Source organism: Liquorilactobacillus aquaticus DSM 21051 (genome assembly GCF_001436755.1).
Classification (GTDB): Bacteria; Bacillota; Bacilli; order Lactobacillales; family Lactobacillaceae; genus Liquorilactobacillus; species Liquorilactobacillus aquaticus.
Genome location: NZ_AYZD01000018.1, coordinates 173014 through 230684, shown reverse-complemented (window position 1 = coordinate 230684; position 57671 = coordinate 173014). Strand labels below are relative to the sequence as shown.

Here is a 57671-nt window from a genome sequence, read left to right as displayed (position 1 = left end):
AGTTTATTTCTTTTCTGGTTGAGTACTGTTTTGAGTATGACGTACCATTCCAATTCAAAGACTTGGTAAACACTTTTGATACCGAGCGAAGAGTTTACTTGTGCTTGCTTCATAGGCGTTGTACTGCATGTGGGGTAACTAAAGATATTCAAATAAATCATGAGGACACTGTAGGCAGCGGAAATAATCGCAATCACCTTGATCATCGGCAACATAGACTCGAAGCATTGTGTGCGAATTGTCATGCAAGATTTCATCATATCGGAGCTGAGTCGTTTTACGAAGAACAACATTTTCACGGAATTAAGTTGAGCGATGAAATGTTAATCAGTATGAAATTAATGTCACGGAAACAGATGCAAGAATTTGATGAGCAATATAAACGTGAAGAAATGGAACAGCGGTTAATCAGTGGCGCTGAACGGAGGGAAACAAGATGAAAGAGCAGCCTAGTTATTATTCAATTCTGACTGCAAATGTTAGATATGATTCCAGATTGAAAGGCGATGAAAAAGTTTTGTTTAGTGAAATTACAGCTTTAGCGACTAAACAAGGATTTTGTTACGCCACTAACTCATATTTTGTAGATGTATTTTCCAATGTGACGAAGGGAACAATTTCAAGGAGAATTAATCATCTCAAGGAATTAGGGTACTTAAAAATCGTATTAATCAGGGATGAAAATAAGCAAATTAAGCAACGAAGAATGTATCCAATAACTGACCCTATCATCAATTCTGATGATACCCCTATGCGCAAAACAGAGGGGGACCCTATAGGCAGTTCTGCGGATACCCCTATAGGCAGAAATGATAAAGGTAGTACTACAAGGTCTTTTAATACTACAAGGGTTAACAGTAGTAGTAGTACGCGCACAGAATCTCAAAAAACTGAAACAAAAGAATTAAGACCTAATGCCTTTCTTTATTTGCAAACAAAGCGCATCCCACTCAGTGGAACATCACAACCTATATTTCTTGATTACATATCTGAATTGGGGGATGAAGTTGTGATACATGCTATTGATTACATGATGGATCATGGCTCTACGGCTTTTAATTATTTACGTCAGATTTTAGATAGTTACTCAAAACGGGATATTAAAACTGTTGAGGCCGCATTGAAGTACGAAGAAGAATACAAGCAACAGAAACAGCAGAAAAAGTATGGTAAAACAGTTGTTCAAAAAGAAACTGTGCCTGATTGGTCACAAAAAGCTAAATCTCAAATGAGTGATGAAGAACGTGCAGCGCTTAAAAAGAAGCTTCAAAGATTTAAGAAGAAGGACGTGAAATAAATGAGCAGAGAAATCGAGTTTAGGGTGTGGGATAGCACAAATAGAGTTATGCGTTACCCAGATGAATTAGGCGGTATTTACTTAGGCACAGCATCATCTAACTTAGTGCTTGAACAGTATACAGGGTTGAAAGACAAAAGCGGTAAGAAAAAGATTTTCGAGGGCAGTATCGTTAAAACAGAAGATTTGTACGGGCATCCAGTTAATTACGAGGTTAAATATCATAACGGAGAATGGGAAGCTGGTATTTATGTTCTCAATCACATTAACAGGTATTGCGAAGTGATTGGTGACATTCACAATAACCCAGAACTATTGGAGGTGGGGGAATGAACAGGCGTATACGAAATAAATACGAAAAAATTTTCTTTATAAGCAAAGATTCGTTAAAAAAGAGAGAAAGAGTTTCTAATATACACTTTTTATCCTTGAATAATAAATACAAGAAAGAGTGGTTTAGGCAAAATAAATATTGGAAATTAGGCTATAAACCAGCTATTTATCTAACTAATAAAAATAAAATTAGAAGACTTAAATTATGGCTTCGTTTGAAAAATCAAGAAGAAAAAGGGGGACATAGTCAAAATGCAGTTCACGATAGTGCCACTAAAAAGTAGTGACAAGAAACCATACAAAAAAGAATTTGCTAATTGGTCGGAAGTTGAATGAAATATAATCAAGCTTTTGTAAAATGCAAGAATTGCGGTCATATGCAGCTTCATAAGTTTAAGTTTGGAAACTATTCAATTCCACGATATCACCATGATCAAGAATATGACTTTAATTTTATATGTTCTAAATGCCATAAAAAATCTACTGCAGTTTTTAATTCTGGAATTTATGAAATAGACATGTTTAGAGATTAGGAGTGGGCGCATGAGTAATCTAAGAGAACTACGTGAGAATCACAGTTTAACACAGCAAATGTTAGCGGATAGGCTCAATGTTTCCAAAGCAACAATTGGAGCATATGAGCGCGGCATTAATTTTCCTGGCAGAGAGATGCTAATAAAGTTGGCAGATTATTTCAAAGTTAGCATTGATGAATTGATAGGCAGGGAGATGTAAAAGTAAAAATGGGCGAAAGTGCAGGGATGGCATTAAATAGGCTTATCAATCAGCATGAATTCCCAGAAGTTGTACTGAAAGATATTTTGGGAAGACTGCAAAGCAATTCGTTAGGCAACAACGATGAACAATCGAAGGAAGCCCACATTTGGCAGCAGGTTAGATATTTGGAAAATTGGTTGAGATTGAAAGGTGGAAAATAAAATGACAAAAAGAATTAATTTCAGTATTGATCAAATTGCAGACGGTGGAGCGCAGGTTAAATTGAACAGGGCATTAGAAAAAATTGCAGAAAATATCATGGATCCAAATACTGATCCGACTAAAAAAAGAAAGCTGCAGATGAATGTTACTTTTGAACCGGCAAAATCTGGCGAAGCGGTCGATGTAGATGTTCAAGTAAAAACAACACTTGCTCCAGAAGTTTCAGTCGGCACAACGTTGTTGATTGGCAAAGATAGCAGAGGAAAGGCGGTGGTTAATGAATTAAAGTCAGGAGCTAAAGGGCAAACATACATTGATCCAGATGATGGCGAAGTTAAGACAGATACTGGAGAAACAGTTGAACAAGTTGAAAAGCAAGACAAAGTTATCGATTTACAGAAAAAGAAAGGATAAGTGATAGGACATGAAGACACCAGAATTAGCAGATTTAGTTGAATTAACTCGTGAGGCACAAGATGGTAAGAAATTTGAAGTTGGGAAAAATACTTATTTTGTTGATGGAGACGGATTGCCAACACTCGTTAAGGACCCTGGAGTTCCAGAGCGTACAGTTGCCGTTCATACACTTGATGGCTTAATTGAATTTATCAAGTATGAAGAGACAAAATTTGATGGTTTGAGGCTGAGAGTTGATGGCCCAACCAAAGTCTATTACGAAACTGGACTAGATAAATTTGGTAGACGACCAATTATTGCAAAAGCTGTTTTTGATGCTCCGGCATTCAATTATGGTGAATGGTATGACAGTGAAGAAATGAATATTGAACTGCAATCAAAATTTGTTCAGAACGATGATCGTGATACTGTACTGAAAGTCATTGGCAATCTGAGAGAAGAAGGGGTGACACAAGCAAATGATGATGGTGTTTCACAAAAAGTTCAAATCAACAGTGGCGTTGCAACGGTAGCAAATGTGAAGGTGCCTAACCCAGTTACGCTCAAACCTTATGCAACATTTCTTGAAGTTGACCAGCCAGAAAGAAAATTCATTTTCCGTATGCATGAAGGAATGCAATCAGGATTCTTTGAGGCAGATGGCGGCTTATGGAAATTAGTAGCAGCTAAAAAAATTAAAGAATATCTTGAAGATCAATTGGCAAAAGCAGAGAAAGACATCCCTGTAATAGCTTAATTATCTTTATAGCCTGTGTCAGAGGATGCACGCCCATTCGTTATGGGGCACAGGCGTTAACCGGTTAAAAAAATGTGAGGGGATGAATAGTTAATGGCAGGAAGAGCTTCTAAGTTTGTTGATAAGAATGGCGAAATACTGAAAAGGTATGATTCATTTGTTTATCGCAATGGACTGTATATTATTCTTTCTCAAGGCAGATTCTCAGTAACCGTTGAAGGTTTAAAGCCTAAAGAAACATGGGGAAGACGCAACTTTGACGAAATGACGCTGAGAACAATGTGCGTTAAAGCCGAGAAAGGGCAGAAATTAGAGGGAGAGTAGTCATAAACTTAAATAACGAGGTGTAACAGTGAAAAGGTCGACATTTAATTATATAGCAGACATGATCCGAGATTACCCGTCAGCTGAAGAATACATACGCCGGCGAGAACAAGAACTGATGTATAGGTACCAAGAATTCAAGGATGAAAATGTTGGAGGTGGACGAGCTGAAAATAAAAAGGATGAAGGTGTAGCCCAAATGGCTATTACAATTGCAACAGATAGGCGCATAGAAAATATCAAACGCAATCAAAAAGCTGTAGGCCAAGCATTGAAAAACTCAGGCGAGATTACACAAGATATTATTTATGAATTGTATTTGCGTGAAAATGGAATATACAATACGGAAGGTGTAGCTCAAAAAGCACATATTTCTGTAAGCCAAGTTAGACGCAAGCGAAATAAGTTTTTTGAATTAGTGGCAGAGGAAAGAGGACTAGCTTGAATATGCGTGAAAAATGCGTGTTTTTGCCGTTGTAATATTGCTAAAATGGTAGCGTTGAATGATTTGACATGGGGTCGTCATTCAAAACCGAGACGCAATGAAATGTTCACGAAACTTTTCTCCTTTCAACTGATGCGTGCTAGTCGTGATACTAGCGGAGCAGTGACAGCAAAGAACTGGCGTGAGAGCAATACTCACTCACTGCATTGGCGGTATTTTGTACCGTCGGGATTCGTGTTCGGGTGGGTAAAACCACCGTTATAAGTGCTTAGTTTAATGGTAGAACGGCGGTCTCCAAAACCGTCAGTGCAGGTTCGAGTCCTACAGCATTTGTTCGGTTGAGTAATCAATCGAAACCCCAAGAATAATTATTTTAACGTTGGCGTTCAGAAATGAGCGCTATTTTTGTTTACTTTTTTATACATTAGAGGTTTAATGTTATTGTTAAAATAATTGTTTATTATGGGGGAATCAAATTGAATTTTAGTTTTTATAATGTTTATATTGAAAAAAACAGTAACCTTACATATTTATCCTTAAATAATTTATTGGATCATATAAGCGTGCAGAATCCAAGAAATAAAACTGTAAAACTTGATGATGATTGCTACTACTCGCTACCTCAGTATATAGCGATTAATAATCAATGCAGAATCTTTTGGTTAGGTAAGTTTTTGAAAAACAAACCATACAATGGACATATAGGTTCGGACAACATCGAGGAAATTGTTGGGGATGCGTATCAGCCAGTAATTTGCTTGTATGATGAAGTTCATAGAATGTTGGTAGTTGAAGGAACAATAGCAGGACCCAAAAAGAAAGGAATAGAAAATTTCCTCAACTCTTATATTTGTAAAGAGAACGAAGGAAACGATAATTACTACCATGTAAAATTAATACAACAAAGGTCAGAAAAAGGCTTAGAAATAGTAGATAATGATACAGAAATATTAAGAATTTTAATTCAAGTGAAAATTAATGATTATAATGTTCAAAATTTTATAAACCAAGATGAAGATGATGAAGAACAAAATTTTATAGGCACACTTTTGGGTCGGAATGTTGAATTTGGAAATGAGTTTGGAGCTAACGTTTTGACATTAGAATTCAAAAAGGGACGCTATGCAGGTGATTTAGATAATACTATAATTAACCTTATGCAGGCTATTAATTCGGAGGATATAAGTCTCTTGAGCGGACTAATTGATGTAAGATTAGGTAACGGAACTAAAACTCAGATAGATTTACGGCAAAGAAAGTTCATAAATTTTTATAAAAACGTTGGAGATATCACTGGTTTTGATGCGCTTATGATAGTGTTAAGAGATGCTTTGACAAACAATGAGTTTTCAGATGATGCAATTAATTACTCGTTAGAACACTATGCAGGTGAAATATCGGACTGTAATGATGCTGTGGCTTATAAGGATATACCATATGGGGGGCTGGAAGATGAAGAAAATGAGGAAATTGAAGAAGAAGCATAATTTTTTTAATATGGCGGATAATTATTTAAAAAAGTATTTTGTTTTTGTTCCTACATTTTGTTTAATGATATTGTTAATTTTTCAACAAGAAAGATCTTTCATTGTTTCTTGGGGAAAAATTGTATATCAAAGTAGCGATTCAATTAATACTTTGACAAGTATTTTTGCCGGTATATATTTTTCTTTGTATACATTACTGCTTGCTATACCATCCTTCTCCGTAATAAAAAAATTAAATAGGAAAAACTATAAATGTCTTTTGATAACAATTTCCGTAGGCTTACTAACATCTTTAATTTACAGTTTATTTCAAGTATTAATTGCTTTTTTAAAAGCGGATAGTTTAATATATGGATTTAATTTCATTGTAGTTATAGCATTTGTTTTATCAGTTATACAAAACATAATATTTTTTGGAATAATTTTGGGGAAGGACTTAGGAAATAGTTATTCTCAAAGTAATTCTGATCAATTAAAAGAGGATATAAAATATATAAAAGAGTGGGTTCACCAACAGACTGAATATCAAAGTAAGTGACAAAAATTAAGAGTCTACGAAACATAATTGTATATGTGTTATTTGCACAATTCAATTTGCAGCCGTTGAGCTGCTTTTTTTGTACATAAATTTAAGGAGGAGTAATCATGAGAGGAATACTTGCAAAGAAGAAAAGAAAGATAGTAGCTGACTGGAAACCATCTGATATAGAGTGCGTTATTGCCTTAGATACAACTCATATGTCAGCTGGTATTGATGCGATGCGAGAAGCACTACGTGAGGCGACCAAAGATACTCCATCTCCAGAAGAAATAAAGTCTGGAAAACTAAATACATTTGTTGAAGGCGACGTTAAAACTCGACATGAAATGCCAACAATTTACGAAGCAGTGGTATGTGGTTCTTCACTGCAAGCAAGTATGGCAATGGATAGAGACTTCTATAGCAAATTTATAGGCTGCCTTGATGCAAAAAAGATTGTTTCAACCAATGAAATTATTGTAAAAGATTGTGCTGGCCAGATTGTTATTAAGTATATTTCTTTGAACTCTAAAAGCCTTGACACATATCAATTCAGAAATATATCTATTGATTCGACTGCAATTATTCCGGGCAACAAAAAGAAGTTAAACCGTGTGATAAACATTCTTATGGATGGACAGTTGGCGGTTTATAATGTCTAGAGTCAGAGTTTGCCGCAAACCTAATTGCAATAAACTTATATCTTTTGAACAATCAAATCCATATTGCAGTGAACATGCAGGACTTTATCATAAACGAAATCCTTTTGCCAAACAGCAACGTAAACAAAACTACAGCATGTATAACAAATACAAGCGAGACAAAGAAGCTAATGCATTCTATCATTCAAAGCAGTGGAGAACAGTAAGCAATCACATAAAGCGTGAGGCGTACTTCACTTGTCAATGCTGTGGCCATACTTATGATAAGACTGGTTATCTGGTTGTTGATCATATTATTCCAAGGCGTGTAGACAAGCGTAAGCAGAGTGATGAAGATAATCTTTGGGTGCTTTGCAAGAGATGCCATTATTGGAAAGGCGAACTTGAGAATAGGATATACCAATCACAATCATTGGTAGTCAATATGGACACAAGCAAAAAGTGGGATAGAGGCAAAATGACTGAATGGATATTGAAGCACGAGCATAAATGAGTCAATGTATTTTTTTATGTTTAAATTAAAAATTGGGGGCCGCCCTACCTGCTCAAATGAGGAGCTCACACAGTGCCGTCCCGATCTTTTACGAGCTAAAAATAAAAAAATATGCAATTTTTAACCAGTGATGTGCTGATATAAAAGTATTTTGCTGGTTTTATTATGATTAAAAATAACAAAAATATATAAATTAGGAGGTGCGAATGAAGATGGATTCTAAAAAAAGTAAGTTCCAAGTGGTATCGAAAGAAAAAGTGACAAAGCTGGATGACAACGGCTTGGATGAAATCCAAATCACTCCTCCTCGGCACTTAATGAAAGACGCTCAAGGAATCTGGCGAGACTTAATTCCAGAAATAAAAAAAATGGGTTATCTTAAAAAAATTGATCAGTCTAATCTTGAACTTTATTGCACATACTATGCTTTATATATTGAAGCAGAGGACAAACTAAAAAAATTTGGAACATACTTAACAGATAAAAATGGAGTACCAGTTCAAAAAGCTCCACAAGCCATACAACTTAATGATTGTGTACGAAATTTAAAAAAACTTGGATTTGATATGGGGCTAACGTTTGATGCGGGAATGCGTCAAATAAAAATTAATGAACCTTCCAAAAACAAAAGACATAATCCATTAAAGAAGGTGAACTTTGGTGCAGAAGTTTGATTTCACTGGCGTATCAGATATAAAAGAAAAATTAATGCCGTTTAAAGAAACGTTTAAAGAACTGTTAAAAAAATATTCTGATTCAGCTACTAAATATGCTTATGATGTTATATTTGCTAATAAATTTATAACTTGCAGAGACACAAAACTAGCATGTATTCGACACTTAAATGATCTTATGAGAATTGGAAATAAAGATTTCTCATATCACTATGATTTGGATGCGGTATCTGCTATTGAATATTTTACTAGGCTATTGCCAAATCCAGATAAATTGGATGAGAACATTGAACCGCAACTCTGGCAGTCGTTCATTTTGGACAGTTTGATAGGCTGGCGATCAGATACTAATGGTACCAGATTCACAGATGCTAATATATCAGTTGCAAGACAACAAGGAAAAACATGGCTAGCATCTATGCTAGTCAATTTTTATTATTTTGTTGTTTGCCAAGGGGCATCTTCGCAAGACTTTTTGATAGCAAGTTATGATAGTGAACATGCAACAAAGCTTTTTAACGATGTTGCAATTCAGGCAAAAAAACTTGTTAAAATTGATGACTTTTCAGATTGGGTAAAAGAAAATGATGTTGAAGTGCAAGCTTATCAGATAATTGGAAAAGAAAATAAAAATACAGTAAGAAAAGGAACGTCACAAGGCGGAGGATTTGATTCATTTCATAATGCTATTGCTGTTTATGATGAAATTGGCAATTTAAAGCCTGCGCTTAATGAGACATTGAGACAAATTACTTCAGGGCAAAACGGAATTAACAACCGTCTTTTTTTAAAAATATCTACGGCTTATCCAGATATTAAGGTTAAATTCAAAAGCGATCAAGATGTAATGCGTAGCATGATTGAACAGGACTTCAAGCGAGACGGCGATGATACTTTTCAGGTGCTTTATAATCAAGATTCAGAAAATGAGGTTTATGAACCTGAAACATGGGCTAAGTCAAATCCTTTACTTAATGAATATCCAGAAGAAAAGGCAAAGCTACTTTTGGATGCTTTAATAAAAGACAGAGATAAAAATGAGCGTGAGGGTACTCTCGAAACATTTGTTAACAAATCACTTAATTTATGGAGTCGAAGATTTCAAAACAGTTTTTTATCACTAGATAACATTCGTAAAAATATTATTGACAGTTTTGATATTGAAGGCAGAGATGTATATATTGGTTTTGATGGAAGCCAAACAAACGATAATTCTTCTTTAGGCATGGAATTTCCATATATTGATGGTCAAAAAAGAATGTTTTATGCTATGCAGCATAGCTTTATACCATTCGCACAAGCCAAAACTATTGAGGCTAAGTCTAAACAAGATGGGCTCAATTATCGCGAACTTGAAAGACTGGGGTTTGTTAGTATAACAAATCTGCCTAGTGGGGTAATAAATAAGGATCAGATATATCAGTGGCTGGTTGATTTTGTTGTAAGCCATCGGCTCAAAGTAAAAGCAATTATTGCTGATCCAAACCTGGCTAGTTGGTTCGTTAATAAAATTACTAACTACAATCCTGAATGGACAATACTGACATTAGCTCCTACTTCATACAACTTATCGAATTCCACCAAAGATTTCCAAAATAGCTTTATTAATGGAAATATCAAAATATTAAACGACCCATTATTGATAGATGGTCTTAATAATGCAGTTTTGAAAGAAGACAAGGGTGGGGCAGTAAAAATTGATCGTGTTAATAGAACCAATGATCATATTGATACAACTGATGCATTGATTAATGGACATTCCCAAGCACAGAACTATTTTGAAAACTTTCATGATGAAAGTTACAATTTTATGAATGATTTAAGCAGAGAGCAACGTAAAAAAACGTGGGCAACAATTTTCGGTTTGAAAGGTGGTGGGTAAATGGCAAAAGCTATCAATGAACTACTAAAAAATTGGTTAACGGTATTTATTTTTGTGGCTGGCCTAGTATTAATTGGTATTGGTGTTTTTACTTACAACACTACCTTAGGATATGTTGTAAGTGGTGCTGAACTATGCTTAGCAGCTTACATTCTTGATAGGGAAGGAGGTGAGTAATAAATGGGATTGCTGACTCCTAGAAATTTCAAGAAAAGAAAAGCGAAAAACTTTGTTTATCCAAGTGGCAGTGGGATGCACTCAATGATGTCTAGCATAGCTGGGCTACCTATTTCTTTTGTAGGTGCAAATGAGGCTTTAAGCAATGTTAATGTATTCAGCGTTATTAATCGGATATCAAGTGACGTTGCGTCAGCACATTTTAAAACTGAAAATAAAGCAGCATTAAAACGACTTGAACAGCCTAGTAGACTGATCAGTCGTTTTTCTTTTTGGCAAGGTGTTTTAATACAGCTCTGTCTGGGTGGAAATGATTACGTTCCACTTGTTGGCACTGATTTGGAACATATTCCACTATCAGATGTGCAAATAAACTACCTTCCAGGTAATAGAGGTATCGTTTATACAGCCAATGAAAGCAACGAAAGACCACAGATGACACTTAATCAGAATCAGATGCTTCATTTTAGGCTTATGCCGGACCCAAATTACAGGTTTTTAATTGGAAAATCTCCATTGGAGAGTCTTCAAGGAGCCCTCACAGTTGGGCAAAAGAGTGATGAAAGTAATCTAAAAGCATTGGAAAATCAGATAAATTCATCTGGAAAGTTGAAAATAAGCAAGACTTTAAATGATGCAGAAGATCTTTTAGATGCTAGAGAGGCTTTTGAAAAAGCCAATTCAGGAGAAAATTCTGGAAGATTAATGACTCTGCCTGATTTCATGGATTATGAACAATTTGAAATAAAAGCAGATGTGTTCAAAGCATTAGCGGAAAACGCAAGTTATTCTGCTGATCAAATTTCACAGGCATTTGGTATTCCTAGCGATATTTTGGGTGGCGGGTCTTCAACTGAAAGTCAACATAGTAATAAAGAACAAGTAACAGCATTCTACCTTGCAAATTTGAATACGTATGTGAATCCGATTATTGATGAGCTAAGAACAAAGCTAAATGCTCCTGATCTTGAATTAGATATTAAGAGCATGCTTGATGTTGACGACTCGCTATTAGTTAGCCAGATTAAAGATTTGACCACTGCTGGAGCAATAGGACAAGCACAAGCAGAATTTATGTTAAAGCGCGCAAGATTTTGCCCCAACAATTTGCCTGCCTACACATCACCAATGAAAGGAGGTGATACTAATGTTAATAAAGGTTAATGGGATGATTACAAATGATGATGACGCTCCAATTTATCGTGATTGGTTCGGAATGACGGTAGTTTCCCCTTCCGATATTATTGGGCAGTTACCAAATGACGGGTCGGATGTGTCAATGGAAATTGCAAGCGATGGCGGAGAAGTTGATGCAGCTACAGAGGTTTATACGGCTTTGCATAATTATCCTGGTAATGTAACAGCACAAATTGTTTCTAATGCCTATTCTGCTGGAACAATTATTGCAATGGGTGCAAACAAGGTCCAAATGTCTCCTGGGGCAAAGATGATGATTCATAATGCATCATGTGGTACCCAAGGCGATTATCATGAAATGGACACGACATCGGGAATGTTAAAGACAACTAATCAAGCTATTGCAAATATGTACTCGGTTAAGACTGGCAAACCCGTAAATGACTTTTTAGCACTCATGGATAAAGAAACATGGCTGAGCGCAGAAGATGCGATTAATTTAGGGCTTGCCGATGAGCAAATTGATTATAGTCCAGAACCTGTCACTAATACTATTGGAAAATTGATTCCACACAAAGCAATTGAAAAAGTGAAAAATTTGGTTGCAGAAAATAAAAAAATTAAGCAGCTGAATATGTCTATGGGCAGTGGAGACTCCGATGACAATTTGAATCCTGCAATAAATCCTCTTTATCCGGAGGGAACAGAAGTTACAGTATTAGCTGATCATATGTCAGGTATGAAAGGAGCAAAAGGCGTAGTTGATCATGCATATAACGCAAATGTTTACATGATTGATTACACACCTACTGATGGAACGCCTGAAGTAGTAGATCATCGATGGGTGACAGAGGATGAACTTTCGAGTCCTGATGAATCAAATGAAAAGAACAGTAAAAAAAATAATAGTCGACTTCAAAATCTACGCCAAAAGAAGTTGGCTATTTTTCTTGACCAAAAATAAGGGGGAAAAATAATGAACAAGCAAAAATTAATGGCACAATTACAGGCAAAGTTCAACAAGGTATCTGCTAAATGTGCTGATTTGAATGCTGATTTGAATGCAAAACTCCAAGATGATTCTTCGTCTGTAGAAGATATGAAGGCAGTTAGAGAACAGTTAAGTAATGAAAAAGTGAGACGGGATGCTTTAGAATCTCAAATCACTGATTTACAGGGTGAAATCGATAAAGAAGAAGCTGAAAGCAATAATCTTGTTAATTCGGAAGATAAAGGCAAAAATTTAACACCTAATTCAGCAAAAAACAAGTTGGAAAATCAAAAGAAAGCTATTTTGAACTTTATGAAAAGAGTCCCAGCAAAAAATCAAGTTAGTTCAACTGAAATGTCACCAATCATTCCTGAAACTATTATTTATAATCCGTCTTCTGAGGTTAACAGTGTTGTAGACCTTTCAACACTGCTGACTAAAACACCAGTAGCTACTAAAAAAGGAACTTATCCTATTAAAAAACGTGCAGATGATTACTTGCCTTCAACTGATGAGTTGAAAGAAAATTCTGAACTCGCAAAACCTGATTTTACTGATATTGATTGGGAAGTTATCACGCATCGTGGTGCTTTGACAGTTTCCCAAGAATCAATTGATGATGCACAACCATCAACTTTAGATATTCTTGGACAAGATATTGGTGAAAAACGTGTAAATACATTTAACCATGAAATTGCACCAATTCTTCAGTCATTTACTGCAAAAGCAGTGACTATTAATTCTGATAGCTCTGTTGATGATATCAAACATATTTTGAATGTAGATCTTGACCCTGCCTATTTGCCAGTGATTATTGCATCACAGTCTTTCTATGATATTTTAGATACTTTGAAAGACAAGAATGGTCAATATATTTTCCACCAGGATATTTCTTCTTCATCTAAGGGTACTTTGCTTGGCGTTCCTGTTTACAAAGTCGGAGATACATTACTTGGAAAAGCAGGAGATATGAAAGCATTTATTGGTGATATTAAGAGAGCTGTATTCTTTGCTGACCGTAAAGAAGTAAATCTTTCATGGGAATATGATCAAGTTTATGGTCAATATTTAGCCGCTGTTCTACGCTTTGGTGTCACGGTTGCAGATGAAAAAGCTGGCTATTTTGTAACTGCATCTACTACGGCATCAGCAGGTGGTCAAGGATAAAATTAAGTGCTGATAAACGTGTTCTAAGCACTATTTCAGCATTAAGATAGATAATCGCCCATGAAATAAACAGTGAGAGCATGCAGTTCTGGCGGTTCTGAAGGAGTGATTTTGTGGCAGATGATGCGGCAGGTGTGAATACTTCGGATATGCAAAAATATTTAAATCTAGATAACGGAATTGATACAGATGTTTTGGAAGACCTGATTAGTATGGCTGAAGAGGATATTATGGGAAATATTGATCCAACGGTCGATGTTTCAGTATATCGAGGTTATAAATTGTTTAACCAAGCTGTAAAAGTCTTTGTTGATTTTAATTATTACAATCGAGGAGAACTTGCAACTGTTCAAGATGCTTATCCACCAAGTTATCTTTATATGATTAACGGCATACGTTGGAAGATCAGGAGAGCTAAAAATGAAAATAGCGGTTAGTCGTTTCAATAAAACGATTGAGTTTGGGAGTGTAAAAAATGTTGAAAATAATAATGCTGGAGACTACGACACTAATTTTTTTCCTGAGTACACCTTGCATTATGCACTCTACCAGCGAACTCAGCTTCAACAGTATCAGTTATTAGGAACAGAATTTGACGATACGATCACAATTGCTGTCAGAAGAAATCCACAAATTATAAAGGGCACAAAAGCACATTTCACTAGTGACGCTGATGATATTATTTATACAGTCATCTCTAACTCAATGGATTCAACTGGACTGCCAGTCGGATATGACCTAATCATGTTAAAAAAGGTCGCTAAAGTGGGGTGATTAAATGGGACTTGATGATCAACTGCACGATTGGCTGAATAGTGTTGAAAAGAAAGCCATTAATACTGAACAACAGGCACAAATTACAGAAGCAGGTGCTAAAGTCTTTGTCAAACATTTAAAAGCTGAAACAGAAAAGCACAGATCAAGCCATAATGATGTTAAATATGGACATTTGGCTGACAATATTGTTTGTCAAGGAACAGATATTGATAAAGAAAAAAACGGCAATAGCACAGTTGGATTTGGGAAAAAAGCTTATGTGGCAGGATTTTTGAATGATGGGACGGTAAATATGAAAGCTACACACTTTGTTGACAACGCAAGACGTGAATCACGAAGTGAAGTCTTTGCAGCAGAAAAGAAGAAGTACGAGGAACTGACTGGCGGTGATGGTTAGTGGATTTACCAGTAGTCCAAGCTAAAAATGTAGTTAAATCTGCAAATTTAAGCTGGATCGATAATTTATTTCAAGGCTCAATTCCAGACGGAGTAACACCTAGTACAGAACAAACTACTATGGTGATTACCGAATATGTGAATGAGCCTTTTTATTATGCCAATGGGATGTTTAAAAGTTGGCAAATAGGCGTAGAAGTACAAATATTCTATGTTTTAAAAGCAAAATTAAATTTTCAAGATTCTGAGATTGCACTTGCTGAGCTCTTTGTGATGAATGGCTGGCGTATTGACCAATCTAAGAGTCGAGTAAAAGACCCCGTCTCAAAACAATGGACGAAGGTCTTTTATTTTGTCAAAAACATTAAAGGAGGAATTTAAATGCCAGTAGGTGTTAGTTTTAAAGATATCGCATGGGTTGAGTTTGCTAAGTTGGATGATACAGGGAAAATTATTGCAGATGCCGCAAAAGGATTGTCAGCTAGCGGAATTTATCACGCAGATGGTGATGGTGAAGGTGCTACGACAGCTAACATTACCGGGTTGGAAGAAAAAGGGACTGCTCAGTATGCCAATGGCAAGAGCAAAAGAATGGCACATGGGGCACAAACCCCATCCTTAGCTTTAACTATGTTGGATATGGATGGTTCAGTCATGGCTAAAATGAAAGGCTATGTATCAGATGGTAAGGGTGGCTATGTATTATCCAGCTCGAAGAAACCACACGTAGCAGTTATTGTGGCATCTTACGATTTTGAAGGACATTTATTCTATGATTGTTTTGCTAATGGTGAAATGATCGAAGTTGGTCATAGTCACGGAACAAATACAAATTCCGAAGTTGATTATAATGGTACGTTTGAATATGATGCACTCGACCCGCTTGGAGAAACAGTGTTTGTAGATGATCAAGGTGTGCAACGCCCATATAAGTATTTTTACAGTGCGGATGCCACTTTTGATGAGGTCGCTATGCGGAAAGAAGTTTTCGGTGGATATACAGAATCTTCAGTACCAGTTACAGGAATTGCACTGGACAAAGTGACAGTAAATGGCAAAGTTGGCGATAATGGTAAGATTACGGCTATGATATCTCCAGACAATGCAACAAATAAAAATACTACATTTATAACATCTGATGCTTCATTGGCAACAATTGATGAAAATGGAAATTATGCCTTTGTTGGATCGGGTTCAGGTACATTCACTGCCAAGACAGAAGATGGCGGTAAGTTAGCTACATGTTCGTTTGAGTCAACAGCTGTTTAATTAAGCAAAACACAGAGACGATAAAAGTGAGACGAAATTAGGAGGAAATTATTTTGATTATTAAAATTAACGCTGAAAGAATTGGAATAAAAAAAGAGATAAGCGTTTTGCCTTCGTTTTATTTGCAAACAGAGGCCACGAGAGTCGCTAAAGAATTAAATGGTTTAAGCATTCAGTCACTAAAACAGTCTATTGCTGACAAAGAAAGTAAAAAAGCAAAAGAGAGTGAAAATCAAAAAGACACAAAAGCAATGACAGAACTTGAAAAATTAAAAGCTAACTTGGCGGATGCTGAAGAAGCCCAAAAAGATATAAATAAAGAGGAAGATGTTGGCAACGAGCTATTTGCTTTCCTTCAGCAATCACTTAATTTAAATGAAAAACAAATTTTGAAGGCCAAAAAAACATTACCTGGATTTGCAGAACTTGGCGAGTTCGTCTCGTATGTCATCACTAAGATTAAAAACCCACAATTAAATGATTCAGATATTAATTTCAAGCCTGTTAATGGAGATAAGGACCCAAAAAAAGATTAGTAGATCTTAAAAAGCAAGATTATAACTTTAAAAATGAAATTGAAGACTATATGTATTTCAAAAAACGATTACTTTTTGAATCTGGCATATCACTCAGTACTATTGATCAAGAAGACTATTTTGAGTTATTGGAAGTCATGAGTTCTAAGCCTCGTGATAAACGAGCATTAAGTGCGGCAGAAGCACATAGAAGAATGAGGGGCTAACCAAAGGCTATCATCTGCTTTTTATTTTACATGAAAGGAGGTTGAAAAATGACAGCGAATGTTCAATATGAAATGGCAACTCGTGTTGCTATCAATACTGTTTCAGCTGTTGGATCTTTAAAGGGATTAAAAGATGCTGTTAGTGCTGCTACCAATGCATGGAAAGCACAAGAAACAGCATTGAAATCATCTGGAGATGCTATTGGAGCTGCACAAACAAGGTTTAATGGATTAGGCGACGTTATTGATAGGCAGAAAGCCAAAATTAATGAGCTTAAAAGTCGCCAAAACGGACTAGACAAAACTACCCAAGAGGGCGCTGAATCTTATTTAAAGTTGCAGAAACAGATTGATTCATCAACTAAACAGCTTGCTTCCTTAGAAGCACAACAAACACGTGCAAAGTCTAGCATGACGTACTATGCTAGTGGGCTAGCTGATTTGCAAAAAGGCTACCGTCAGTCCAATGAACTTTCAAAAAGTTTCGTTGAGCGCTTACAAGCTGAGGGGAAAGCCGAAGAAGCCAACAGAGCTAAAATGAGTGGCTTAAAACAATCTTTGTCTAATCTTTCATCACAATACTCTAAGCAACAAGAGGAACTAAAACGGGTCGCTAGTGAGTCTGGTGCTACTAGTGATGCCTATAAAAGGCAGCAAGTTCGATTAAATGAGACTGGAACGGCAATGGCTAAAACTAAGACTGAAATGAATGAGTTGCGAGAGTCTATGAATAAAAAGCCTAGTAGTTTCATGGATGGAATAAAAGGCCGTTTAACAGACGTTAACGAAAAAGCCGAAAAAACGTCACACTTATTTGGAACTATTTTAGGAGCACATCTAGTTGCAAACGGAATTACTAATGTATTAGCTTCTGTTCAAGCTCACTTTTCAGAATTAAAGGACGCGGTAGTTGAATATGATAACAAGCAACAAGTTATGGCATCAACTTGGGATACTTTGACAGGTTCTCATGGTAAAGGCCAGCAAATGGTAGATATTTCTAACCACTTATCAGCTGCTTACAATCAGTCTATAAATGTTGTTGACGAATTAGATCAACAATTTTATCACGTATTTGATAATGCACCAAGAACTGAAACATTGACTAAATCAATTTTAACTATGTCTGATACATTAGGCTTGTCTGCTGACAATACTAAGCGTTTAGGAACTAACTTCACTCATATGCTCTCGTCTTCTAAGATGCAATTAGGTGATTTCAATATGATTCAAGATCAGTTACCGATGTATGGTGAAAAGCTTCTTGAATATGAGAGAGAAAAGCAGAAGAATCACAAACTAACTATGTCCCAGTTGCGAGACGAGATGAGTGCTGGAAAAGTATCAGCAGATGATGCTGAAACAGTAATGAATGAGTTAGGCAAAAAGTACCAATCTGCTTCTGAAAATTTGATGAAGACTGGGCCCGGCATGGTACGTTCTATTAAAACACAATCGCCGGCATTACTAGATGCTCTTTATGAACCAATCAGAAAAATGAAAAATCCTTTTATTGGTCAAATATCGCATTGGATACAAGATTCTGATACAAAAAAAGAATTTAAAGCTGTTGGTGATGCATTCCAAATGCAGATTAACGATATAATTACTGCATTTGCTGGAAACTCAAAAAAAGTTAATCTAGGTGATGGTTTAACCAAGGGCCTTTTTAACTTGCAAACGGGAATTGACAAATTGGGTGCAACGATAGTAGCTCATAAAGATCAGATAAAGGAGCTTTTTTCTTCAATGAAAACAGCTTCCAAAACATCTTTTTCGGTTTTAGTACAGACTTTAAAGGACCTTGAACCTGTTCTTCAGATTGTTGGTCAGCTAGCCTCTGATCACCCTAAAACGTTTGCGGCCATTGCGGCTAATGGTTTACTTGCAAGTAAAGCGATATCAGGTTTAGCTATTGCTTTCAAAGGCTTAGATGTGATGAAAGGAACCGCTAGCACTTTGGGTGGCATAGCAAAAAGGCTCGTATTCAAGCCTAAAATAGATGGAGCTACAGGTAAGAAAGAACTTTCCTTGTTTGCTAAGGGGGTAAAGGGAATAGCACTAGGTGTGGGCAAAGGCTTGAAATGGACAGCTTCAATAGTGACAAAAGGTGCACAGTTAGCTATGACCGGTTTACTAAAAACAGCAAAAATAACGGGTTCCGGGATTAAATTGGCATTCAACTTTTTGAAAGCTAATCCTTTTATCTTGATTGTTACAGCTATTGCTGCTGTGATAGCTGCCCTTGTTGAACTTTATAAGCACAATGCCAAATTCAGAGCTTTTGTTAACAGTTTAATTAAGGCTGCACAAAATGCATGGAAAAATGTAACAAAATTCTTTAAGGTTTTATGGAAAGATTCAATCGGTGCCATTGAAAATATGTATAAAGGTGTTACTGGCTGGTTGGGAAATATGAAAAAGGGCATGGAAAAGCATGCATCGGAAGCGTGGAAAAATACTAAATCTGCATTTAGTGATGGTTGGAATAATGTAAAAAATTGGACATCCGATGGAGCAAGTAAAATTTCAAGTGGCTTTAGTAACATGAAAAAGTGGACTATTGGGCATGCAAAAGATATGTGGAGTAGCCATAAAGGCACATTTAAAGATGGTTACTCGGTACTGCAAAATTACACTCAAACCTGGCACGATGTAATGACAGGTAAGTGGGGCAAAGTTGGATCTGACCTTAAAAATGTAGCAAATAGTATTAATAAATTTATGCGTGATGTTTTCACTGGTATGTATAACAAACTAAATGATTTGACTGGTGGCCGATTAGGCGATGTACTTAATACCTTTAAATCTATATTTGGCAAAATTCATGATGTTGTGAGCGGTGCTATCGATAAAGTTCATCATGCTTTCACTGGAATTGTGCGTGGAGTTTTAAAACCATTCAATAGTATGCTAAGCGGCCTTAAAAAAGGCATTAACTGGGTGCTTGATAAAGTTGGTGCTGATAAGATTGGCGCTAGTTGGAGTGTACCAATGCCCAGTTATGCTACGGGTACTAAAGATACACACCAAGGTGGATTAGCCATGGTCAATGATGCTCCAGGTACTAACTATCGTGAGATGTTCCATTTACCCACGGGTGAAATAGGAATGTTTCCTAAAGATAGAAATATAATCGTGCCACTTCCTAAAGGTACTTCTGTTTTAGATGGAGACAGGTCAGCTAGCTTAGCTAAGATGCTTGGCGTTCCAGCGTATAAGAGTGGTATTGGATCGTTCTTTAGTTCTATGTGGAATAAAGGCAAGGATATTCTTGACGATGTTGATAAAATACTTGCACACCCTATTGATTTCATGGAAGGCGTATTTAAAAAATTTACTAATGGCATATCTAGCAAGGCTGGAATGGCATCTGATATTATCACTCATTTTCCTGGAACAGTTGCTAAAAGTGCAGTTAAATGGGTAAAAAAAATGTTTGAGGATATGGGGGATAGTGGTAATCCTGGTGGCAGTGGTGTAACTCGTTGGAAAGATACAATTAAAAAAGCCGCAGCCAAAATGCACGTTGATTTATCTGGTGCAGGGATGAATGCGGTATTGCACCGTATAGCACAAGAATCAAATGGTAACCCTACAGTAACCAATAATTGGGATAGTAATGCTAAAGCTGGTACACCAAGTAAAGGACTTCTACAGTATATCCAGCCTACATTATCATCTTGGGTACCTAAAGGTGTTAAAGCCAATCTTGCTAGTGGCTGGTCACAATTAACAGCTTTATTCAATGATTCAAACTGGCTTTCAGATATTTCTGTTAAAGGCGGTTGGGGTCCTACCGGTCACAAGCGCATGGCTAACGGTGGAATTGTGTCAACAAACCAGATGATAGAGGTTGCCGAAGGAAATAAGAAAGAAATGGTCATTCCAATGGTTGGCCAAAGCTCTAGAGCTTGGTCGCTATTGAAAGAAGTTATTGATAATTATGCTGACGGACAATTAAATAGTCAAAATGTTGTTTCAAAAATGTCTGATCAAAAAGATGAACAAGTCGAAAAACTTAAAAACAAAGTTGAAGATGTGTCTGTTAAATTTGACCAATTACTTTCGTTAATGAAACAGCAAATTGATGCTACTAAAGGTATAGGCACGTTTGACCAACAAGCTAAGTATCGTCAACAAGGATTAGATCAAAGTATGAGTGATATGCAAGCAATTTAAAGAAGGTGATTACAATTTCAGAACCATGGCTTAAGGTAAAAGTGGCTGATGAAGATGAAGTAAATGTAACCGATCTAGTTGACGGACTTGACTTTTTAGGAAGTGATGACACCCCTTCTATTACGAATAACTATCAAGAAAACGCAGGTTCTGATGGTAGTATATTTACTACTGCCTCAATTAACAAAAATATTTTCAATGCTAACTTCAGCTTACATTTTTCTGACTGGTATGATTTGAAACTAGCTAAACATGATATATACCGTTTGTTTATTCAAAAGAAACTAATGAGGTTACGAAGTGATGCAGAACCGGCAAAAGTCAGCTTTGCGAGAGCTACTCCATTTGATATCAAGCCTTTTCAAGACGGAGCTCATGATGCTACATTTTCCATTCCCTTTGAAAATCCTAGTGGCTATAAATTTAGTTTGCTGCGGTCTGATTCGTTATACACACGTGACGAAGCTGGTTGGCAGCGTGGGATGAACTTGCCTAATGGTGAAGATCTTATTTATCGCCATACAGTGCCGCAGTTTAAGATTTTTAATGCGAGTGATATTCCAATTGACCCGTACTATCAGCGGCATGATTTAAAGATCATTGTTAAATTTAAGGGCAATAGCTTGCAACTGGTAAACAAGACAAATGGGACATCATGGAAATATAACAAAAGTTCAAATGGTAGTGACCTCATTGTTCTTGATGGAATCAATACTACATTGAATGGCACCCCAGCAAGTGCCAATACAGATTACGGTAATCTGATATTAGAAAAAGGCTGGAATGATATTGTGGCTACTGGCGCAACCACAGTTGATATTACATTTAGTTTTCCGTTCATTTATATTGGCTGATAAGTTAATAGTTCAAGGCTTAAACAGCGCCTACAAAGAGCCTTTGAAGAGTGTGTTTTTTAACTCACTCTATATTCAACCATCAGTAAATGAATCATGGCAACTTCAGTTTACAGCCTATGATGATAAATCGATTGCCTTTAATATGCTTAGTGTCGAAGCAAGCGTGTTTTGGAATAACCAGGAATATATCATTAAACAGCTTGTCCCAGATCATGCAAATGGATTTACAACAGTTCAGGTCACATGTAGTCATGTTAGCTATGAAGTATCAAGAATATGGCAACACTCAGTCAAGACAGGAACATTAACTTATTCAGTTGATGATGTTCTGTCTTTTATTTTGGGTGGAAATTCAGAAGGGTTTACTTGGCAGGTCATCGGATCCTTTAGCAAAGATCAGATTACAGATTTAGGTAATTGCTCTGGCAAAGATATGTTGAGTAAGATTATATCGACCTGGTCAGATGCTGTTTTTTGGCCGGATAACAAAAATATCAGAATTTATCAGCATGATGCACTCGTTAAAGATTTAGGACACAGGCTGGATTATCTCCATAACACTAGGGAGCTTAAACTTACCTACGATTCGACTAATGGAATAGTCAACAAGATGCGTTGTGTGAGTGTTGAAAAAGACAGCAGTGATAGTAACAATCCAACGTATTGGTTTGATCCGTTTTATGTAACAGATGATGCTTCAATTGCTCGCTATGGCGTGCGTGATGGTGGAGATATTTCTGATGATAGGTTTCATGATGCTGCTTCAATGAAGAACTATGGCATTTCACAGTTAGCACCTGATCCAGCATTGACCATCGAAGTTACTCAAGATGGTAATGATGAACCAACTTTCATGGAAAACATGAGACTTGAAAATCGTCAGGATAGATATGTGACAAATGTTGAAGTGGCATCGTATCAATATTATCCGTTGGACCCTGGAACGCCAACAACAATTACACTGAACAACACCGCTAAGACTATTCTGAATTATCAACGTAATCAAGCTAAGAAACTAGCTGAAAGTTTTGCGCAGCAACAGGCCGTAATTAATCAATTAAAGAGTGATTATGCAAAAATTGGTCAGGATTATCAAACAACAAACGATGCAATTGTGGAAATGCTTAAAAAAATTAATGAGTTGCAGGCGAATGGCATATTTGTGGATGTCTCAAGCAATAATGCTGATACTTCAGTAGCTTGGTTTACCAAATTGGTGAATTACGGAGCCAAAGGCTTAATGGTTAAACTGACACAATCTACAGATTATGTTAATCAACTCGCTACTACACAGATAAATAATGGAAAAACTGCTGGTTTAGATTTGGTAGGTTGTTACCATTATTTTATGGGTGACGGTACGGCAGAAGGACAAGCGTTTTTAACGCAATTACAAGCTGAGAATATTCCGACAAACGTTATTGTTTCACTTGACGTTGAGGATGTTTCATTAGATCCGACTGCTGATAAAGCTACAATTACAAAAGATAAATTGAATGAGCAGATAGCAGCTTTTTATAAGGTCTTGACGGATGCTGGATATTTGAACACTTGCGATTATGCAAGCTTGAGCAGATTCAATGATTGGTTTACGCCTATTGCGAAGTATAGATGGATTGCTGCATATAGTGCCACAAACAAACCACAAGGTGCATCAGCATGGCAGTTTAGTTCAAATTGGAACAATTTAGGTGTTGATGCAAGTTATGGGTACTATCCAATATTTATTTAGGAGGTTAAAAAATGGGATTTAAATGGCCACCAAAATTAGATTTAACTGATGAATCAAACGGATTGCAAGATAGAAATTATAGAAACCACATGCAAGGAAATTGGAATACATTGCGTTGGTGGTATTACCACCTTATGGGGTACTGGTCTAGCTTTTGGAATATCTTAACGGGCAGACTTGATGATCAGGATATAAAAATTTCAGCTCTGGAAAATAAAATGACTTCACAAGCGATACAAAATACAAACAACACTGAGGTGGTTGATTCACGTACCAATGCCAAAGGCAAAACTTTTAATAGTTTAGGTGAGCGTCTTAATAATGATACCTATTCCAAAGATGAAATAGACACAATGATTGATTATGTTTCCTTAGATGATTCTATTATCAGTGATTATACTGTTGATGGGGTTGTTGATAGCTTAAAATCCTTTGCAGGACAAATTAGTACTAGCAGTAATTTTAAATGCTTACTTTTACAAGATGAACATTTTTTAACTGCATATAGTTGGGAGGCTTATGAAAATTTTAAAAATGCTGGTCCTTTAGTCTATGACATGCTTGCAAATATGGCTGTGTTTGATGGTTTGTTGGATAGTGTAGTTGTTAATGGAGATAATATTGATGGCGGAGATTCTAACGTGAATCAGCTTTTGCTAAAAAATAGAAAAGTGGCAAGCATTATTCGCTTGGCTTTATCACATACAGATGTTTTTGTTCAGCTTGGTAACCACGATGATGGTACGGTTTTTAACACAACTCCGGGAAAGTTTTTAACACGCTCAGACGTACTAAAGCTTTATAACTATGATGCACATAGCTTTGGAGAAACACGTTCAGATTTTGATGCGTTTAAGGACTATAACGATAAGAAGGTACGCTTGATTAGTCTAAACACGTATAACCAAACTGAAAAATATGATAATAATGGTAATTTAATATACTCGCGAGGCAATCACAGTGTGATCACACAAAAACAATTAACATTTGTAGTCAATGCTCTTGCCAGTGTTCCTAATGGATATGCTGTTTTGATAGTAACTCATTGTCCTCTTCAAGGATATGGGAACAACAAACCCTTTACGTCGATTGATAGCTATCCATATAACACAAATCACGATTTATTAAATGGAGTTTTGCAAGCATATGCTGGCAAGACGACTTATTCCGGTACAGGTAGTGATGACAACTTTCCAGCAACAATTGAGGCTGATTTTAGTAAGTCCAATGGAGATCTAGCAGGAGTGGTGGTTGGTCATGAGCATTCTGACATGAGTATGCAAGAAATTGATGGTGTCAAGTTGACCGAGCGTTGCTGCTTTATTCCATCCGGTAGGGTTATAAATGGAACAAAAGTTAATCCAGACTTAGGAACAATTGATCAATATGCTTTTGATATAATTGAAATTGATACAACTAATAGACAAGTAATATTCAAACGTTTTGGGCAAGGGAGTGATTATAGCTATGGTTACTGACAGTCAGTTCCAAAAGATGGAAAATGACATGAAGTTTTTAAAAAAGGAAGTTGAACAGCACATCGGAGCTGATGGGAGTGGATCATGGACTGGTGGCAATGGAATAAATGATGCGCACCCCCTTGCCGGAAATGGTCGTTCAGGATTTATGCCGTATGAAATGTATAATTGGACCGATAAACATCTTGGATCACCAGCGATAACCAACCCTTCTACAGACATTAAGACTTTAGCAGATGGCTTATATCATGTTCCTAACAATATTAATGAGGCCCCAGAAAATTGGAACACTTCAGCAGCCTTAGAGATAAAATCTTTTGCGGACAAAACAAAGGTTTTAATTTGGACATACACTCCAAGTAATGTCTCCTTTATAAAGACTCTAAAATATGATGGAACAGAACAACCCTGGCAGAGGATAACAACATATCAGGAACTATATAGAGGAAGCTTTAAACCTTCACAAGGTTCAACTATCACATTTCAAGAGGCAATTCCAAGCGGAGTCTACAATTCGAGTGGAACTAGGCTGAGAATTTATGGCTATGCTCCAGGTTTTGTTGCTTTCAGCATAATTCTAGTGCCAACTTACCGAAGTACACAAACACTAAGCTCAACTCAGCCAACTGATGATTCACTGCAAGTAGTATCAAGCCAAATTGGGATTAATTTAACAAATGCTTCAATAACCTTTGCTTCAGCCCTTAAATACTTGATAGGAAACGATAGTACAGGAAACATAATTACTGCAAACAATTCTCCTTTTGATGATTGGACAATTGTTGGTATAGATGCAATACACTAGGGGGGCAACAAAATGCAATTACAGTTAGACAGTGATAATAATGTGATTGGATATGCAGATATTGGAACTATATCTGATGGAGTAGATTATGAGGGAGATATTCCAGACGATTTTTATTCTAATTTCAAAAATTACAAACTAGAAGACGGCAATCTAGTTTAGATTTCAATGTTTATAAAAATATTTATTTATATGGAGGAAATTCTATGAGTGATTTAGTAGCAACTGAAAGCGATGTTAATAATTATATTCAAAATGCAGATCTTGATTCTACTTTAGTCAATCCTTACTATCCAGCAAATTCCACAACATCAATGGAAATAAAAACTGATTTTAATCGCAACTGGGCACACTTTACTGGAATGGATACAACGACGGCTGGAAAGGGAGTTTGCGCAGATATTGATATTGCAAGTCATAATTGGCGTTTTGGATTTAATGCCAACGTTTTATTTGAAATTAGAAATAACTCAACTTTAGACCAAAAATTTGACTTAATTTGGAGCTTGGTAAGAACAGATGGAAGTGTCAAAAAAATAACAGGTTTGAGTGGGTTCATCTTAAAAACAAATAAAATAGCAAAAGTAAATGCAGTAATGCCACTGCCTTCTTTGCAAGGAATTGCGATAAGCGATTTAGAAAAGATTGTTTTTAGCTTGATTGCCAAAGATAAAACTAGTGTTGATTTTTATCTTCGTGGATTAGCAATCACCCGTTTGGAAGAACAAAATGTTGATTTTGGGTATGCTAATGAAAAAAGTAACGCTATTGACAATGGAAATTTAAGCAAATGGGGTTATAATGGTGGATTTTCAGCAGTAAATAGTAATCTGCAATATAAATATAATAGTGGGGATCAAACTCCGGTTATGAATGTCTCATCATCAAATACTGAAGGCGATCGTGGAATAAATATGGAGTTTGATGTGATTGAAAAATCGTCCAACTATTATTACCCAATACTCTTAAATCTTAAAATCAGAGATTACAATGACAGAAAAGATGATATTGCTGTTAGGGTTGTTGTTTATAATATCGATGGTTCGATTCAAGTACATCAAGTGGATAAATTGAGATTAAGAAACGCAATCAATGATTATACGTTATCTATTCCTAGCATCAAAAGCCTTGGATCTACACAGTCAAACATCCAGAAAGTAGCTGTGCAAGTCGTTGATAGTTCAGCCAATTCTATAAATTGGGATATTTATTATGCAAAAGTTGAATTTTTGCCTGATAACAAATTAAATCATGTAGGTAACAACAACATATTATTATCTTATGATGATCCGACTGCTAATGTAGTCCCTGTCAATGTCATCAAAGAATACAAAGGTGTCGTAAATGGACACAAAGTAATTAACTTTAAGTCCTCAACTATTGATGTCAATGATAAAAAGATGTATATGCAACTTGACTATAACAAAATGCAATCTGACTTCGAAGATTTTGCAGGCAATAAAATTAAAGCAAAAATAAGGATTAAAAACAACACTGATAACAATAGTTTTAAAATTTATGCACAATATAACTACGGAACAGGATCAACTCGCATTACGTTGAAACAGTTCAATTTGGAAAATAATAGTGTTGCAAGTGTTGACGATTTAATTTTGCCAACTCCAAGTTCATTGCCTGATGTTAATGTAAGTAGCTTGGAATCAATCTTTGTCTATGTCCAAGCAGTTGACATTACTAAAAACATTGATTTCGATGTATTGGAATTCAATTTGGCACAGTATGCTGTAAAGAAAGTTTTAGGAAATTCCATTCAGCAAAATACTTTGCCAGTCATTCAACTAAATGGTGATGTTTCTTCAATGAATGGCAGTAAATATGCTAACACGTCTTTTAGCTTCATTGATAAAGAGAGAAAAATCAACGCCTTTGCTAAAATTGAATGGCAAGGCGACAGTTCTCAAGCTTATCCAAAGAAAAACTATAAGTTAAAACTTTATTCAGATAATAAAGTTAAGAACAAGCTGAAGGTTAGATTTAAGCCAACATGGGTTAATGAAAGTAGTTATGTCTTAAAGGCAAACTTTATAGATGTTACAGAAGCTAGAAACATATGCAATGCTAGAATTTTTTCAAAAGCTACTCAAGTTACTAAAATTAAAAATCCAGATGTTCGTGACTCTTTAGTTAAGGCACCTAATTATGGTCAGATGGATGGGTTCCCAGTTAAAGTATTTCTAAATGGCAATGATTTAGGTTTATATACTCTGAATTTGTCAAAACACGATGTTTCATTTGGCATGGATGAAGATGTTGACACTAATGAAGCAATATCATTTGAAACAATTAATAGTTTGTTGAATACCGTCTCGGACACTATTGATGGAACTAATTACGCTTGTGAAGTTCACGATGATCCGACTCCTGATTTAATAAATAATTTCAGTTCATTTTTGAATTTTATTAATACTTCGACAGACAATGATTTTAAAGCACATTTAGCAGAATATATTGATATTAAGTCAGTAATAAACACGTATCTGTTTGGAATTTGGGCACACGAATGGGACAATACTGCTAAATCGCTAATACTTTTGACGTGGGATTCTGGGAAAACGTACTACATGATCCCATATGATTTAGATTCAACATGGTACTTGTATTGGAATGGAAGCAAATTAAGTAATGAAACATCATTTGCATTAAGTGGAAATATTGGAAAGTTTGTTACTAATGCTAACTACAATGTCTTGTTCAAACGAATATACAATTTGATGTTTGATCAAGTAAAGGAGCAATGGACCATGCTTAGAAATTCAGTATGGAATAATGAAAGAGCAATTGATGTATTCAAACAATTCATTTCTGAAATTCCAGAAAGCGAGTTTGAAAGCAATTTGGAGCTCTGGCCTACAATTCCAAGTTCAACTACCAACGATTTCAATCAAATTAAACAATCTATAATCAAACGTGGAGATGAAATGGATGCATTTTTAGATGCTGATTAATATCTAAAAAAATAGCAAGTTTAGACAAGTCAAGTGTAAAGCTAGACTTGTTTTTTTACACAAAAATAGTGGTGGGCGGGTAGGAAAAAGGAAGTGATGAGTTGCACGAATTTTTTGGGATTGATTGGACTGAGTGGGCTGCTTTGATGGGGATAGTTGGAGCGTTCATCACAATAGTTTCTGCGATAGTCGGTTTTGTATTCAAGTACGTCATTGTCGCACCGTTTGCTGGTAAAGTGGATAGTTTAACTAAGAGCATGGATGATCTCAATAGCAGCATGAAAAACTCCGATAAAAGGCTAACTGTTTTTGAAAAAAGACTAGATGATCATGACAGACGTTTAGATCGGCACCATGAACAAATTAAATACTTAAAAGAAAAAAGATAGGGGATTTCATCAATGGAAAAAATCAAAGAAAAGTTGGTCCAAGCTGATGGAACTTTGAATGGTAAAGTTTTGGCTGGTTTAATTGCTTTAGCGATTGTTTTGATACAACAGGTACTTGCTGCCTTTGGAATTAAGTTCCCTGGTGACTGGAATTCGATTGTGGCAATTATCAATACATTACTGACTATTCTAGGCTTGATTGGTGTTATAAGTGAAGTTACTCCGGTGTCAACAAATACTGATCTTTCAGAACTTGTTAAGCAAATTGAAAGTATTGAGCAGACGGCAAATTCAGCAAACACTACTGCTACTAGCGCAGCAGTTAACGCCACCAGTGCTCAAAAAGTTGTTAGTCAGGTAGCTGAAACTGCAAATACTGCTCAAGAGCAGGCCGCAAAAGCGCTTAAGATTATAAAAACTAGCAATCCTAAAGATTACCAAACCTTGTTGGACGCTAAACCAGTCAGCGAATTAATTGATAATGACGGCAATGTAATCACTGGCGGTACTCAAACTAAATAGGAGGGAATCCTTTGAAAATTAAAAAGTTACTACTTGGGGTAGCTGCAACCGTGGCTACTCTTTTGTTTACAATAAAATTAGTTTCTGCTGATACTTTGCCAGTCTATGATATGTCAGAATGGCAAGGCCCAAAGACAGAACAACAGTTTCAAAACGTTAAGAGCGAAGTATCAGGCTTGCTATTCAGAAGGCAATATGGCTCTAACTATATTGATAAGCAGGTGAATAACTACACACAGCTTGCAGATAAAGTTGGTGTTCCATACGGAGAATACGCATATGCTAGATTTGTCTCAGCGTCCGATGCGAGACAGGAAGCTAAAGATTTCTATAATAGGTCAGACAAAAATGCTAAGTTCTATGCGCTTGATTATGAAGAGCCTTGTGTGATACACGGATCTTCACAAGATGCAGTAAAAGCATGGTTAAGTGAAATGCGATCACTCACTAACAAAAAAATAATATTTTATAGCTATCGCAAATTTTCTGATATTTACGCAGGACAAGCAGTATTAAATCAATTTGACGGTTTCTGGCTAGCAGCGTATCAGTCTAATTTGCCTCAACCTCAAAATTATGACTTATGGCAACACAGAGATGATCAACCTAGTCTTGCTTTAGGTTTAAGTCTTGATAGTTCGCTTGTTATGACTGATAAACATCCGGTTTCGTATTGGTTTGGTAATACAGCTAAGGTTATCAATAAAAAGCTGAACAATGATGATCGACACGATGGATTTACTGTAGGCCAAACAGTTACCTTGAAACAATCAGCCGTAGATTGGTATGTACCAAGAGTTGGGATTAATCCAAGTGCAAAAGGACAGACATATACGATTAAAGACACTAAAAAGATTGTGCTGTCACGTTCCAACCAAGCCGTTTTACTATATAAAGGCAATACAGCAATTGGGTGGGCCTTAGCTCAGGATGTTCAAAATTACGATGTACCTAAAACTTCGACTACACTAGTTTCTGGAACATTTAATGATGACGGATATACAATTAACCGCGAGAACGGCACATTCACAGCTAAAACAGCCTTGAGAGTGTTTGCTTATCCAGGAGTAAAACCTACCGGAGCAACATACTATCCTGGCGAATCTGTGAAGTATGACGGCTGGTACAGACGTGGCAACTATATCTATATTAGCTACGTAAATTATGCAGGATACCACCATTATATTGCGGTACGTGAAAACGGTGTTGCATTGGGGGATTTCAAGTAGTAAACTTTCTTAACGAGCATGGTACAAAGTATAGACTATTTCTCAATTGAAATAGTCTTTATTTTTTTGCAATAAAAAAACCTGCAATAGCAGGATAAGATTACTTACCGCCTATTATATTCATGTTGCATAGATGTTGCATGGAATGCTATTTATCAAATCACAAAGTCTCTATTAATTGGTATATCAGTGTTTCTATTTTATATCTTAGAGAAAATACCGAGCCCAGCTAGCCCAATAGTTTATAATTGTCATTTTCAAAACGTCACTTTAGGTGACGCTTTTTTGTTTGCACAAAAGTTTTAAATTGACTTTTTGTAAAGCAAAAGGTACATTCAATATATTGGTATATATCATTTTAAAAATTGAATAACGCGGAGGATATATTAGTGAAAATAGGTTTTATTGGTGCTGGACATATGGCACAAGCAATTATTAATGGATGGTTGAAGGTCAATAAAGTTAGCAGTTCGGATATTTTTATTCACAGTGCACGTCGAGAAAGTTACGCTGTTTATGCGCAAGAAAAGAATCTTGTACCAGTTGATAGCAATAATGAAGTAATTAAGAAGGCAGATATTATTTTTCTTGCGGTTAAGCCATTGGTTCTAGGCAAAGTGCTTGCAGAGGTAAGGGATAAACTAAAGAAACAGAACAAAGTAATTGTTTCAATGGTCAGCGGTGTTTCGCTTACTGAAATACAGCAAGAATTAGATAACGATAATGTAGAATTACTCCGAATAATGCCAAACGTTAACGTTGAAATTAATGAAGGAATGACTGCATTAGCTAAAAATGAGTGTATGACGGAAGAACATTATGATTTTTGCGAAAATCTTTTTAACGCATTGGGAAAAACAAGTAATATTTCGGAAAAAGATTTCAGTACGTTTGTAGCCTTGAGTGGAAGCTCGCCGGCTTTTGTTTATTTCTTTATTGATGCCCTGTCCAGAGCGGGTGTGAAGTACGGTTTATCAAAAAAGCAAGCAACTGAAATTGCTGCGCAGGCTGTAATGGGGAGCGCTAAAAAGGTACTAACTGATCCACGGACACCATGGGAATTAGTTGATGATGTGTCATCTCCAGGTGGAACAACCGTTGCTGGTTTGTTGGCTATGGAAGAAGCTGGTTTTATGACATCAATTGTCAAAGCAGTCGATGCGACAATTGCAAAAGATCAAGGAAAATAAGAATTATATGACTAGGGGTCAGGCAAATATGAAAACTGTTTTAAAACATGGAACGATATATACTGGTAATGAAAAAATAGTGGATGGATATATTCGCTTTGATAAAAAAATTGAAGCGATCGGGCCATTAAGTGAATATAAGGCGACTTCTGATGATATTGTTTTTGATGCAACGGATAAGATAATTATACCGGGATTTATCGACGTCCATAGTCATGGAGGATATGGCTTCGACTCGATGGATGGTGATCCTGTTCAAATTGACGAAATGGTTAATAATATGATTCATGAAGGAATAACAAGCTACTTTGCGACAACTATGACGCAATCTCCTGCCGCAATTGCTAAAGCAATGAGCGGAATAAAAAAGGCTGCAGAACATAATCCAATCATTCAGGGAATCCATTTAGAGGGACCTTTTATCTCAGCTGTTTTTAAGGGAGCTCAGCCAGAGGAATATATTCAAGCTCCGAATATTGAATTGTTTGATAAGTGGAATGAGCTATCGGGACATCTGATAAAATTGGTAACTTATGCGCCTGAATATAAAACGGCTCCTGCTTTTGAAAACTATTGCTTGGAACACAATATAATTCCATCCATTGGACACAGTAATGCAAAAAATGAGGAAATGCGATTTTCTAAGGCAAGTCATGTAACCCATTTGTATAATGCACAGCGGGAATTCAAACATCGTGAATCGGGAGTAACCGGTCATGCCTTACTAGAAGATAATATTTATTGTGAGGTGATTGCAGACGGATTCCATGTAAGTCCAGATATGCTTCACTTAGCTTATAAGTTGAAGGGACCTGAGAGGATGGAACTTGTGACTGATTCAATGAGAGCTAAGGGGATGCCTGAAGGAGTGTCTGAGTTAGGTGGACAAAAAGTAATTGTCAAAGATAAACAGGCTCGTTTGGAAACAGGAAATTTAGCTGGATCTGTGCTGAAGTACCAAGATGCTTTTAGAAATATTATGAAATTTACTGGATGCGGAATAGAAGAAGCTGTGATGATGTCTTCAGTTAATCAAGCACGTGAATTCTCTTTGAATAATAAGGGGTCTCTTACTATTGGTAAAGATGCTGATTTAAATGTGTTAGGTGATGATATGCAGCTAGTTGCGACTTACAGCATAGGAAAACGCTATCAAAATTAATTTTATAGATGGGGGAAAGAAAGTGGCATCACCTATATATATTCAAATTCATAATGATATTAAACGCTCGATTGAGTCCGGAAAATGGCAGATCGGTGATCGAATACCTTCTGAACGCGAGCTAGCTGTTAATTTCGGTGTAAGCCGAATGACCTTGCGTCAAGCTGTTCAAACACTTGTTGAGGAGGGAATTTTAGAGCGGCATGTAGGATCAGGGACCTATGTCGCTCGGCAAAAAGTTCAAGAAAAAATGTCAGGTGTAACAAGTTTTACTGAATTAACAAAGGCGCAGGGGAAGATACCTTCAAGCAAAACAATTTCTTATCATATAGCTACACCATCATTGAGCGAGATGGAAAAATTGCAATTGAACGAAAAAGAACCAGTTTTACGAATGGAAAGGATTCGTTATGCTGATGAGACACCTATTTGTTTTGAAGTTGCCACTGTTCCGCAAGCTTTGGTAAAAAAATATAATAAAGAACAAGTGACGAGCTCATTGTACCGTGTTCTTGAAGAGAATGGATATGCTATTGGTCATGCAGAGCAGACAGTATCAGCAATGCTTGCTTCAGAAAAAATAGCAGATTATTTAGAGGTTAGGCGCGGAGATGCTATTTTGCGATTACGTCAAATAACAAATTTGTCTAATGGGCAACCGTTCGAATATGTCAGGACACAATATGTTGGAGAACGGTTCGAATTTTATTTGGAAAAATAAAAGGTCGATCACTAAAAAAGCTTAAGACAGGGTTTAAAGGCATACGCCAAACCACTGATTCTTAAGCTCTTATTTGTTATGCTTAAATTTAGCATGAAAGATTAGCAGCAGATATTTTGGTAAAGCAAGCATTCTGCCAAAGCGACTAGGCTCTTGAAAAAGACGGTAGAGCCATTCTATATGGTGCTTTTGCCAAAATAGCGGTGCACGTTTTGCGACGCCGGCTAAAACATCAAAACTGCCACCAACTCCCATCCAAATAGCTTGTGAACTGTTACGATGATGAGCGATGAAAAGTTCTTGTTTTGGGAAGCCTAACGCAACAAAGACAAAATCTGGAGAAGACTGTTGAATCTCTTGAACGATAGTTGACTCGTTTTTGAAATATCCATCATGATAACCTGCAATTATTAATTGTGGATAGTCTTGACGAATTTTGACAATTATTTTAGTAATTACGGATGGTTTGGCTCCTAAAAAGTAGACTCGTTTACTTTTTTTATTTGCAAATTTTAGAAGTGAAAGAAGTGTATCATAGCCAGTTACACGTTCTGGAAGAGGTCGGCCTAAAATTCTGGCGCCTTTGACTATTCCGATACCGTCTGCTGTTGTATAATCAGCAGTATTTAAAACGGAAGCATATTCTTTGTTTTGACGGGCAAACAAGACAATCTCTGGATTTGCGGTCACGACAAAGCGATTTTTGTGTGCATTGCTGTCTTTTTCAAGTTGTTCCAGCAGCTCCTGATTGGTTATTTTTGTAAAACTAGTGCCAAGAACATCTACATGCGAAAATAATTGTGACATAACCACCTAACCCACTTTCAAAAGATTACATACAGTATAACAGAAAAAATGACGGAGTTATGAAAAAGTGATAAAATAGTGCAATAGTGTAAAATCGGATAATACGCATGGTGCACATATAATAAGTAGCTCAGCTGACCGCTGAGAAGGAGAATAAAAATGTTAACGAATTACCCAGATGATAGTTATGCACTACATACGGATGAGTATCAGTTGAATATGATACAAACATATTGGTTGCAGGGAATTGATCAAAAAAAGGCAGTTTTTGAAGTATATTTTAGAAAGCTTCCTTTCAAAAACGGCTACGCAATTTTTGCAGGTCTTGAACGAGTAATTGAATATATTTCAAAATTGCATTTTTCTCAATCTGATCTAGACTATCTGGAAAGTACAGGGAATTTTTCCAAAGAATTTCTTAAGTATTTACGCAACTTTAGCTTTACTGCAACTATTCGCTCAGCGATTGAAGGAGAAGTTGTTTTCAATAATGAACCGATTTTGCAAGTTGAAGGACCTTTGGCAGACTGCCAACTAGTAGAAACCGCAATTTTGAATATTATCAATTATCAAACCTTAATTGCAACGAAAGCTGCGAGGATTCGATCGGTTGTCCACAATGATGCTATTATGGAATTTGGTACAAGGCGAGCACAGGAATTTGATGCTGCAATCTGGGGGACAAGGGCGGCATACATTGGTGGGTTTGATGCGACAAGTAATGTGCGTGCAAGCAAGATCTTCGGCATTCCTACTAGTGGAACACATGCACATGCGCTTGTGCAAGCTTACCGCAGTGATTATGCAGCCTTTAAGGCATATGCAACGACACATAAGGACTGTGTTTTTCTTGTTGATACATATGACACTTTGCGTAGTGGAGTTCCGAATGCAATTAAGATTGCTCGTGAATTTGGAGAGCAAATCAATTTTTTGGGTGTAAGAATAGATTCTGGCGATATGGCCTACATTTCTAAAAGGGTACGTGAACAGCTTGATGAGGCTGGATTCCCAGATGCAAAAATTTATGCATCGAATGATCTTGATGAGAAAACAATTACTAATTTGAAAATGCAAGGAGCCAAAATTGATGTGTGGGGCGTAGGAACTAAACTTATTACGGCATTTGATCAACCGGCCTTGGGAGCTGTCTATAAAATGGTGGCAATTGAGAATAAAGACGGCAAATTGGAGGACACCATCAAACTTTCAAGCAATGCTGAGAAAGTTTCGACACCTGGAAAAAAACAGGTTTGGCGCATTACTAAGAAAGAAGATGGCAAATCAGAAGGTGATTATATTGCTTTGTGGAATGAAGATCCCCGCAAAGAGGAGTCATTGTATATGTTCCACCCGCAATACGTCTATATCAATAAAAATGTAACTGATTTTAAGGCTCGTCCTCTGCTGCAGGATATTTTCAAGGAAGGTAAGCTGCTATATCAAGCTCCGACTTTGGCTAAAATTAAACGATATGCACATGAACGGTTGGAAAGTTTATGGGAAGAATATAAACGTGATCTTAACCCACAGGATTACCCAGTTGACCTGTCGCAAGAATGTTTTGACAATAAAATGAAAATCATAAAAGAAATCCGTGAAAACATTGGCAAAAAAGCGTAAAATATATTGATGACAGATGATATTACATCATTTTTAATGAGGAGTGAATTAAGATGCGACAGTTACAACAGAGAATTATTGCAGATTTAAGAGTAAGCCCAACGATTGATCCACAGCAAGAGATTAGGCGTAGTGTTGATTTTTTGAAGAACTACTTAAAAAAGAATACTTTTCTTAAAGCTCTTGTTTTAGGAATTTCAGGTGGACAAGATTCAACACTTACAGGGAAATTGTGTCAAATGGCTATTAGTGAGTTGCGGGATGAAACAAAAGATGATGCATATAAGTTTGTTGCTGTTCGCTTACCTTATGGTAATCAGGAAGATGAACAAGATGCAATGGATGCGATTGAATTTATGCAGGCTGATGAGACTGCAAGAGTCAACATCAAATCCGCAACTGATGCAACAGTTGCCAGTGTTGAAGAGAACGGCGTTAAGGTTAGTGATTTCAATAAGGGTAATATCAAAGCGCGCCAAAGAATGATTGCTCAGTATGGGATTGCCAGCGCTGTGAAGGGAGCAGTTGTTGGAACTGATCATGCGGCTGAAGCCTTAACGGGATTTTATACAAAATTTGGCGATGGTGGAGCTGATATCACACCTATTTGGCGTTTAGATAAACGGCAGGGGCGTTCAATGCTGGAAGTTCTCAATGCTCCAGAACATTTGTATGAGAAAACACCCACTGCTGACTTGGAAGATAATCGCCCCGCTCTGCCAGATGAAGTTGCCTTGGGTGTAACTTACGATGATATCGACAATTATCTTGAAGGTCAGAAAATTGAGGATAAAGCAGCAGCCAAGATTGAATCTTGGTATTTGTGTACACAGCACAAGCGCCATTTGCCGATCACTGTTTTTGATAGTTTTTGGAAATAAAATGATAAGTTCGTTTTCTAGCAATGCATTTTTGATTGTACTCGCCTGTGATATGTTATAATGGGCGGGTATTTTTTAGTATAATGAGCATTAACTAATCAGCGCTATTGTTTTGCTGAGCCCAAATAGGAGATAAGGCACAATGAATATTGAGATTGAAAAAAGAGTTGCTCAGAAGGTAAACTTGGCTTATAAATACGTTCATGCAGCTTTGGAACTTTTACAAGCAGGTGACACAGTTCCGTTTATTGCACGTTACCGTAAAGAACGAACTGGAAGTATGGATGAAGTTGTGCTTCGTGATATACAAAGTGCTTATCAAGCTAATGAGAAACTGGATAGTTACAAAAAGAAAGTCATGGCTGCTATTTCTGAACAAGGCAAGATGACAGATGAATTGCAGCAACAAATAAAAAGAGCGACGATTTTGCAAACTATCGAGGATTTATATCTTCCCTTTAAAAAGAAACGCAAAACAAGAGCAACAGCCGCGAAGGAGGCTGGGTTAACAGCTTTTGCGGACTGGATCTTAACTTTTCCACAGGCTGGAATAACTAAAAAGGCACTTACTTTCGTAGCCCCAGAACACAATGTTTTAAACGTTAAGGATGTCATTTCAGGAGCCCAAGATATCATCGCAGAGGCAATTAGTGAGAATGCTATTTTCAGGGCATATATTCGAAGAGTGTTCAAAAGAAGCGGTACTTTGTCGACTAAAGTCAAAAGTGCCGAAAAGGATCCTGATAAGGTTTTCCGAGATTATTATAATTTTAAGGAACCGTTAAGCAAAATACCAACCTATCGCGTCTTGGCACTTGACCGTGGTGAAAAAATAGGTGTTTTATCGAATAAACTTGAAGTTAACGAAGAATACATTTTACAATATCTGCATTCACAGTTGATCATGCAGCACAAAGGACCGGCAGTTGATTTAATAGTGGAAGCATATACTGATGGCTTTAAGCGATTGTTAAAACCTGCTATTGAGCGTGAAGTGCGTAATTCTTTAACCGAAAAAGCGCACGAGCATGCTATTGAAGTTTTTGGAGACAATTTATATCATCTTTTGATGCAAGCACCACTTAAAGGGAAAGTTACACTAGGCTTCGATCCCGCATACCGTACGGGATGCAAATTAGCGATCGTTGATCAAACTGGTAAATTTATTGCAAAACAGGTGATCTACCCCCATTCACGTAAAAAGGGTGAAGATGTTTCGAATGTCCAGAAAAATAAAGCTGGTTCTGAATTTAAAAAGCTGCTTGAAAAGTACCAAGTTGAAGTTATTGCAATCGGGAATGGAACTGCCAGCCGCGAATCGGAACAATTTGTTTCAGAAATAATTAAGTGCTTTTCGCGGCAAATCTATTATGTAATTGTAAGTGAGGCGGGTGCTTCTGTCTATTCGGCAAGCAAAATAGCACGCACTGAATTTCCAGATTTTAATGTTGAAGAGCGATCAGCTGTCAGTATAGCTCGTCGGTTGCAAGACCCTCTAGCAGAGTTAATAAAAATTGATCCGCAAGCAATTGGAGTGGGCCAGTACCAACACGATTTGCCACAAAATAAATTAAAAAAACGTCTAGTTGATGTTATTGAAACGGCTGTTAATCAGGTAGGAGTGGATTTAAATACTGCAAGTGTCCAATTGTTGCAGCATATTGCAGGTTTGAACGCTGTGACTGCTGCTAACATTGTAAAGTATCGGAATGAAAATGGAATGTTTAGAAAAAGAGCTGAATTGAAAAAAATTGAGCGTTTAGGTCCCAAAGCTTATAAACAAGCTGCTGGTTTTCTTCGTATTGTTAATGGCAGCAATATTTTGGATAATACGGATATTCATCCCGAAAGTTATACTTTGACGCATAAAATATTAGATTACTTGGCAATAAAAATAACGGACATTGGTAAAAAAGAGAGTATCAAAAAATTTTCTGAGCAGGATAATGTTGTTTTGGCTGAAAAGTTACAGGCTGGTCGAGAAACTGTCGCTGACATTTTAAAGAGCCTGCAAAAACCAGGCAGGGACGTACGCGAAGAACTTCCTGCACCGCTTTTGCGACAAGATGTTTTGAAAATGGAAGACTTAAATAAGGGCATGAAGTTGCAAGGAACTGTCCGTAATGTGGTCGACTTTGGAGCATTTGTAGATATCGGTGTTAAACAAGACGGTTTAGTTCATATTTCCAAACTAACAAACAAGTTTATAAGCAATCCGCATGAAGTTGTCTCTATCGGGGATATCGTTACGGTTTGGATTGAGAAGGTCGAACTTGATCGCCATCGTATTCAATTGACAATGATTGCTCCTGAAGAAGGGTTTGAAAAATGACCGATGATCAGCTGCAAGAATTGGTCAGAAAAGTTTCGCGAAGTGCATTCAAGCGAGATTTCAAACATCACGCTTTTTTTAACCAGCGCCTAAGGACAACTGGTGGACGATACTTGTTGACCGATCATAATATTGAAATTAATCCTAGGATGTTGTCGGAACATGATCTTGATACGCTTATTGGAGTTATAAAGCACGAGCTATGCCATTATCATTTGCATTTAACTGGGAAAGGATATCTGCACAGAGACAGCGAATTCAAAAAATTATTGCGGCAAGTTGGTGGTTCACGGTATGCTCCACGTTCAGCTGAAGAAGAGAGAAATTTGTGTTATTGTTGTTCAAAATGCGGCCAGCAGTACTTTCGCCGTCGAAGAGTCAATACAAAGCGTTATGTATGTTCTAAGTGCTTAGGAAATTTGATTTTGATTAGAAAAAGTAAATAAAGTCTTGCTTGCTATATTATGTTTTGTTATAATAAATTCTGTTGTTGCGGGTATGGCGGAATTGGCAGACGCGTCAGACTAAGGATCTGGTGGGCGTTATAGCCCGTGATGGTTCGAATCCATTTACCCGCATTGAGCAAATGATAAGGGGGTGGGACAAAACTTTGGTTTTGTTCCATCCCTTTATTGTATATTTACAAAAAAAGTTGCTTGAAAATTAAAAATATTACTAACAGGAAGTTCATTTTTCATGAAGGGCAAGAGGTGAGTCAGCTAGTGAGTAAAGCAGTAAAAATAATGGCAAGTGCGCATTATGTTCCAAAACACGTTGTTACTAACGAGGATTTGAGTCAAGTCATGGAAACATCAGACAAGTGGATTCAGGCGCATACAGGAATTAAAACCCGGCATTTTGCACTTGGTGAAAACACATCTGACATGTGTGTTAAAGTTGCTAAACGAGCATTAAAAGAGGCTGGATTAAGTTCATCAGAACTTGATTTGATTATTGTAGCGACAATCACACCTGATTCATTAACTCCTTCAACTGCTGCTAGAGTACAACAAAAAATTGGTGCTGACAAAGCCTTCTCATTTGACATTAGCGCAGCATGCGCGGGTTTTGTTTTTGCCTTGAGTACAGCTGAAAAATTTATACGTAATGGCAGCTACAAAAGAGCTTTGGTGATTGCAGCTGAAACTAATTCAAAAATGATGGATTTCAAAGATCGAACTTCAGCTGTTTTTTTTGGGGATGGTGCAGGCGGTGTGATTATTGAAGGGGCTGACAATCCTGAAGATGATATGTTTGTAGCTGAAAAATTGAAGACACAGGCCGATGCTGAAGTGATTCACAGTGGCAGGATATCCCCACTAAGAGAAATTGCGGCTGAAAATTATCCAAGTATTGATGCCTTTTATCAGGATGGACATGCTGTTTTTGATTTTGTTAATGCAGTTATCCCCGAGCATATCGAAACTCTCTTGGAAGAGAATTCCTTAATTCCCCAAGATTTGGATCTAATTATTCCACATCAGGCAAATTTACGTTTGATTGAAAAAATTGCTGCGCAATTGGAACTTCCGTTGGAAAAGTTTGCAACCAATATTGAAACGAATGGGAATACATCGTCAGCTGGAATTCCAATAAGTTTGGATGAGGTACTCAGGCAAAAAAGACAACAAGGCCTTATTTTGCTTACTGGATTTGGGGCGGGGTTGGCTTATGGGAGTATTTTGCTGGATATATCCAGGTTTAAATATACTTGTAAGTAAGAGTAACTCAGGACAATAAAATCGTTAGTTATTTGAGGGTAGATTAAAAATTGCTTTTTACACGGTTCCTACTCAAATTTGATTATTAAAATATTAATACAACGCTAAAATAAGCGGATGGAGCAAAATATAACTTTTGATCCACCCACTTATTTTTATGCGATATTTTCATGTAAAAAAACAGCTAATTCATGCCATCAAATTTTTTCAAACAGTCTGCTAGTTAAGTTCATCTAATTTTTTAAGATGCTTGTCGGTGATTGCTTTAACTTTTTTGACGCGGCGAATATATTTTTCTTGAGCCAAAAAGTCAGTCGTCATCCAGACTTTAACAATTTCTAACGCGATTGCAGGGCCGATTATTTTGCCGCCTAAACATAGAACATTGCTGTCATTATGTTGACGAGCAAGTTTTGCACAAAATGGATCTTGACATACAACGGCATCAATTCCGTAGACTCGGTTTGCAATCATTGCGCTGCCATAACCAACACCATCGATAAAAATTCCTCTGTCAGCTTCCTTTTTGGCTACGGACAAAGCTGCTGGATATACATAATCGGATAAATCAACTGGATCGGCAGAGTAAGGCCCGAGATCTTTAACTTCATGCCCCATCGCTTTTAAAGAATCAATGATTTCCTTTTTTAATTCAACACCTGCGTGATCACTTGCTAAAACTATTTTCAAGAAGAACGCCCCTTTTTAATTTGATATTAAGCATCTAATCGTGGTTTTTAGGAAAAACAACGATTATTCACAAAGCATATTATACATTAAATCATGCAGCTGTGAGCTTTTTAATATATCAATGTAGTTTTAAAGTTGCTTTGCATAATTGAATGAGACCACGAATCATAGGAAAATTTTTCTAAACATGTGCTTTTGAAGCTGGACTTGATAAATTAGGGATAATTTGAATTTATTTTCTGTTGAAATAAAAAATCTAACTTGAGACAGCATTTAAAATAGTCTCTCAAGTTAGATCAATTAAGTTTCTATGGATAGAGTTTAAAAAGTTTTGCCGATCTAATAGCCGTTCGAGTAGGTAGGGGTCGAATAAGTAGAATCAGAATCGTAGGTGCCACTATTAGAATAAGACGAGCTGTAATCATTTGTCGAATATGTGTTTCCAGAAGAATACGAACTATCGTTTGAGTCTGAACTTTCACTCGAATAGGTTTCACCTATTTGTCCATAAAATGTCTTGGTGGACGGTTTTAAATTTAACTCATTTCGAATTTTGTTGGAAATCTTTTTCTTTTCTTTGGCTGAAACAACTTGGTATGAAAGACCATTAAGTGTTGCATCTGTACCTTGTAGAACATAAGATTTGATTGAATTTGCTGCAGATTTATAATTTGTTTCGATCGTAAGCATGTCATCGTAAGTCATATCTGTCTGCATATTATCTTCAATTGTTGATAATATCTTTTTGTAGTTAGCAAGAGAAGCAGTGGAAGCAGCCTTATTTGCTATGGCCGTAATAATTTGTTTTTGGCGCTTCTGTCTTCCGTAATCGCCTTCCGGATCACTATAGCGCATGCGTGAATAGGCTAGTGCTTCTTGTCCGTTCAATTTAACAGTTTTTCCCTTGACTACATTAGCGTAACTGTACTTGAAGGTCAGTTGTGGTGTAACTGTGACTCCGCCTAAAGCATCAACGACTTTGCGTAGACCACCCATATTGACTAATAGATAAAAGTCAATTGGGACATGTAGTGTGTTCTGAACAGTCTTAACAGCAGCAGCTGTACCACCGATAGTATATGCAGAATTTATTTTGTCATATGCATTTTCACTACCACTGATTTTGACCTGCGTATCTCTTGGGATACTGGTCAAGGTAGCACGTTTTGTTTGCGGATTTACTGTTGCGATTATAATCGTATCGGTACGTCCCTTATCACTTCGACCTAGATCTCCGGTATCTGTTCCCAGTAGAAGAACAGAAAATGGTTTTTTATCTTTTAAAACCTGAGAGACATTACGTGACTTTTTCACATTTGTTTGTTTAAAAGTTTTATTGATTGTTTCTTTTGCAACACCCAACATATTATAAGTGTAGAAAGCTGCCCCATAGAAGAGAATGAGAATTAAACTTAGCAAGATAGTACATATGAGACGTCGTTTTCCCCGCGGGCTTTTCTTTCGATGTGAAGAACCATTGTTTCTGCGTAGCGGAGTGTCAATCAGTTCTTCAGAACTTTTATCATTATTATTCATAAAAAACTCCTTAAATTCGACATTATGTATGAATTATACTACTTAATGTTAAAATTTGGATAGTAAAAAAGATGTTTAATAGTAAATTAAATAATTAACATTTTAACCTCAATCAAAAACCGTTGTTTTTGGATAGTCTTTCAATTAGTGTTACAAAATTGTGATATACTTATGAATGTTTAATATATGAATAGTGAGAAAGAGAAGTGAAGCTATGCAAGTTTTTGAACATAGTATATCTGGGGTTTTAATTATTTTAGTCATGATTATTCTTGGATATGTTTTGGCAGAGCGAAAGTGGTTTGATGAAAAATCAACTAAATTGATTGCAAGAATCGTTACCCAAATTTCATTGCCTTGTTATATGGTTTCAACAATAATGAGTAAGTTTTCTGCAGAGGATTTAGCAAAAATGATACCAGATTTGCGTTTTCCTGTCGTATCCATGATGATTTTAATGGCAATTGCTTTTGCACTTGTGCGTATTTGTAAGATACGGGATAGTCACGCTGGACTATTTTCATCAATGTTTTTTAATTCAAATACAGTTTTTGTAGGCCTGCCGATTAATCAGGCTCTTTTCGGGAGTGAAAGTATTCCATATGTATTGATTTATTATATGGCGAATACGACAATTTTTTGGACGCTGGGCACATATCTTATTCAACGTGACGGCGGGCAGGAAATAAAGTTTGATTTAAAGAAAACACTTGGAAAAATATTTTCCCCCCCATTATTAGGATTTATCGTAGGTGTTATCTTTGTGTTGTTAGGAATTGAATTACCCGATTTCGTTAATTCTGATTTGGATTATATTGGTAGCTTAACCATTCCATTATCAATGATTTTTATCGGTATTTCAGTTTCGCATGCAGGATTAAATAAATTGGCCTTGAGAAAGGATAATGTACTAATTTTGTTGGGGCGTTTTATCTGTGCACCTTTATTAATGTCCCTATTGGTCATTCCCGCGGATATGCCGTTGATAATGAAGCAGGTCTTTATTTTACAATCAGCAATGCCAGTGATGACTAACGCACCCGTTGTTGCTAATCTATATAATGCCGATTCGGATTATGCTGCTGTGATGGTTACTGAAACTACGTTAATTTCATTGATTGTAGTGCCAATTTTAATGGTTATAACACAAAATATAGGATAGGGAGTATCAGTTGTGAAAAGGACGATAATTTATGTTTTGATATCAACATTAATGTTCAGTTCAATGGAGATCGCATTAAAAGTGGCGGGGGCAACTTTTAATCCTATTCAATTGAATTTGATTCGTTTTTTTATAGGAAGCCTAGTTCTACTGCCGATTGCTAATAAGTCTCTTAAACAAAGCAAACGAGCATTAACAAAACAAGATTGGATTTTGTTTTTAATCACAGGCTTTTTATGTGTCATTGTCAGTATGTCATTGTTCCAGCTTGCTGTAGTTTCAACCAAGGCTTCAACTGTTGCAGTGCTATTTAGTTGCAATCCAGTTTTTGCATTGATCTTTGCTTTTTTGATTTTGCATGAACGCCTTGGACGAGCTAATCTGCTGGCCGTAGTCATTTCAATTATTGGTTTACTAATTATTATTGATCCTGCCCACTTATCACGGCCTGTTGGAATTATTTTAGCACTTTTATCTGCTGTTACCTTTGGCTTTTATTCAATTGTTTCACGTTATGGATCTACCAAGCGCGGTTTAAATGGAATTGTTATGACTTGCTATACTTTTATCGCAGGAACAGCTGAACTGTTGATTATTTCTTGGCTGACACATATCCCTGCAATTGCACGTTGGTTAGGGAAAAGCAGCTCATTATCGAGTTTTAAAGACCTGCCTATAATTCAAAATATTACGTTTTCATCTCTTCCAATGCTTTTTTATTTAGGTGTATGTGTCACTGGCGGTGGTTTTGCGTTTTATTTTCTGGCGATGGAAAGATCAAATGTTTCAACTGCTTCCCTTGTGTTTTTCATTAAACCAGGTCTTGCTCCAATTTTAGCTGCTCTTTTAATTGGGGAAAAAATATCAATATTAACGATTATTGGAATCGTTGTTATTTTAATTGGCTCTGTTGTTACCTTTATCGGTAATAAAGTTAAAGAAGAAAACATTGATGCTGCGCCAAGGTCTTAATAGAATTAGTCAATTAGGCTTTTTTGTTTTTTAGAGCAGTTATAGACTGCAGAAGCACTCTCCATAATACTGAACTGTTATTTTGTTCAGCTTTTTATGAAGAGCGCTTTTTTATTTTGTGGATAACTTATTTTTCGAAAAGAGGCATGCTATGTCTAAATTTGAAAAATGAATAAAATATATGCTCACAACATAACTATAGTTTACTTTAAGGTTACATAAGTAATATTTAATTAATATTAACGAGTAATATAAGAAAAGAGGGTCACATATAGTCAGCAATGACGGTAAAAGATCGACTTTGTAACTTTAGAAACATAAATGTAATATTAGGAGTAAAAAAAGCAATTATAAGGGTATTTTGTAAATATAATGTAATGCTGTGACTCCCCGCTTAATGATAATATTATAAGCGTGGTTACTTAAGGAAATGTTAATAATATTAATGATCGGTAGAGGTGTGAAGTTCATGGGGAAAAATAATTTGGTAAGGGTTACAACTGCAATGGTAACAGCGTTAGTTATTTTCGGTTTAAAAACGGGGGTTTCAGCTTCAGATACGTCTAGTAAAATAAGTGATGTGAATCAAAAGATTGATCAAACACAATCTTTGATCTCGGATGGTCAAAAAAAAATATCGAAGCTTCAAGAAAAGCAGACTGTTGATGCTCAAGAAATCCAGTCTTTGAACAAAAATATCGATGCGCGTAAAGCACACTTGGCTAAGCAAGCACGTTCAGCGCAACTTAATGACACAAGTTCTGTTATCCAATTTGTAACTGATTCAAATAGCCTTAGTGATGCTGTAGATCGTGTCACTACAGTCGCAACCATGGTTCATGCCAACAATCAAACACTATCAGATCAAAAGAAAGATAAATTAAAAGTTGCTGCCGATAAAGAAAGCATAGATCTTGCTGCAACTCAGCAAAAGAAAGTTAATACAAAATTACAGTCAGATATGGCTGACTTAGCAGTTCAAAAAACGGAGCTGCAAGTTAAGAAAGCAAAAGAAGATGCCGATAAGAAAAAAGCAGAAAATGCTTTAGCAGCAGCTAAAAAGGCAGCCACCACTGTTAAGACAACTAAAGACTCAACAGTTGCTGTTAAAGCTTTGGCAACTGCTAATAAAGCTGCGACCGATGTTACGAATAAAACAGAAAATCTAACGAATGTTGTGGCTGCTTCTTCCAGTGGTAACAAAGCGGCAAATGTAACTAATTTATCGAACAACAATAATAATAACAAAACTACGACTAGTGTTAACAATAGCACCAACAGTGAGGCTAATAACGCAGCTTCTAGTAGCAGTTCAACCTCTTCTAGTGTACCAAGTTCTTCTAGTGTAGATACAGGATCAGCAGTTTCTGCTGCTTTGTCCTTGACAAGAATGGGTATTCCATATGTTTGGGGTGGTGCATCGCTCTCGGGAATGGATTGTTCAGGATTAACTGCTTATGTCTACGGCAAATTTGGAGTATCTTTACCTCATAATACGGCTGCACAAGAGGGCTATGTCTCTTATGAATCTGTTTCGCAGGCACAGCCGGGGGACTTGCTTTTCTGGGGTTCAAAGGGAAGCAGCTATCACGTAGCTATCTATATTGGTGGCGGTCAGTATGTTCATGCTCCTCAGACAGGGCAAAATGTTAAAGTTGGAAGCATCTCAACTTTCACACCATCTTTTGCAGGACGTTTGAAGTAGCGCGTTAAATAATGTTAATTAAATAATAATTTTGGACAGCTTTCGAATTATGAGAGCTGTTTTTTATAATAACTTAGTATAAATGGATGTAGCTTTTATGCTGGTTCAAAATTTGGTATGATATGGGGTAAACCTTAATAAAAAGGAAGGGCGAGCGAATTGGTTAAATTAGTATTACTGCGTCATGGGCAAAGTCAGGCTAATCAGACTAATACTTATACTGGGTGGACAGATTCATTGCTGACTGAAGAAGGTGCGAAAGAGGCAAAGAAAGCTGGAGAACTCCTTAAAAAAGAAAAAATATTTTTTTCAACTGTTCATACATCATTTTTAGTGCGTGCAATTAAAACAGCCAACATAGTGCTGTCGACGATAAGTCAGACAGCTGTTCCAATTCGAAAAAATTGGCGTTTGAATGAGCGTCATTATGGAGCTTTGCGAGGTATCAACAAGGATTTATCGCGTCAAATATATGGAAAACATCAAGTGGCTTTGTGGCGCCGGAGTTATGATGCGATCCCACCATTAATGGATCATCCAGATTATGATCGCCGTTATGATAGATACTCAAATGATATACTCCCGCTAGGTGAAAGTTTGAAAATGGCCTCTGAACGGATTATACCCTATTGGCTGGATAATATTGCTCCACAGCTGCTTCATGGGGAAAATCAACTAGTTGTTGCGCACGGTAGCACATTGCGAGCACTGATCAAGTATATTGAAGAAATTAGTGATGAAAAAATTGATGGAGTAGAAGTTGAGAATGCCGTTCCAATAGTTTATGAACTAGATCATAAACTGAGAGTTACGAGTAAAAGAACTTTATAGTTCAGAATGATGATCGGGAAACACAGATCATATATTTTTAACTGCAAGTGTATGATTGAAGTATTTATAACAAAATCAAAACTAGGTTCAGTAGATTTGTTTCGATTTTTTTTTATGATTAAGCAGTTGAAGAGTTTTAAATAATTAACGCTCTATATAAAAGGCTCAGCCGCTGATTGTTTTCAATCCAACCAGCGGCTGAGCCTATTTTACAAGCAAATTTATTGTCTAAAGTCAAACTTTTAAGCTAATGATCCCATTGGATCCCATGGAGAAAGGACTTTTGGTTCTTCTTTCAAGACATCCTGCAAGGCAGTAGGAAGATACTTTTTATTTACAACGACTTGATAACAGAATTCATTCATCCAATCATTGCTCATCACGAAGAAACCATTAGTACCAACTTTCTTTCCCCATGAATTTTCAACTTTCCATTTTGTTGGTTGATTGTCAACTAAGTCAACGCCAGTGAGAACCATCGCATGTGTCATTAAACTTTCACCATAGTCAAGTCGTTCAGCTTTAGACATACCTAGATCAACATCAAACAACTCATCTTTATGATAGAGCTTGGTGTCCATAATACCTTTTTGACGATCTGATTCTTGGCCGACATCACAACCAAACCAGACACTTTCACCAGCTTTGAGCTGATCAACAGCAACCTGTCGGAATGTTTTCATATCGACATTCAAATGACGTATCTGCCTACCAGAGACGACATTTCCGAGCATATCAACAGTATACATGTGGTTGTAAGGCTTATCTTGAGTTGGTCCGTTGATTATTGAAACATAATCATCAAGATTCCACCCAACATATTTTTCAAAGAAGGTCTGAGGAGTTAAGTTACGATCAAGATGATAAGCTTTTTCTGCATCACGATAAGCAAAATCAAATTTAACTGGTGGTTCACCAAAACTATAAGCCAACATCCGATAAGCATCATCAAGCATTTTATTTTTTTCCGCTTCAATCTGTACGTCAGAAGCATGTTTTGCAACCAGCTGACGAAGTTTAACAGCATCTTTACGTAGCTTTAAATTAAAAGTGCTGTTAAATTCGTTTGATTTTGAAGAATTATAGGTCTCAGGCATTGCTGATTGTGGAACAACTCCATATTTTTGAATGATAGCTACGATCATATCCCATTGCCCACCATCTTGTTGAGGTGTGGTCATCAACCAACTGACTTTACGATCAGAAGTCGGCAAGTCTGCGGTTTTAAGGACATTTTCATAGAAATAATTTGCTTTTTCGAGTTTATCCCAGAAATACGTATAATTTTGAGAAAGTTCAAAATCTTTTGGAACCTTGAACTTGTTTTTTATATCATGACGCATTGTATTTAGAGCGGCAAACATCCAGCAACGACCTGATTGTTTTTGATTAGCTACATCTCCCGTATCTAAATCAATTGAGAAAACCGGATCCATTTTAACTTCAGAACGATAATCCGCAGAAGTAGCCAAAATACCATTTTTAGTTACAGCACGCTCGATTACTTCATGATTTGGACGATTCTTTAATGAATTTTTAAATTTAGTTAACTGAGTTGTATCGATAGCTTTAGTCAACAGAGTCACTCTCCTTTTTAACAATAATAGTATTATTATATGCTAAATAAGATTATGCGTAAACCGAATTGTTTTAATGCTACGCGTAAGCTTAGCGGGCTTCCAAAACTTTGGGACCGTCAGGATAGCCAACAATAACTGTGTTAACTAAATCTAAGAAGAGACCGTGCTCGACAACACCGACTTGTTCAGCTAAATAAGCAGCTAAATCATGTGGATGGGTAATTTCTTTCAGATGCAGATCAATTATCAAGTTATTAGAATCAGTGTACTTTAGCTGACCAGTATCATCGTGTCGAAAAGTCGGTGCATAGCCCTTTTTCGAAAATTTCGAAAATAACTTTTTGCTGCCATAAGGAATTACTTCGACAGGCAGAGGAAATTTACCTAATTTTTCAGACATTTTACTTTGATCGACTATCCAAAGATTTTTGCGTGAATTCGAAGCAACGATTTTTTCAAATAAAAGAGCTGCACCGCCGCCCTTAATACCTTGAAAATCAGAGCTGATTTCGTCTGCACCATCAATAGTCAGGTCGATCATATCAACGTCATCAACGGACTTAAGCGGAATGTTTAGGGCTCTAGCTTGTTTTGCAGTTGCATCAGATGTCACGACTCCAGTAATATTCAAATGTTCACTTTGAATGCGTTTTGCGAGTGCCTCAACCATGTATTTTACGGTGGAACCTGTCCCTAAACCAACCGTCATACCATCTTTGATCCAATCAACGGCTTTTTCACCAACTATTTTTTTTAATTCATCTTGACTCATCATTTTCATTTAGACTCATCTCCATCTTGAGAAGCTAATAAATCGTTATATTCGGAATGCTTCTCAAAAAAATTGCGTGTAAAGGGGCAAAGTGGTAACACTTTGGCTTTCTTCTGGCGTATTTGCTGTAGAAAGTCCTTAGTGATTTTGCCTGCCAAGCCGCGTCCCTGATATTCAGGAGGAACCAGTGTGTGTTCGACTACATAGGTGTGTCCATTGTTAATCAGTTTGAAGCCAATGTGTGCACATGGTTCAGGTATTTCTTCTATATAGTAATTAAATGAATTGCTTGTCCATTCAGAACGCATTTCTATCACCTCATTTTTTATTAAATTATAGCATAGCGCCTGATTATTCGATAGTTTGCGGTATATCTGGGTCGGTTTTGATGGTAGAATTAAAGTTAGTAATCAGAGAAATGAGAGTGATAATTGTGAAACGAGGCTTTGAAATAGTTAGCAAATATGTCGGAGAAGAGGTTATTCTTCCAAGAAGGGCAACGAGGAATGCTGCTGGATACGATTTTTGTGCGGCAAGGGACTTCACGCTGCCAAGTATTTGGAAGATGAACTTTGCTAAAGTGATCTGGAATCGATTCCATCAAAAAGATTTAACTTCTGAAGATTATATAAAAGCTCAAAGGGAATTAAAGCCTTTTTTGGTTCCTACAGGCGTCAAAGCGTATATGCAGCCTAATGAATTTCTTCTACTGGCTAACCGGTCAAGTAATCCACTAAAACGCAACTTGATCTTACCAAACGGTGTAGGAATTGTTGATGCTGATTATTATAATAATGAGAGTAACGAGGGGGAAATCTTTTTCCAGCTTTTAAATTTTGGTGTGAAAGACCTTGTTATTAAGAAAGGCGAACGGATTGGTCAAGGAATATTTATGCCATTTCTATTAGCAGAGGCTGAGAGCAAACCCTTAGCGGAACGTGAAGGTGGATTCGGGTCATCTGGAAAATAAAATTTTTTAAAGAATCGCATTACTTTTAAATTATGTAAATACTTGTGCTACTATTTTTTTAAGCAAGTTGTGATCGAAGGGAGGACAGAGATTGGCAAAGGCAAAAACACAGTATGTTTGTCAAAATTGTGGTTATTCTTCTCCACGTTATCTAGGTCGTTGTCCAAATTGTAGTTCCTGGAATACTTTGACTGAAGAATTGGAACAGCCACAAACTTCTAAAAAGGCTGCGCGTGTTAGTTTCGACGGCTCGCGTGTGAAGCCTCAGTTATTAGATGACGTTAACACGGAAGAAAGTCCACGAGTCAAGACACGTCTTAATGAATTAAATCGTGTTCTGGGAGGAGGAGTAGTACCCGGTTCATTAGTTCTGATTGGCGGCGACCCCGGCATCGGGAAATCAACATTGCTGTTGCAAGTATCGGGACAACTTGCAGCAACTGGGAACAAAGTACTTTATGTTTCGGGTGAAGAAAGTGCGATGCAGATAAAGTTAAGGGCTGAACGACTTAAGGTTGGCGGCAAGCAGTTTTATCTGTATCCAGAGACAGATATGGCAAGCATTCATCAATATATTGATAAGATGAAGCCTGATTTTGTGGTGATAGATTCCGTCCAGACTATGCAGGAGGCAGATATGGCTTCGGCAATTGGAAGTGTCTCACAGATAAGAGAAGTTACAGCTGAATTATTACAGATCGCAAAAACAAATGGTGTTTCGATTTTTATAGTTGGGCATGTAACTAAGGGTGGAGCGATTGCTGGTCCCAAAATCTTGGAGCATATGGTTGATACAGTCCTTTATTTTGAAGGTGATCTGCATCATACTTACCGTATTTTACGTGCTGTCAAGAATCGTTTCGGTTCCACAAATGAGATAGGAATCTTTGAAATGAAGGAAGGTGGTCTAGCAGAGGTTGCTAATCCATCTGAGATTTTTCTGGAAGAACGTTTACGTGGGGCAACTGGATCTGCAATTGTAGTTTCACTAGAAGGAACTCGTCCGATCTTAGTTGAGGTTCAAGCTTTAGTAACTCCAACAGCATTCGGAAATGCCAAAAGAACGACAACGGGTTTAGATCACAATCGTGTCTCCTTAATAATGGCTGTGCTGGAAAAAAGAGCAGGGCTGTTATTACAAAACCAGGATGCATATCTGAAAGCAGCTGGTGGAGTCAAGTTAAATGAACCTGCTATTGATCTTGCTGTCGCAATTAGCATTGCCTCGAGTTATCGTGATCTTGAAACGAACCCATCTGATTGTTTTATAGGTGAATTGGGATTAACTGGCGAGATAAGGCGCGTCAATCGTGTGGAACAGCGAGTTGCAGAGGCCGCCAAACTTGGTTTTAAACGTGCGATTGTGCCTAAAAATAATTTGACAGGGTGGACACCGCCTAAGCAGATAGAAGTTGTAGGTGTAGCTACTTTAAGCGAAGCATTACGGGTCGTTTTTAAGTAAGCAAAGAAGGGAGAAATTCGATGCGAAAAAGAATGATACAAATTGTGCTAGCTATATTAGGGGTTGGAGCTGGATACAGCTTCATGCCTTTTTTCTGGCTTGCTGTCGGGATAGAAGAAAATATTTGGGCAAATAATTTTGTGACTAACATTATTATTGGGGTAATAGTAATGTATTTAGTTTCTCTGTTTATTACAGATCCACTCGAGAAGTTTATTCAGCGAATGGAAAATCGTTTGGTACATCAAAGTCCTGATATTATAATTTCTACTAGTATGTCAGTCATCGTTGGGCTGATTATTGCGGTATTGATCTCTACATTATTCTCGCATTCGCAATTATTCATTTTAAATACGATCATACCGATAGTTTTGATGGTTATTTTAGGCTATTTAGGTTTCATCGTGGGCAAAAATCATCTTGGTGATTTCAAAAAAATTTTATTTGCGCGACGTAAGAATGAAAAACAGCAAACTAATGCTAATGTTCTCGACCGAAAGGCTGGGGATAATTTCCACAGAGTAAAGTTGCTTGATACTAATATTTTGATAGATGGCAGAATTTATGATTTGGTAAAAACTGGGTTTATAGAAGGCACTCTGTTGGTTCCAAATTTTGTATTATATGAACTACAATATATTGCAGATTCAGCTGATAGTATCAAACGTGTTCGCGGACGGCGTGGGTTGGATATCTTGAATAAATTGCGGGAAGAAAAAAAAGTTCCAGTAGAGATGTATGAAGGCGATTTTGAAGATATACAGGAAGTCGATAGTAAATTAATTAAATTAGCTAAGTTGCTTGACGCAGTCATTGTGACCAACGATTACAACTTGAATAAAGTCAGCGAATTTCAAAATGTTCAAGTTTTAAATGTGAATGCATTAGCTAAAGCTTTGAAACCTCGTGTTGTCCCAGGCGAGAAGATGACAGTAACGGTTATAAAAAATGGAACTGAACGTCAGCAAGGAGTTGCGTATCTTGATGATGGAACTATGATAGTAGTAGAAGATGGGCGTTATTATATTAATAAACCGTTAGAAGTCATTGTCACAAGTGCTCTTCAAACAGACGCAGGAAGAATGATATTTGCTAAGCCGGCTCATTCAGGGCGAGAGATTAAAGAAAAAAATTAGTTAAGAATATTATTATAGAGAGTTTATTTTTTTATTTTTTCATTGTAAAATTAATAAAGTATAGGTTGCTGCTTTTGACAGCAAATTAACTCAGAAGAGAAAGAAGAGGCACTAATTTGGCAGAAGAAAAAATTCGGGTGCGCTATGCACCGAGTCCGACTGGACACCTTCATATTGGAAATGCTCGGACGGCATTATTTAATTATTTATTTGCACGACATAACAACGGTACTTTTGTAATCAGAATTGAGGATACCGATTTAAAAAGAAATATTGCTGATGGTGAACGAAGCCAGTTAGAGAATCTTAAGTGGTTAGGGATGGATTGGGATGAAGGTCCAGATAAGCCAGGAGATGTCGGACCTTATCGACAATCAGAACGTAAAGATATTTATCTTCCACTTATTCAGGAGTTATTGGACAAAAAACTCGCATATAAATCCTATATGACTGAAGAAGAATTGATAAAGCAAAGGGAAGAACAAAAGGCCCGAGGGGAAGCTCCACGTTATGTCTATGAATATGAAGGTATGACAGTGGAAGAAATCAAGGCTAAGCAGGATGCTTCTGAAGCAGCGGGCTTAAAGCCAGTTGTTCGGATCAGAGTACCTAAGGATAAGACGTACGAATTTGATGATATCGTTAAAGGGCCTATCAGTTTCGAATCTAACACTATCGGTGGCGATTTTGTTATTCAAAAACGTGATGGAATGCCAACATACAATTTTGCAGTTGTGGTCGATGATCATCTGATGAAGATTACACACGTTTTGCGCGGGGACGATCATATTGCCAATACGCCAAAGCAACTGGTTGTATATGAGGCATTCGGTTGGAAACCACCAATTTTTGGGCATATGACGCTGATCATTAATACTGAGACAGGCAAAAAGCTTAGTAAACGTGATGAAAGTGTTCTGCAGTTTATTGAACAATACAGAGAACTAGGCTATTTACCTGATGCAATGTTCAACTTTATTACCTTGCTTGGCTGGTCTCCAGTTGGGGAAAAAGAAATTTTCAACCAAAAAGAGCTTATTAAAATGTTTGATCCTAAACGTTTGAGCCGCTCACCAGCATCTTTTGATGGAAAGAAACTCGAATGGGTTAATAATCAGTACGTGAAGAATGCGAAGGAAGATAGTATCGTTGATTCTTCACTCAAACAATTGATTAAGGCTGGACATATTTCGGCAAATCCTGATTCTAAGACAATTGAATGGGCACGTAAATTAATCAGTATGTATAAACAGCAGATGTCTTATACGGGTCAAATCGTTGACTTGGCAGATGTTTTCTTTAATGAACCGCCTGTGCTTGACGAAGACGCTGTTAAAGAGTTGGCGGATGAAAGTGCTCCAATTGTTTTGAAAGAATTCGCTGAAAGAGTTAATAAGTTGTCTATCTTTGATGCAACAGAAATTCAGAATACGATTTACAGTATTCAAAAGGATACAGGGATTCGAGGGCGTAAATTATATATGCCTATTAGAATTGCAACGACTAGAGAAATGCATGGGCCAGAATTAGCTGCTTCGATTGAACTATTAGGACGGAAAAAAGCATTAGAACATCTAAAAAAGACTTTGGATGAAATGGGCAAGTAGTAGTTAATTTTACTATGTATTCATGCTGATAATAAAAGAGTCTAGGATGAGTTAAAAATGGTCCTAGACTCTTTTTATAATATATAATTAGAAAAAGGAGGCAGGAAAATGATTCAACTTTATAACACATTAACGAATAAGAAAGAAGAATTTAAGCCGCTTACTCCCAATATTCTGAATATGTATGTTTGTGGGCCTACCGTGTACAACTATATCCATATTGGAAATGCGCGTAGTGCAATTGCTTTTGATACGGTAAGACGTTATTTCGAATTTCGAGGTTTTAAAGTTAATTATGTTTCTAATTTTACGGATGTTGATGATAAGATTATCCGGGCCGGTCACGAAATGAATATGTCCACGAAACAGGTAGCGGATAAATTTATCAAAGCTTTTTATGAGGATACGGATGCTCTAAATATTGAACGAGCAACCCATAACCCGCGTGTAGTGGATATGATGGATGATATTATTAGTTTTATAAAGATTTTGATTGATAAAAATTATGCATATGTAGCTCAAGGTGATGTTTATTATCGTGCACGTAAATTTAAGAACTATGGAAAGCTTTCAGGACAGTCAGTTGACGAATTAGAACAAGGCGCCAGTGAGCGAGTCACTTCTTCCGAACTTGAAAAAAAGGAGGATCCCTTAGATTTCGCGCTTTGGAAAAAAGCTAAAAAAGGTGAGATTTCATGGGATTCGCCTTGGGGGGAAGGGAGACCTGGATGGCATATTGAATGTTCTGTAATGGCAACTAAAATTTTGGGAAGCACAATCGATATTCATGCTGGCGGACAGGACCTTGAATTTCCACACCATGAGAATGAAATTGCACAAAGCGAAGCAAAAACAGGGCAAAAATTTGCTAATTATTGGATGCATAATGGTTTCGTAACGATTGGTGAAAAAGATGAAAAAATGAGTAAATCACTAGGAAATTTTGTTACTGTGCACGATTTATTGAAAAAAGTCGATCCGCAAGTCATTCGCTTTTTTATGGCAACCACACAGTATCGACGTCCGATCCAGTATAGTCAGGCTAATATTGATGAGGCACAGACTAATCTTACTAAAATACAGACTGCCTTTGAAAACGCGTGCTACCGCTTAAAAGATGCGGATAATTCAATCATTGAGTCAAGGACAAGTGAAAAAATAAAAAAATATCATGATGCTTTTGTCAAGGCCATGGATGACGATTTTAATGCCCAGAATGCGATTGCAGCTGTCTATGAGTTGGCAAAATACATTAATGTTTACAGTAGTCAAAAGGAAGTCGGCAAAGATAGTTTAACAGCATTGAATTCCGAGCTTGAAAAATTAATGGGTGTTTTTGGGATCAGGTTGAAAAAGAATGTTTTGCATGACGACAAGATCGAATCAATGATTAAAGAACGTGACGAGGCACGAGCAAGGCGGGACTTTGCCAAAAGTGATGAAATTAGGGATCAATTAAAGGCGCAAGGAATAACACTTGAAGACACGCCTCAAGGAACTAGGTGGAAAAAATAATGGATGAGCGTGCTTACGAACAAATGAATGGGATTGCATTGGCATACATGGGGGATGCTATTTACGAAGTTTATATTCGAAAACATTTATTACAAGCAGGAATCACCAAACCAACAAAACTACATCATCGAGCAACACATTATGTTTCAGCCAAAGCACAAGCTTTTTTAATTGATAAAATGGAAGAAAAAAGTCTTATGACAGAGTTGGAAGCAGAATATTATCGCCGAGGTCGTAACGCTAAAAGTCATACATCCGCGAAAAATACTTC

60 protein-coding genes and 2 tRNA genes (2 of these 62 only partly in view) are annotated in these 57671 nt (G+C 36.8%); 56 read left to right on the top strand and 6 right to left on the bottom strand.

Annotated features, from left to right (window positions below; genetic code table 11):
* The 40 genes from FC19_RS07830 to FC19_RS07645 all read left to right on the top strand — a co-directional run.
* Nucleotides 1-440: the 3' portion of a putative HNHc nuclease gene (locus FC19_RS07830; RefSeq protein WP_083488408.1), read on the top strand. Its footprint begins 328 nt before the window's first position; the window shows 440 of its 768 coding nt (coding positions 329-768); the start codon falls outside the window, past its left edge; the stop codon is at nt 438-440.
* The gene (locus FC19_RS07825) at nt 437-1297 is read left to right on the top strand and encodes a DnaD domain protein (RefSeq protein ID WP_057876421.1); all 861 of its coding nucleotides are present in this window, start codon (nt 437-439) and stop codon (nt 1295-1297) included. Before FC19_RS07830 ends, FC19_RS07825 begins: the two co-directional genes overlap by 4 nt.
* Entirely contained in the window at nt 1298-1630 is a 333-nt protein-coding gene (locus FC19_RS07820; RefSeq protein WP_057876420.1) for a YopX family protein, read from the top strand.
* Nucleotides 1627-1914 carry a hypothetical protein gene (locus FC19_RS07815; RefSeq protein WP_057876419.1) on the top strand — a complete coding sequence of 96 codons (288 nt, stop codon included), beginning with the start codon at nt 1627-1629 and terminating at the stop codon, nt 1912-1914. The genes FC19_RS07820 and FC19_RS07815 overlap by 4 nt, the downstream gene beginning before the upstream one ends.
* 259 nt (nt 1915-2173) lie before the next feature.
* A complete protein-coding gene (locus FC19_RS07810; protein WP_057876418.1) occupies nt 2174-2365 on the top strand; it encodes a helix-turn-helix domain-containing protein in 192 nt (63 codons plus the stop codon).
* Between the two features lie 8 nt (nt 2366-2373).
* Entirely contained in the window at nt 2374-2568 is a 195-nt protein-coding gene (locus tag FC19_RS07805; RefSeq protein ID WP_057876417.1) for a DUF6877 family protein, read from the top strand.
* Between the two features lies 1 nt (nt 2569).
* Nucleotides 2570-2983, top strand: a complete 414-nt coding sequence (locus FC19_RS07800; protein WP_057876416.1) for a hypothetical protein — start codon at nt 2570-2572, stop codon at nt 2981-2983.
* A 10-nt stretch (nt 2984-2993) separates the two neighbouring features.
* Nucleotides 2994-3722 (top strand): hypothetical protein, encoded by a 729-nt coding sequence (locus FC19_RS07795; protein ID WP_057876415.1) that lies wholly within the window; start codon nt 2994-2996, stop codon nt 3720-3722.
* A gap of 93 nt (nt 3723-3815) precedes the next feature.
* On the top strand, nt 3816-4046 hold the full coding sequence (locus FC19_RS07790; protein ID WP_057876414.1) for a hypothetical protein: 231 nt from the start codon (nt 3816-3818) through the stop codon (nt 4044-4046).
* Between the two features lie 28 nt (nt 4047-4074).
* The gene (locus FC19_RS07785; protein ID WP_057876413.1) at nt 4075-4491 is read left to right on the top strand and encodes a hypothetical protein; all 417 of its coding nucleotides are present in this window, start codon (nt 4075-4077) and stop codon (nt 4489-4491) included.
* A gap of 262 nt (nt 4492-4753) precedes the next feature.
* Nucleotides 4754-4824, top strand: a tRNA-Trp gene (locus FC19_RS07780).
* A 143-nt stretch (nt 4825-4967) separates the two neighbouring features.
* Nucleotides 4968-5978 carry a hypothetical protein gene (locus FC19_RS07775; protein WP_057876412.1) on the top strand — a complete coding sequence of 337 codons (1011 nt, stop codon included), beginning with the start codon at nt 4968-4970 and terminating at the stop codon, nt 5976-5978.
* Nucleotides 5944-6516: a hypothetical protein gene (locus tag FC19_RS07770; protein WP_057876411.1), complete on the top strand. Its 573-nt coding sequence runs from the start codon at nt 5944-5946 to the stop codon at nt 6514-6516. Before FC19_RS07775 ends, FC19_RS07770 begins: the two co-directional genes overlap by 35 nt.
* Before the next feature lie 107 nt (nt 6517-6623).
* Nucleotides 6624-7160, top strand: coding sequence for a hypothetical protein (locus FC19_RS07765; protein WP_057876410.1), 537 nt, complete (start codon nt 6624-6626; stop codon nt 7158-7160).
* Nucleotides 7153-7653 (top strand): HNH endonuclease, encoded by a 501-nt coding sequence (locus FC19_RS07760; protein ID WP_057876409.1) that lies wholly within the window; start codon nt 7153-7155, stop codon nt 7651-7653. The genes FC19_RS07765 and FC19_RS07760 overlap by 8 nt, the downstream gene beginning before the upstream one ends.
* A gap of 212 nt (nt 7654-7865) precedes the next feature.
* Complete coding sequence (locus FC19_RS07755; RefSeq protein ID WP_057876441.1) at nt 7866-8327, top strand: phage terminase small subunit P27 family; 462 nt, start codon at nt 7866-7868, stop codon at nt 8325-8327.
* Nucleotides 8314-10209, top strand: a complete 1896-nt coding sequence (locus FC19_RS07750; RefSeq protein WP_057876408.1) for a terminase TerL endonuclease subunit — start codon at nt 8314-8316, stop codon at nt 10207-10209. Before FC19_RS07755 ends, FC19_RS07750 begins: the two co-directional genes overlap by 14 nt.
* Complete coding sequence (locus tag FC19_RS11630; protein WP_169790476.1) at nt 10210-10386, top strand: hypothetical protein; 177 nt, start codon at nt 10210-10212, stop codon at nt 10384-10386.
* 3 nt (nt 10387-10389) lie between these two features.
* Nucleotides 10390-11550, top strand: coding sequence for a phage portal protein (locus FC19_RS07745; protein ID WP_057876407.1), 1161 nt, complete (start codon nt 10390-10392; stop codon nt 11548-11550).
* On the top strand, nt 11534-12487 hold the full coding sequence (locus FC19_RS07740) for a head maturation protease, ClpP-related (protein ID WP_057876406.1): 954 nt from the start codon (nt 11534-11536) through the stop codon (nt 12485-12487). The genes FC19_RS07745 and FC19_RS07740 overlap by 17 nt, the downstream gene beginning before the upstream one ends.
* Before the next feature lie 12 nt (nt 12488-12499).
* Nucleotides 12500-13681, top strand: coding sequence for a phage major capsid protein (locus FC19_RS07735; protein ID WP_057876405.1), 1182 nt, complete (start codon nt 12500-12502; stop codon nt 13679-13681).
* Nucleotides 13682-13794: 113 nt separating this feature from the next.
* A complete protein-coding gene (locus FC19_RS07730; protein ID WP_338037344.1) occupies nt 13795-14118 on the top strand; it encodes a head-tail connector protein in 324 nt (107 codons plus the stop codon).
* Nucleotides 14102-14455, top strand: coding sequence for a phage head closure protein (locus tag FC19_RS07725; RefSeq protein WP_057876404.1), 354 nt, complete (start codon nt 14102-14104; stop codon nt 14453-14455). The genes FC19_RS07730 and FC19_RS07725 overlap by 17 nt, the downstream gene beginning before the upstream one ends.
* Before the next feature lie 4 nt (nt 14456-14459).
* Nucleotides 14460-14855 (top strand): HK97-gp10 family putative phage morphogenesis protein, encoded by a 396-nt coding sequence (locus FC19_RS07720; protein WP_057876403.1) that lies wholly within the window; start codon nt 14460-14462, stop codon nt 14853-14855.
* Complete coding sequence (locus tag FC19_RS07715) at nt 14855-15235, top strand: DUF806 family protein (RefSeq protein WP_057876402.1); 381 nt, start codon at nt 14855-14857, stop codon at nt 15233-15235. Before FC19_RS07720 ends, FC19_RS07715 begins: the two co-directional genes overlap by 1 nt.
* Nucleotides 15236-16123 (top strand): phage tail protein, encoded by an 888-nt coding sequence (locus tag FC19_RS07710; RefSeq protein ID WP_083488407.1) that lies wholly within the window; start codon nt 15236-15238, stop codon nt 16121-16123. It abuts the gene before it with no gap.
* A gap of 53 nt (nt 16124-16176) precedes the next feature.
* Nucleotides 16177-16659, top strand: coding sequence for a hypothetical protein (locus tag FC19_RS07705; protein ID WP_057876401.1), 483 nt, complete (start codon nt 16177-16179; stop codon nt 16657-16659).
* Between the two features lie 254 nt (nt 16660-16913).
* Nucleotides 16914-21047: a tape measure protein gene (locus tag FC19_RS07700; protein WP_057876400.1), complete on the top strand. Its 4134-nt coding sequence runs from the start codon at nt 16914-16916 to the stop codon at nt 21045-21047.
* A 41-nt stretch (nt 21048-21088) separates the two neighbouring features.
* Nucleotides 21089-21901: a phage tail domain-containing protein gene (locus tag FC19_RS07695; RefSeq protein WP_235809346.1), complete on the top strand. Its 813-nt coding sequence runs from the start codon at nt 21089-21091 to the stop codon at nt 21899-21901.
* Complete coding sequence (locus tag FC19_RS07690; RefSeq protein ID WP_083488406.1) at nt 21831-23636, top strand: phage tail protein; 1806 nt, start codon at nt 21831-21833, stop codon at nt 23634-23636. Before FC19_RS07695 ends, FC19_RS07690 begins: the two co-directional genes overlap by 71 nt.
* A gap of 11 nt (nt 23637-23647) precedes the next feature.
* Nucleotides 23648-25114, top strand: coding sequence for a metallophosphoesterase (locus FC19_RS07685; protein ID WP_057876398.1), 1467 nt, complete (start codon nt 23648-23650; stop codon nt 25112-25114).
* On the top strand, nt 25104-25919 hold the full coding sequence (locus FC19_RS07680) for a hypothetical protein (RefSeq protein WP_057876397.1): 816 nt from the start codon (nt 25104-25106) through the stop codon (nt 25917-25919). Before FC19_RS07685 ends, FC19_RS07680 begins: the two co-directional genes overlap by 11 nt.
* A 12-nt stretch (nt 25920-25931) precedes the next feature.
* Nucleotides 25932-26081 carry a DUF2977 domain-containing protein gene (locus FC19_RS11350; RefSeq protein WP_083488405.1) on the top strand — a complete coding sequence of 50 codons (150 nt, stop codon included), beginning with the start codon at nt 25932-25934 and terminating at the stop codon, nt 26079-26081.
* 44 nt (nt 26082-26125) lie between these two features.
* A complete protein-coding gene (locus FC19_RS07675; RefSeq protein WP_057876396.1) occupies nt 26126-28885 on the top strand; it encodes a CotH kinase family protein in 2760 nt (919 codons plus the stop codon).
* 101 nt (nt 28886-28986) lie between these two features.
* On the top strand, nt 28987-29274 hold the full coding sequence (locus FC19_RS07670) for a hypothetical protein (RefSeq protein WP_057738173.1): 288 nt from the start codon (nt 28987-28989) through the stop codon (nt 29272-29274).
* A 12-nt stretch (nt 29275-29286) separates the two neighbouring features.
* Nucleotides 29287-29796, top strand: coding sequence for a phage holin (locus tag FC19_RS11950; protein ID WP_083488404.1), 510 nt, complete (start codon nt 29287-29289; stop codon nt 29794-29796).
* An 11-nt stretch (nt 29797-29807) separates the two neighbouring features.
* Nucleotides 29808-31025, top strand: coding sequence for a GH25 family lysozyme (locus FC19_RS07660; RefSeq protein WP_057876395.1), 1218 nt, complete (start codon nt 29808-29810; stop codon nt 31023-31025).
* A 389-nt stretch (nt 31026-31414) separates the two neighbouring features.
* Nucleotides 31415-32215 (top strand): pyrroline-5-carboxylate reductase, encoded by an 801-nt coding sequence (proC, locus tag FC19_RS07655; protein ID WP_057876394.1) that lies wholly within the window; start codon nt 31415-31417, stop codon nt 32213-32215.
* 28 nt (nt 32216-32243) lie between these two features.
* A complete protein-coding gene (gene nagA / locus FC19_RS07650; protein WP_057876393.1) occupies nt 32244-33377 on the top strand; it encodes an N-acetylglucosamine-6-phosphate deacetylase in 1134 nt (377 codons plus the stop codon).
* A 22-nt stretch (nt 33378-33399) separates the two neighbouring features.
* The gene (locus FC19_RS07645; protein WP_057876392.1) at nt 33400-34098 is read left to right on the top strand and encodes a GntR family transcriptional regulator; all 699 of its coding nucleotides are present in this window, start codon (nt 33400-33402) and stop codon (nt 34096-34098) included.
* 69 nt (nt 34099-34167) lie between these two features.
* Here the strand turns inward: FC19_RS07645 and FC19_RS07640 are convergent, their stop codons facing one another.
* Nucleotides 34168-34905, bottom strand: a complete 738-nt coding sequence (locus tag FC19_RS07640; RefSeq protein WP_057876391.1) for a WecB/TagA/CpsF family glycosyltransferase — start codon at nt 34903-34905, stop codon at nt 34168-34170.
* A 159-nt stretch (nt 34906-35064) separates the two neighbouring features.
* Here FC19_RS07640 and FC19_RS07635 point away from each other — a divergent pair, with 159 nt between their 5' ends.
* The 6 genes from FC19_RS07635 (at nt 35065) to FC19_RS07610 (ending at nt 41462) form a co-directional block, all read left to right on the top strand.
* Entirely contained in the window at nt 35065-36528 is a 1464-nt protein-coding gene (locus tag FC19_RS07635) for a nicotinate phosphoribosyltransferase (protein ID WP_057876390.1), read from the top strand.
* Nucleotides 36529-36581: 53 nt separating this feature from the next.
* Nucleotides 36582-37409 (top strand): ammonia-dependent NAD(+) synthetase, encoded by an 828-nt coding sequence (gene nadE / locus FC19_RS07630; protein ID WP_057876389.1) that lies wholly within the window; start codon nt 36582-36584, stop codon nt 37407-37409.
* Between the two features lie 142 nt (nt 37410-37551).
* A complete protein-coding gene (locus tag FC19_RS07625; protein WP_057876388.1) occupies nt 37552-39741 on the top strand; it encodes a Tex family protein in 2190 nt (729 codons plus the stop codon).
* Nucleotides 39738-40187 (top strand): SprT family protein, encoded by a 450-nt coding sequence (locus FC19_RS07620; protein WP_057876387.1) that lies wholly within the window; start codon nt 39738-39740, stop codon nt 40185-40187. The genes FC19_RS07625 and FC19_RS07620 overlap by 4 nt, the downstream gene beginning before the upstream one ends.
* Before the next feature lie 46 nt (nt 40188-40233).
* A tRNA-Leu gene (locus tag FC19_RS07615) sits at nt 40234-40319 on the top strand.
* Nucleotides 40320-40463: 144 nt separating this feature from the next.
* A complete protein-coding gene (locus FC19_RS07610) occupies nt 40464-41462 on the top strand; it encodes a beta-ketoacyl-ACP synthase III (RefSeq protein ID WP_235809345.1) in 999 nt (332 codons plus the stop codon).
* A 219-nt stretch (nt 41463-41681) separates the two neighbouring features.
* On the opposite strand, the gene FC19_RS07605 is transcribed toward FC19_RS07610, so the two are convergent.
* Entirely contained in the window at nt 41682-42152 is a 471-nt protein-coding gene (locus FC19_RS07605) for an RpiB/LacA/LacB family sugar-phosphate isomerase (RefSeq protein WP_057876386.1), read from the bottom strand.
* A gap of 339 nt (nt 42153-42491) precedes the next feature.
* Entirely contained in the window at nt 42492-43688 is a 1197-nt protein-coding gene (locus FC19_RS07600) for an LCP family protein (RefSeq protein ID WP_057876385.1), read from the bottom strand.
* A 214-nt stretch (nt 43689-43902) separates the two neighbouring features.
* On the opposite strand from FC19_RS07600, the gene FC19_RS07595 reads away from it, so the two are divergent.
* The 4 genes from FC19_RS07595 (at nt 43903) to FC19_RS07580 (ending at nt 48358) form a co-directional block, all read left to right on the top strand.
* A complete protein-coding gene (locus FC19_RS07595) occupies nt 43903-44850 on the top strand; it encodes an AEC family transporter (protein ID WP_057876384.1) in 948 nt (315 codons plus the stop codon).
* 63 nt (nt 44851-44913) lie between these two features.
* Entirely contained in the window at nt 44914-45822 is a 909-nt protein-coding gene (locus FC19_RS07590; protein ID WP_420805500.1) for a DMT family transporter, read from the top strand.
* A 469-nt stretch (nt 45823-46291) separates the two neighbouring features.
* Entirely contained in the window at nt 46292-47527 is a 1236-nt protein-coding gene (locus FC19_RS07585) for a C40 family peptidase (RefSeq protein WP_057876382.1), read from the top strand.
* Nucleotides 47528-47686: 159 nt separating this feature from the next.
* Nucleotides 47687-48358, top strand: coding sequence for a 2,3-bisphosphoglycerate-dependent phosphoglycerate mutase (locus FC19_RS07580; RefSeq protein WP_057876381.1), 672 nt, complete (start codon nt 47687-47689; stop codon nt 48356-48358).
* Between the two features lie 242 nt (nt 48359-48600).
* On the opposite strand, the gene FC19_RS07575 is transcribed toward FC19_RS07580, so the two are convergent.
* The 3 genes from FC19_RS07575 to FC19_RS07565 all read right to left on the bottom strand — a co-directional run bounded on the left by FC19_RS07575 (nt 48601) and on the right by FC19_RS07565 (nt 51018).
* Entirely contained in the window at nt 48601-49935 is a 1335-nt protein-coding gene (locus tag FC19_RS07575; protein WP_057876380.1) for a C1 family peptidase, read from the bottom strand.
* Between the two features lie 91 nt (nt 49936-50026).
* Nucleotides 50027-50710, bottom strand: coding sequence for a ribose-5-phosphate isomerase RpiA (gene rpiA, locus FC19_RS07570; protein WP_057876437.1), 684 nt, complete (start codon nt 50708-50710; stop codon nt 50027-50029).
* A 5-nt stretch (nt 50711-50715) separates the two neighbouring features.
* Nucleotides 50716-51018, bottom strand: coding sequence for a GNAT family N-acetyltransferase (locus FC19_RS07565; protein WP_057876379.1), 303 nt, complete (start codon nt 51016-51018; stop codon nt 50716-50718).
* Between the two features lie 125 nt (nt 51019-51143).
* Here FC19_RS07565 and FC19_RS07560 point away from each other — a divergent pair, with 125 nt between their 5' ends.
* From FC19_RS07560 to FC19_RS07535, 6 genes are all read left to right on the top strand, one after another.
* Nucleotides 51144-51680: a dCTP deaminase/dUTPase family protein gene (locus FC19_RS07560; protein ID WP_057876436.1), complete on the top strand. Its 537-nt coding sequence runs from the start codon at nt 51144-51146 to the stop codon at nt 51678-51680.
* Nucleotides 51681-51771: 91 nt separating this feature from the next.
* Nucleotides 51772-53142: a DNA repair protein RadA gene (gene radA / locus FC19_RS07555; RefSeq protein ID WP_057876378.1), complete on the top strand. Its 1371-nt coding sequence runs from the start codon at nt 51772-51774 to the stop codon at nt 53140-53142.
* A 20-nt stretch (nt 53143-53162) separates the two neighbouring features.
* Nucleotides 53163-54278: a PIN/TRAM domain-containing protein gene (locus FC19_RS07550; RefSeq protein WP_057876377.1), complete on the top strand. Its 1116-nt coding sequence runs from the start codon at nt 53163-53165 to the stop codon at nt 54276-54278.
* A 116-nt stretch (nt 54279-54394) separates the two neighbouring features.
* Nucleotides 54395-55885, top strand: a complete 1491-nt coding sequence (gene gltX / locus FC19_RS07545; RefSeq protein ID WP_057876376.1) for a glutamate--tRNA ligase — start codon at nt 54395-54397, stop codon at nt 55883-55885.
* Between the two features lie 108 nt (nt 55886-55993).
* Complete coding sequence (gene cysS, locus FC19_RS07540) at nt 55994-57400, top strand: cysteine--tRNA ligase (protein WP_057876375.1); 1407 nt, start codon at nt 55994-55996, stop codon at nt 57398-57400.
* Nucleotides 57400-57671: the 5' portion of a Mini-ribonuclease 3 gene (locus FC19_RS07535; protein ID WP_057876374.1), read on the top strand. 130 nt of this gene lie beyond the right edge of the window; 272 of the gene's 402 nt are visible here — the first part of the coding sequence; the start codon lies at nt 57400-57402; its stop codon lies beyond the right edge, outside the window. Before cysS ends, FC19_RS07535 begins: the two co-directional genes overlap by 1 nt.

Excerpts from the sequence above, each read along its gene's own strand:
- FC19_RS07755 (WP_057876441.1), top strand. The coding sequence starts at position 7,866 with ATGGATTCTAAAAAAAGTAAGTTCCAAGTGGTATCGAAAGAAAAAGTG.
- FC19_RS07735 (WP_057876405.1), top strand. The coding sequence starts at position 12,500 with ATGAACAAGCAAAAATTAATGGCACAATTACAGGCAAAGTTCAACAAG.
- FC19_RS07675 (WP_057876396.1), top strand. The coding sequence starts at position 26,126 with ATGAGTGATTTAGTAGCAACTGAAAGCGATGTTAATAATTATATTCAA.
- FC19_RS07725 (WP_057876404.1), top strand. The coding sequence starts at position 14,102 with ATGAAAATAGCGGTTAGTCGTTTCAATAAAACGATTGAGTTTGGGAGT.
- FC19_RS07805 (WP_057876417.1), top strand. The coding sequence starts at position 2,374 with ATGGGCGAAAGTGCAGGGATGGCATTAAATAGGCTTATCAATCAGCAT.
- FC19_RS07640 (WP_057876391.1), bottom strand. The coding sequence starts at position 34,905 with ATGTCACAATTATTTTCGCATGTAGATGTTCTTGGCACTAGTTTTACA.
- FC19_RS07770 (WP_057876411.1), top strand. The coding sequence starts at position 5,944 with ATGAAGAAAATGAGGAAATTGAAGAAGAAGCATAATTTTTTTAATATG.
- FC19_RS07800 (WP_057876416.1), top strand. The coding sequence starts at position 2,570 with ATGACAAAAAGAATTAATTTCAGTATTGATCAAATTGCAGACGGTGGA.
- FC19_RS07720 (WP_057876403.1), top strand. The coding sequence starts at position 14,460 with ATGGGACTTGATGATCAACTGCACGATTGGCTGAATAGTGTTGAAAAG.
- nadE (WP_057876389.1), top strand. The coding sequence starts at position 36,582 with ATGCGACAGTTACAACAGAGAATTATTGCAGATTTAAGAGTAAGCCCA.
- FC19_RS07685 (WP_057876398.1), top strand. The coding sequence starts at position 23,648 with ATGGGATTTAAATGGCCACCAAAATTAGATTTAACTGATGAATCAAAC.
- FC19_RS07745 (WP_057876407.1), top strand. The coding sequence starts at position 10,390 with ATGGGATTGCTGACTCCTAGAAATTTCAAGAAAAGAAAAGCGAAAAAC.
- rpiA (WP_057876437.1), bottom strand. The coding sequence starts at position 50,710 with ATGAGTCAAGATGAATTAAAAAAAATAGTTGGTGAAAAAGCCGTTGAT.
- FC19_RS07600 (WP_057876385.1), bottom strand. The coding sequence starts at position 43,688 with ATGAATAATAATGATAAAAGTTCTGAAGAACTGATTGACACTCCGCTA.
- FC19_RS07620 (WP_057876387.1), top strand. The coding sequence starts at position 39,738 with ATGACCGATGATCAGCTGCAAGAATTGGTCAGAAAAGTTTCGCGAAGT.
- FC19_RS07820 (WP_057876420.1), top strand. The coding sequence starts at position 1,298 with ATGAGCAGAGAAATCGAGTTTAGGGTGTGGGATAGCACAAATAGAGTT.
- FC19_RS07595 (WP_057876384.1), top strand. The coding sequence starts at position 43,903 with ATGCAAGTTTTTGAACATAGTATATCTGGGGTTTTAATTATTTTAGTC.
- FC19_RS07635 (WP_057876390.1), top strand. The coding sequence starts at position 35,065 with ATGTTAACGAATTACCCAGATGATAGTTATGCACTACATACGGATGAG.
- FC19_RS07680 (WP_057876397.1), top strand. The coding sequence starts at position 25,104 with ATGGTTACTGACAGTCAGTTCCAAAAGATGGAAAATGACATGAAGTTT.
- FC19_RS07815 (WP_057876419.1), top strand. The coding sequence starts at position 1,627 with ATGAACAGGCGTATACGAAATAAATACGAAAAAATTTTCTTTATAAGC.
- FC19_RS07740 (WP_057876406.1), top strand. The coding sequence starts at position 11,534 with ATGTTAATAAAGGTTAATGGGATGATTACAAATGATGATGACGCTCCA.
- FC19_RS07710 (WP_083488407.1), top strand. The coding sequence starts at position 15,236 with ATGCCAGTAGGTGTTAGTTTTAAAGATATCGCATGGGTTGAGTTTGCT.
- FC19_RS07825 (WP_057876421.1), top strand. The coding sequence starts at position 437 with ATGAAAGAGCAGCCTAGTTATTATTCAATTCTGACTGCAAATGTTAGA.
- FC19_RS11950 (WP_083488404.1), top strand. The coding sequence starts at position 29,287 with ATGGAAAAAATCAAAGAAAAGTTGGTCCAAGCTGATGGAACTTTGAAT.
- FC19_RS07790 (WP_057876414.1), top strand. The coding sequence starts at position 3,816 with ATGGCAGGAAGAGCTTCTAAGTTTGTTGATAAGAATGGCGAAATACTG.
- FC19_RS07550 (WP_057876377.1), top strand. The coding sequence starts at position 53,163 with ATGCGAAAAAGAATGATACAAATTGTGCTAGCTATATTAGGGGTTGGA.
- FC19_RS07565 (WP_057876379.1), bottom strand. The coding sequence starts at position 51,018 with ATGCGTTCTGAATGGACAAGCAATTCATTTAATTACTATATAGAAGAA.
- FC19_RS07585 (WP_057876382.1), top strand. The coding sequence starts at position 46,292 with ATGGGGAAAAATAATTTGGTAAGGGTTACAACTGCAATGGTAACAGCG.
- FC19_RS07760 (WP_057876409.1), top strand. The coding sequence starts at position 7,153 with ATGTCTAGAGTCAGAGTTTGCCGCAAACCTAATTGCAATAAACTTATA.
- FC19_RS07765 (WP_057876410.1), top strand. The coding sequence starts at position 6,624 with ATGAGAGGAATACTTGCAAAGAAGAAAAGAAAGATAGTAGCTGACTGG.
- FC19_RS07590 (WP_420805500.1), top strand. The coding sequence starts at position 44,914 with ATGGAGATCGCATTAAAAGTGGCGGGGGCAACTTTTAATCCTATTCAA.
- FC19_RS11630 (WP_169790476.1), top strand. The coding sequence starts at position 10,210 with ATGGCAAAAGCTATCAATGAACTACTAAAAAATTGGTTAACGGTATTT.
- nagA (WP_057876393.1), top strand. The coding sequence starts at position 32,244 with ATGAAAACTGTTTTAAAACATGGAACGATATATACTGGTAATGAAAAA.
- FC19_RS07700 (WP_057876400.1), top strand. The coding sequence starts at position 16,914 with ATGACAGCGAATGTTCAATATGAAATGGCAACTCGTGTTGCTATCAAT.
- FC19_RS07795 (WP_057876415.1), top strand. The coding sequence starts at position 2,994 with ATGAAGACACCAGAATTAGCAGATTTAGTTGAATTAACTCGTGAGGCA.
- cysS (WP_057876375.1), top strand. The coding sequence starts at position 55,994 with ATGATTCAACTTTATAACACATTAACGAATAAGAAAGAAGAATTTAAG.
- FC19_RS07810 (WP_057876418.1), top strand. The coding sequence starts at position 2,174 with ATGAGTAATCTAAGAGAACTACGTGAGAATCACAGTTTAACACAGCAA.
- FC19_RS07625 (WP_057876388.1), top strand. The coding sequence starts at position 37,552 with ATGAATATTGAGATTGAAAAAAGAGTTGCTCAGAAGGTAAACTTGGCT.
- FC19_RS07690 (WP_083488406.1), top strand. The coding sequence starts at position 21,831 with ATGATATTGTGGCTACTGGCGCAACCACAGTTGATATTACATTTAGTT.
- FC19_RS11350 (WP_083488405.1), top strand. The coding sequence starts at position 25,932 with ATGCAATTACAGTTAGACAGTGATAATAATGTGATTGGATATGCAGAT.